Source organism: Chryseobacterium sp. FP211-J200 (assembly GCF_001643375.1).
GTDB lineage: Bacteria > Bacteroidota > Bacteroidia > Flavobacteriales > Weeksellaceae > Epilithonimonas > Epilithonimonas ginsengisoli.
In genome coordinates, this window is the sequence record NZ_LSHB01000014.1 from 57,672 (window position 1) to 102,746 (window position 45,075).

Genomic DNA, 45,075 nt, shown 5'->3' on the forward strand with positions numbered 1-45,075 from the left:
GATGTAGCTTTTCAGTGCTGCATTTTGTTTGCTATAATTGCTGATGAGAAACGATTTGTCTTCTTTCAGATTCTTGTTGTAGCCAACGATTTTCGGAATATTTTCCTGAACGCTCATTCTGATGACACGTAATTCTGCGTTGTTCGGATTACTTTTGATAAGGCTTTCCAAACTTGTTGCGCCGGATTTTACGAATGATTTTCGCTTGTTCTTTTCCGTCGTCACCTTTGCTTCCAGTACTTTTGCTGCGGCTTTGTATGCAGAGATCATTATATCCGACGAGTTTTTCTTTTCTGCTAATTCGATGAAGTTTTTAGCGTTCTCGTTTGATTGGTTTGCTTTGGAGTAGCTGTTTCTCAAAGATTCCAGATCGGATTGGAAGAATGAGAAGAATGTGAACATCAAAGTGAAAATCAATTTCATAACCTTAGATTTTGGTGTAATTAACTGATAGTTTCAATGCAATTGTTTCGCCAAAACTGGTCGTGTTCTTTACTTTTAGTTCACCATCTTTTTCGTTAATATCCAATTGCAAAACCAGATCAGGCGTCTCAAAAGGATTGATGATGGCCATAAACTTCACATTGGACGCGGATTTCAGAAACAATTTTGAAGCGGTAAAAATTTCAGTTAAATCCTTCACAATCTGCATCATACAAACGCCTGGTGTTACTGGATTTCCAGGAAAATGACCTTTGAAGATCTCGTGGTCGGGATTGAGTTTTATCTTCGCAACGAAACTTCCATTCTCTGATTTTTCGGATGATTCTAAGGTGTAAAAGTTGGTAAGAATGGTTTGCATATTTTATTCAGTTTCAGTGATTTGGAAAAGTTTGATGTTGATTTTAAAATCTTTGTGTTGAAGATCGATTGTCTCTGCAAAAGTATGTTTTTTTGCTTCAAAAGTAAAATCGATTTTCTCGCGGTTGTTTTTTGTGTAGATGATTTGGTTTAATAAGCCAGAATTCTTGTGGAAAAACAGATAGTATTGCTTCTTATCAATATTTGAAAGATAAATTTTTGAATCTTCATTTTCAAAACTTTCATTTACCGAAAATTTTCGTTTTATAAGTTCCTGAAAGTCGTTTTTCAGAAAATTGATAACCATTTTTTTATCTAAATCTGCCAGAACGTAATTAAGTTTGAAATCATTTTCAGAAATTTCAAAATCAATCATTTTGTTTCCAAAATCTGACGTCATCACAACTCTGTGGGTCGTTTCGGAAATCTTTTTAATAATTAAAATTCCACTGATGTCATTGCCATAAACTTCCATTTGGCATTTGTAAACATAATCTTCGTTCGAAGAAAAGTACAGATTTTCAACTTCTTTTTTGGAGCTTGAAACTGGTTTTACATCCTTTAGCTCGGATGTTTTACACGAAATAAAACTAAGAAAAATGAGACTATAAAGAAAACTCTGAAGCAGGAATCGGCGCATTGATTTTGATGTTTTTGAATACAATATTGGTTGTATCTCCCGAAGCTTCTGTCATATTAACTTGAGAAACTGCTGTTTGATTTTTAGGGAAATGCAGTTCAATTTGTTTAATGTATTTCAATAATTGAGCAGATTTCGGAGTGAATTTCGCAATATTCGACGTTGAATTTTTTAAATAGACCACAGAAAATTCTGGGTCGCTGAACATTTTTCCGTTTGAACTTCCAACAATCAGTTTATTGATTTTTTCGAAGGTTTTACTTTTTGCATCAACAGAAGATTTTTTCCCTTGGTCGTTGATGAAAATTTTATTTTCCTTAAAAATAATGCTGTATTGATAAGGTTTTGTATATTTCCAACTTAAAATATTAGGCGATTTTAAAGACATTCTGCCTTGTGTGACAATGTTTTTATCTAAAAAATCCATTTTTTTGGTTTGAACGAAGTCGCTTTGCAACGTTTTGATTTCTTTCGTTTCAGAAGAAATTTTTGATACAAATGCCTTAGATTCTACGCTTGTCATTGCAGAGTTTTGCGCAAAAACAAAACCTGATATTAATAGAAGTGCTGTGAAAGCTATATTTTTAAACATTATTTTTCTGATTTAATAATTGAATTAATCGTGAAAGTTGAATACTTTTCACGCTCCAAAAATAACAATAATTCGACCAAAACATTGTACGTTTTTTCCGAAGTATCGTGAAGCAGAATGACACTCCCTTTTTTTAGGCTTTTTGTTATTTTTTTCAATATTTTTTTCTCGTCAGAAATCACGGTGTCCAAAGAACGAACATTCCAGCCGATGCTTTTTTTCTGCGTTTTTTTAATTGCTTTTGCAATATTGGGATTGGTAACTCCAAAAGGGGGTCGATACAAATCAGTTTTAATATTTCCAATTTTCAACATCACTTCATCACATTTTTGAATTTCATCAATCATTTTTGAAGTTGATAAAAATCCGGTGTTGTTGGAATGTGAATAAGTGTGATTTCCAACCGAATGACCTTCCGCAATGATTCTTTGGAATGTTTCAGGATATTTTTCGATCTGTCTTCCTATGCAGAAAAAGGTGGCTTTGATGTTATTCTCTTTTAAAATATCTAAAAACTTCGGTGTAAATTCAGTCGGTCCGTCATCGAAAGTTAATGCGACCTCTTTAATTTTCGTTCGTCTTCGGGTAAAACTGTTGACAAAATATCCTAATTGAATATTAAAAGAACCCCAAACCACAACAGCAGAAAAAAGGATGAAACAGAAAATATAAACCCAAATTGTTCCTTGAAAAGCATAAATAAAGAGATTCAAGAAAAGATAAAAGATAATAAATGGATAATGTTCCATCTTTATTGTTTTTGGATTTTCATTTAAAATAATCAAGCTTTCTCCAACAAAACCAAGCTGTGGTCATTTCCTCCTAAGTGATTGTAAAGCAAGATGTTTTTAACAGTTTCCTTTTTCACATCATTAATCTTCATCACTTCCGGAATCTCTTGATTTTTCAAAATATGACAAGCCATAAATGTTGAGAAACCACTTGCTGTATTGAATTCTCCACTTAAATGTTTGTAATATAATAATGAAGAGTTTTGAAATGATTCTGAAGCATTTTTATAATAAACATCAGATTCCGAATCTCCGCTGAAACCTAAAATGAGAGCGTCAATATCCTGATTCGTTAAATTATTTTTAGCTAAAAAAGCTTCAATGAATTTTTGAGTTTCATTTAATTCTAATGTATTAATGATTTGAATATCTTTCAATTCAGCATAAGAACTTACCGTTTTGTCTTTTCCTAAAACAAAAGAGCTTGAACCTTCGCCCCAAATCACACCTTCAGTTTTCGAATTTAAATAATCAGCTGGTAGGTTTCCCTCTTTTTTAATAGAATTATTCAGTTTGTACAATTCCATTGTTCTGTCGGTTTGTTCGTCTGTTGAACCCACCAAAACATTATCAGCTTCGCCGTCCAAAATCTGAAGTTTTGCATCCAGCATTGAAAATTCCAGTGAAGATGAGCAGTTGACGTAAGTGAAATTATAGCCGTGACATTGCAATCCCAAAGCAATTTGTCCGGAAACGGTGTTGTGTGTCGATTGAATAAAAAAAGTTGGTGTTAAGAACTCTTCATTGTTTTCCAAAACATTTTTCAGAAATTTTTCAGAATCCTGAGAACAGCCCATTCCGGTTCCGACGATGATGGCATCAGGCTTTTCAATTCCAGCTTCCTGCAAAGCTTTTGTGGAAGCGACTGAGCTCATTTTTACTGTTTTAGACATTCTTCGGCTCATTGCTGGAGGAATGAATTCTTTATAATTCGGTTCAATAGCTTTTAAAATCTGAACTGAATTTTCAGGTTTTAAAGTGTCAAAGAAATTTTCGTTCAAAGTGTCCTGAACCGAGATGCAGGCGGCACTGTTGATGTAAACTGCACTCATTATTTAGAAAAAATTAAAGTTGAACAGTTTCCTCCAAATCCAAACGAATTGGAAAGTACGTGATTGATGTTTTTCTTTTTCAGTTCGGTAACCGGCGTCAAATCAAATTCTTCCATTTTTGTTTTGAAATTTAAATTTGGAAAAATCACATTGTTCTGCATCGCCAAAATGGAATAGACCGCTTCAATTCCTGCCGCCGCTGCCAAAGTATGACCTGTAAAAGCCTTTGTAGAACTGAATTCCGGAACCTGATTTTCACCAAAAATCCGAATCATTGCAACGCCTTCAGACAAATCATTATTCGGGGTCGCCGTGCCGTGAACGTTGATGTAGTCTATGTTTTCTTTATTTAAACCTGAAACTTTCAAAGCTTTTTCCATTGCTAAGTAAGCACCTTGTCCGTTTTCCGAAGATGCGGTCTGATGATGAGCATCGTTTGCATTTCCGTAACCGGAAAGATAAGCGAGGACTTTTTTGTTTTCTTTTTTCACCACTTCATCAGATTCCAAAACAAGGAAAGCGGCTGCTTCGCCCAGATTTAGGCCTTTTCTATCGTTGTCGAAAGGCGTGTTGTAAGAATCCGTCAAAATCATCAGCGTATTAAATCCATTCAAAGTAAACTTCGAAAGTGAATCTGTTCCGCCAACAATTACGCGGTCAAGAACGCCGTTTTTAATAAGTTTTGCGCCTATCATAATCGCGTTCGCCGCAGACGAACAGGCCGTGCTGATGGTAGAAACCATTCCTTTCAGACCCAACAATTCTGCAATCGCCAAAGATGAATTTCCGGCATCGTGAGCGTCGATGTATTTTTGCTTTTCAGGAAAATCTTCGTAAGTGTAGAAATATTTTTCGGTAATGTCCATTCCGCCCACGCTGGTGGATGAAATAAGTCCGGTTTTATATTCATTCATATCCGAAATTCCGGCACTTTCTACAGCTTCTTTTGCGGCCACCATTCCCAATAAAGCGGTTCTTGTAACGTTGTTGTCTTCATTAAGCTGAAGTTTCTGTACAAGCTCTTCATTAGACAATTTTATCTCGCCTGTTTTGATGCTTCCGGCGTGGCGTGTTTCAAACTGTTCGATGTCTGAAATTCCGTGTTTACCAGTCGTCAGCGAAATAAAATTTTCCTCGACATTGTTACCAATGGAGGAAATAATGCCCATCCCTGTAATGGCAATTTTTTGACTCATCTTTTAATAATGTACCAATGTATCAATTTAACAGTGTAACAATATTGGTACATTGCTAGATTGATACATTGTTAGATTGAATTATTTTGTTCTGTTTTCTTCGATGTATTTTGCCATCACTTCTATAGACTGGAAGATTTCTTTTCCTTTTTTCGGGTCAGATAATTTAATTCCGTAGTCTTTGTCGAGAAGTACGATTAATTCCAAAGCGTCGATAGAATCCAAACCAAGTCCGCCACCAAAAAGTGGGTCTGTGTCTTTGATTTCTTCTATTGCAACGTCCTCAAGATTAAGAACATCTATGATTTTGTTTTTTAATTCTAATTTTAAATCTTCCATAAAATAAATTTCATTTATAATGTAACAATGTATTAGTTTAGCAATGTACCAATGATGTTTGAGGTAATTAATTGTTGGTAAACTGTTACATTGTTAGATTGTTATATTACAAAGTCAGCAAATATACAAAAGCTTTATAACTTTCCTGATATAGTTCGACCCAGCCGCACAAGACTTTTTCAGCTTTCCCTGATTGCAGAATCTGTGCCGCGTATGAGTTTAAAAATTCTTCATCAAACTCATCCAAGACGAAAAATGCATTTTCAGTCTGCATTTTATGTTTAATACTGATTTCACCGACGCAAATATTCGGTAATGTGTAAACGAAAACAGCGGGGCTCGGGAAATAATTTTCCTGAGAATTGATGCTTTCCTGATATTTAAAATCGGTGTCGAGGCTCGAGGATTTGTTGGCGAAAACCAAAGCGGTTTTGCTGTGGTCATCATTTTTCAGAATCATTTCGGATGCGAGAAAAGCGAGTTTGCTGAGGTTATCCATTTTATGAAATTTTGGATAATTCAGTTCTAAAGTTTTATAAGCTTCTTTTGCAAAGTCTGAGAAATTTTCGGTCTTGGATTCAAAAATAATTTGTTGGTTGAGAATTATTTTTGAGTTTTCTATTGTGGAGATGTCTGTTTTCTTCATTGATTTTAAAAAGATTAAGGCTTTTTCGTAGGATTTTGACGTGTGTTGAAAACAGCAAAGACAAGAATTTCATTTTCCACAATTTCATAAATGATAACGAAAGGGAATTTTAGGATGTATGCTTCACGCAAATTTCCCTTCTTCAAAGGATAATGCAATGGGTTATTTTGAATTCGGGAGAGGTAAGCTTCAACCTTTTTTGTGAATTTTTCTCCCAGTCCAATTTGTCGGCTTTCGTACCATAGTGCTGATTCAAGCAAATCTAATTCAGCATTTGGAGATAATGAAAGATGATATTTCATAGTTTTTCCATCAATCTTGCTTTCACTTCTTCCCACGAAGAAGTCTTTAGCTCGCCTTTCAAATATTTTTTGCGCTCTTCTTCGATTCGCTCATAAACATAATCCGGAACTTGCGGATATTCGGACGCTTCCAATTCTTCATCTTCCTCTTCTGCATCAATTATTGCATTGAAAATGCGCAGGATACGTTCATCTGCATCATCTATATAATCGTGAATTCTTTGTCTGATTTCTAAAGTAGATTCCATTTTCTAAAACTTTACTTCTATCAAAAATACAAAATTATTTTATGCTTTTTCCAAAACTATCGCTGCATTACACCCACCAAAACCTGAAGCGGTTTTCAAAATATATTTAATTTCTGCAGGTTGATTTTCTTTAATAATATTCAAATCCTGCGAAACTCCCATTTCTTCGAAGTTTTTAGATGAAATTAAAGTATTGTTCAAAGCAGATTCCATAGAAATGATACTCTCCAAAAGTCCTGAAGCTCCAAGACAATGTCCGTAATAACCTTTCATACTGTTGAGTGGAACATTTTGCAAATCCATTCGGTTGAAGGCGATGGCTTCCATTTCATCATTGTAAAGGGTTGCTGTTCCGTGAGCGGAAATAAAATCGATTTGTTCTGATGAAACCTTCGCTTCTTTCATTGCATTTTGAACGCTGGCAAACAATCCGTCGCCGGTTCTTGACGGTCCGGAAATGTGATTGGCATCGTTAATTGCAGAATCGCCTAAAACTTTAAATTTAAATTTTTCGTTCGCTGATGGAGTAGAAGTTATGTACGCTGCTGCGGTCGCTTCGCCTAGATTAATTCCGTTGCGGTTTTTGTCATAAGGTTTGCAAGGTTCGCTTCCAATCGCCTGAAAAGAATTAAAACCTGAAATTACAAATTCAGAAATCTCATCTCCGGCAACTACAAAAGCGTCTTTATATTTTCCTGTCTGAATCATATTTTTTGCCACAGAAATAGCCATTACGCCGGAAACACACGCATTGGAAACGACAATCGGTTTAGTTTTAAATCCAAAAAAAACAGCCAGTTTTTGAGCTAGATTTGAAAGGTAAACGCCTTCCGGTAAAGTGCTTTCGTTCTTTAATAAACTGATATTTCCTTTTGTTGTGGAAAGAATAAACGCTGTGTCATCTGAAATCTGATGTCTCTCCACCAGAGGTTTCAGACTCAACAAAAACATTTTTTCAAGTCTTGTGAAATTCTGATTGTCACTCTGAGCGGAGTCGAAGAGTTTATTAAATTTCTCTTCCAGTTTTTCAGAATCAATTTTAGAGACAAAAAAAGATGCTTGACTATCAATAACTTTATGCAAAGCAACTCCGGATTTTCCTTCCAAAAGTGCTTTCCAGTTTGATTCCACATCAAAACCCAAAGGCGTGACGCAATTGTAATCTGTGATGTAAATTTCCTTCGTCATAATCCCATTTTATCTTTCCAGGCCTGAAAAAACTCGGGATTGTACAGGCATAAATTATTCTCAGAATCCAGAAAAACCTGAATGGTTTCGCCACTGCAAACCAATTGATTATTTTGGTTGAAAATCTCGTATTTATAAATCAATTTTGCTGAAACAGAATTCACGAAAGTCGTTACAATGTTGAACGTTTCGCCATATTTTAATGGAAGAAAATGTTCGCACGTACTTTTTACAATCGGCGTCACAAATCCTGCTTTCTGAATGTCGAGATAGGTCAAGCCGTGCTGTCTTCCGAAAGCTTCTCTTCCATCTTCAAAATAGACGATGTAATGGCCGTGCCACACGATTCCCAGCGGGTCTGTCTCGTTGAATCGGACGCGTACTTCTTCGGTACAAGTTAAATTTTTTGACTGCATTTTGTTTTGTTTTTAACCACAATGGGCACAAAGGTTTTCACAAGGGACACTATTTAAATTCAATTATTTTATTAAAATTATTCAATTGTTCCGTTGATTAATCTCTTAACGCCATTTTTAAATAAAACCGAGTTAAAATTAATAAGTAAACCTAATTTACAATTACTTAGTTTCAAATAGGTTAAAATTTGAGCAATATGAATATCATTTAATGATTCTACAGATTTTATTTCTACAACAACTTTTCTTTCAATTAAAAAATCGAGTCTGTAACCAATGTCAAGTTTTATATCTTCATAAATTAATGGCATTGGTTTCTGTTTTTCTATGAGTAATCCTGACTTCTTCAGTTCAAAGTGCAGACATTCTTCATAAGCACTTTCTAAAAGTCCTGCTCCCAGCTGACGATGGACTTTCAATCCTGCATCAAATACAATTTTTGAAATCTCATTTTCATTCATATTATTTGTGTTTTAATGATTGAAATTATTATGCTGCTTAATCTTTTTTACCACAAAGGCACAAAGGTTTTCACAAGGGAAACAAATTAAAACTGATTAATTCATCCTTGTGCTCTTCGTAAAAAATCTTAGTGCCCCTCGTGGTTAAACAAATCAAACACTATTCTGTTTCCTCTCATACATTAAAGAAATGGTAACCATTGCAACATAAAATAAAAATAAGAATATCAGTTCTTTAGCAATTTCGCCAATTTCGCTGTTTCTTAAAATAATATCGTAATACGCATTTAAGCCCCAGTTCATCGGGGAAAACTGTGCTATTTTCTGCATAAATTCGGGCATCAGGAAAACCGGAACCCAGATTCCGCCAATCGCAGCCAAAACAACTACGGAAGTCGCTCCAAACGGCGCCGACTGTTCCTGAGTATTGGACATTGTTCCGATTAAAACTCCAAATCCAATCGCTGCCAATCCTGCAAAAAGTGTGACAATCAAAAGGTGGAACATTTTTCCGGTAACATCAAACTGAGGTAAATCCATCAATGGGAAAAGCCAGATTCCTACGGCAATCATCAGCAAAAACTGGATGACGCAAATGATGAGATACGTGAATGTTTTTCCTAAAATGTGGATGTAATAAGGCGTCGGGCTCACGCGAACTCTCACGCTCGTTCCCTGACTTTTTTCTTTGACTAAATTAATAGATAATGGCACCACAATAAAGAAAATCGCAAACAGCGCCCACGCCGGAACGTTGTGCTGAACGGAATTCGGCATCAGTTCTTCTTTGCCTTTGTTCGGTGTAATTTCTTTGAAAGTAATCAGGCTTTTATTTTCGAGGTCTTCCGTCGTTCCGAGTTGGTCTTGGAAGGCATTGTAGATTTTTTTATTCTCGATTTCGAAAACCATTTTGTTGATGGCATTCATCACCGAATTTTTGAAACCTGCATTGGTTGCAGGGTCAAAATACAGATGAATGTCTTTCGCTTTTGAAGCCACAGCTTTTGTCGTCGTCGAATCTGTTTCCAAACCAAACGAGCTTACGACGGTCTGAACTTTGGAATCGATATTTGAATTTAAATCTTTCGTCAAATTTTCCGGAATTACGATAGCCATTTGATAATCTCCCGTAAAAACTGCTTTCTCAGCCGACTTCTCGTTGTAATCGGTTATAAGTTCAAATGTTTTGCTGGTTTCCAGTTCTTTTTTGATGACTTTGGAAACTTCAGATTTGTCGTTATCAATAAAAATAATCGGGATTTTTGAACCTTCCAGATTTTTGAATGTCGAATCCTGAATTAAAGTGATGGTAATAATCAGCAACAACGGCATCAGGAAAATAATGACAATTCCGCCTGAATCACGCTTCAATAGCTGAATTTCCTTGATAAAACTTCTCCACAATTTATACAACATCTCTCAATTCTTTTCCGGTTAGTGAAATAAAAACATCCTCCAAATTTTCCGCATTGGCAACTCTTTCCACCAATTCTTCCGGCGTTCCTGTTGCGTGGATTTTTCCGTGGTCGATGATGGCGATTTTTGTACAGAATTCTTCCGCCTCAGAAAGGTGATGCGACGTGTAAATAATGCACGTCCCTTTTTTATTTAAATCTAAAAGATAATCGATAATGGCTTTTTTTGATTGAACGTCAACTCCGACGGTTGGCTCGTCCAGAAACAGGACTTTCGGGTTGTGAAGTGTTCCGGCAATCAGATTGCAACGGCGTTTCATTCCGCCTGAAAATTGTTCGACTTTTTTATTGGCAAATTTCGTTAAGCCCATCAATTCTAAAGCTTCATCGATTGCTTTGTGAAGGTAATCGTTCTTCAAACCATACAGACTTCCGAAGAATAGGAGGTTTTCTTTTGCCGTCAGAGTCGGGTAGAGCGCATATTCCTGAGGAACAACGCCGATGATTTGTTTGATTTTTGAATTGTCTTTTTTCGGTGATAAACCGTTAATAGTAAAACTTCCAGAGGTTGGTTTAATCAAACCTGAAAGCATAGAAATCAAGGTTGTTTTTCCCGCTCCGTTGGGGCCGAGAATTCCGTAGATTTCGTTTTTATCGATGTTCAAAGAAATATCATTAACCGAAAAGTCTTCCGAGTTTTTGTATTTCTTGTAGAGATTTTTTATTTCGATGATATTCTCCAAACTATATCGCTTTTCTCAATTTCTTATAAAAAGCTTCCTCCAAATCTGCAATATGCAGCATCGATTTTGAAAGCTGATTGTAAATATCACTTTTCGAATTTCTGTTTTTGTAAACTCTTGCAATATCCACAGCAAAATCTCTCCAAAGGTCGCCGATGGCAGTTATTTCTTTAGATAATTCTTTCAACTCATCATTTTTAAGAATCACAGCGGCTTCCTGTAAAAAAGCACCATAAATAAATCTGAATCCGCCACCGCCGGTTCCAATTTCCTCCTGCATTCTGATGAGTTGTCCGAGATAATGATTGGTTACTTTTGTTCCTTTTTTCTCAGCCCATTTCGGGATGCTTTTCGCGACCCAACGCATTGCTTTTACGCCAATTAATGGAACTGGAGCCAGCATATTTTTGCACGTGTCTTTTATTCCTTTTGTGATGGCTTCTTCCAGATTTACGTTTTCCGGAATGTGTGTCGGGAAATACATATGACCTTTCGGAGCAAGTGCACCTTTAGCGTAACGAACTTTCTCAAGTTCTGCTTCGGTCAAGGTTGTTGCAAAATCCATCACAGGGTCGCTGACAAGGAATTTTCCGTCTTCTTTTCCGTAAACCACCAAGTTGTGTGCATTGAAATGGAATTTATATTCTTCAGGGAAATAGGTAAGGTTGAAAACCCCAACTTGTAAACCTGTCGGGATATTTTGTTCTAAATTTTTCTCTAATGCCTTTTGAGCTTCGTCTGGATTTGAGAATTTTTGTCTTTTGATTTTAATTCCCAATCGTTTTGCCGCTTTGGTAAAAATCGAACCTGGCATTGGACGATAACTAAAACCTGGTGCAAAATTCACTTTTAAGAAAGGCAAATACACAAAAAACAATCCGGAACCGATTCCGAAAATCATTGGTTCACTTAGTTTCAAACCTTTGTTGAGAAGTAAATTGGAAGCAACACCGTTTTCGCAATGCGCTGTCTGATGGTGTTCAAAATTTATTTTCATTCATTGTTTCTTTAAAACCACTTCAGGGTTCAAAACTCTCAAGGGGTTATTTATTTCATTATTTCCCGTCAAAATTTTTCAATTCATCTACCGAAATTCCGAATGCATCGGCGTATTTTTTCAGGGTAGAATTGCTTAGTTTTTTGAAAATATTCGGTTTTGTGTGTCGTTTCACCGTCCATTGCCATTTATCCACATAAGCTGCAAGAACCTGCAAATCCATTTTATTGAATTCCATAAAATAGATGATGGGACTTACAATATTGTTAGCAACGTTTTGCTTAGCTTCTTCAATTCTTTCATTGATGAGTTCCATCGATTCGTCAAGAGCCGCTTTTTTGGCTTCCCAGCCGATGCTTTGCGCGGTGGTGTAATTGTTATTTTCATCAGTCACGTACAACATTTCGGTCATATTTGCTGACTGCAAATTACTTTCGTCCTGTGGAATGTCTTGTTTTTTCATTGATTTTTAGTTTTTCAATTCCTGAATAAACAAATTGATTTCTGCTCTAATTAATAATTTATCATTAATGAAAGTCTCGCAGAAAATGTTGCAAATGTTCTCGTACTGAGAAATCAAAGAAGCTTTGGAAATAATCTGGTCACCAACTTTTGGCAATGCAAAAATTTCTATTTTTTTGATATTGGTAATGAAACCGATGACTTTGGTTTCCACATCCGGTCCCTTGTAAAAATTTTGCCCCAGTATTGACGAGCAGGTTTGCGCCGCATTTTCAATCAATCCAGCTTCGACAAACTCATTATTAAAAACAAAAATATTATCGGGTTTGATGTCGAAAGAAGTGATGACGGTTTCCGGTGTCAACTCCAAAATATAATCCGCCATCAGCATTGGTTTGCGATGGGGAAGAAAATTGTGGATGTTGATTAAGTTTTCGGCCTTCAGTTCCATATTTTATTTTAACCGCAAAAGTCACAAAAGCAGTTTTTGATTTTCCTTTTGTGACTTTCGAAGTTTATTTTTTTTATTATTTCACAACGGTTTTCATCTGCGATTTTGCAATTACCGTCTCATTGATTTTCGTAACGATTTCAACCAAAGTGACGCCCATCATTTCGTTCAGAATTGTCGCTTCGGAAATCAATTGGTCGCCTACTTTTGGTAAGTTTTCAACTTCAACAGATTTGATAGCGCCGATGTAACCAGTCGGAGATTCTTTACCTAAGAGAAAATATTTGTAGCCTGTGTGCAAAGCGACAGTCTGAGCCTGATGTTCTATCAATCCAGAAGCTTGGAAAATGCCTTCGCTCACAAAAATATTATCTTCCTTAATGGTAAATCCAGAAACCACGTGGTTCTCGGAATAGTCGGAAACTTCGTCAACCATTACGAAAGGAAACCTTTGTGGAATCAGACTTTCTACAAAATCTCTGTCGGAATTTGGTAAGTTGGTTTCCATTAGCAAACCGTCAATAAGGCACAAGAATAGGCGAATCTTCCACTTTCCGGAACGCAGAGAAGAATTTTTTCACCTTTCTTCAATTTTCCAGAATTCATCAATTGTTCAACAGCGATGAAGATAGAACCAGCGCCGATATTTCCGACTTCGGAAAGATTGTAGAACCATTTTTCCCAAGGAAAATCCAAACCGACATTGGCAAATTCTTCCTTCAATCCATCTTTGAAATAGCCGGAAGAGATGTGTGCCAAAACGTGGTCCACAGATTCTGGGTCCAACTGGTGTTTGTCAAAAGATGCTCTCAAACTTTCTGCACCTTTTACCAAAATATATTTGTCAAGGATTTTTGTGTCTTGCTTCAAAGCGAAAATTGATTGTTTCAACCATTCGTCAGATGGATAATCTGCCCAAGATTTAAGGCTTCCGTCTTCCTGCTTTTCGCAACCGGAGTACATACAAGCTTCGATTTGATGTGCGTAAGAATAGAAATCAATCCATTCGATTCTTAGAGAAGTTGCATTTTCTCTTGGTTTATTTTCCAATAAGAAAGCACCTGCGCCGTCGGATAACATCCATCTCAGGAATTCTCTTTTGAACGCAACGATTGGTCTTTCTTCCAAAAGTTTCAGGTTTTCTGCTTCGTGGTCAAATTTGTCCGCAGTCATCCAAGAAGAAAATCTTTCCGAACCTACACAAACTGCATTTTCCTTGACGCCAGCTTTTACAGAAAGAAAACCGTAATTCAAAGCATTCATTCCGGAGTTACAAAGTCCCATCGCGGTGTTGACCTCAACAGATTTATTGATGTTTAATTCGCCGTGAACCATTGATGCGTGCGAAGGCTGGATTTGGTCCGCAGAAGTGGTTCCGCAGGACAACAATTCCATATCTTCTTTTTTGAAATTCTCATCAAAAAGTCCGTTGATTGCCGCTGCTGTAATTTGCGCATTGGTGTGCGTAGGCTGTCCGTTTTTGTCTAAAGCGTAATATCTCGTTTTGATTTGATTGTTTCTCAAAATCAAAGCTCTTGCTTTGGAATGTGTGTTGTTGACCAATCCCAGGTGTGTTTCCATTTCGTCATTGGAAACTGGGTCGTTGGGTAAGTATGTGGATGATTTTGTGATGTATACGTTGCTCATCTTTTATTTTAAATTTATTCCTTGTAAATATTCTCTTTGTTTCTTTCTTTTGAACCACAAAATAGGCGTCAACAGCAAATGGAATACCAAAACTATTGGTGAGACTACCCAGATTGCTGTCATCAAATATACCTTAAAGAATTTTATCAGCAAAGGTCGTTTTTCTTTTTTATTGATAATCAATTTGCTCCAAATGGTGAAAATTTTGTTTCCCACTTTTTCCATTCGAACAAGAAAAGGACGGATTTCTACCGCACCATTTTTTACTAAATCGGGCTGCAGATTGGCAAAATCGCCTTTGTCCAAATAAGTTTTGATGATTTGGCCATATTTCCCTGCTCCATTGATTTCTTCGTCGGAAACGCCAGCTGCAGGCAACATTCCGGAAGCTTCTTTTTTTCCGGTTGTCAGCCATTTCAGAATGGTCAAAACACTGGTGTAATTGTCGTGCCTGTCTACCAATGCAATGTTTCCAACCAATTTGGCGTTCATTCTTTTCAGATAGACTTTTAGTTTTTCCTGAGAAAGCATCCACATATTTCGGGTTCCGGAGATGGTCACGATGGGCGTATCTTTCAAAATATTCTCAGCAAATCCACTTTTCAAAAATGAAATAACTGGAATTGATGGCGTAAGGTACCAAACCTGGTAGCCAAATAGAATCAAATCGAATTTGGTGTTCAAAACTTCATCGGAAGGTGGATAGATTTCGCTTGGGATTTGAAGGTAAGATTCGGGGAAAGTGTTGAAAAAAAAGTCGCTTGGCCAGGGAAAAGGGAAGTCTTTTTTCAGTTTGATATTGTAATAGGTGACTTTGTATTGTTCATTATTTTCAAACGGTTTGGCGACATTTTTTACAATATCTTCCAGTTGTCCCGTCTGCGAATAATAAATGACAAGTATGTTTTTCTGCATCAGAATTTAATATAAAAACAAAAATAAGATTTTCAAATTTATTATTTGCGTCTTAATACTTTAATTGATTCTGAATTGTGCTCTAAGTTAAAATTGAGATTGCCAGAAAGTTTGTTTTCTGTATTGAGGAAAATGATGGTTTCCGGTAAATCCGTGATTTCGGAAAGGTCAAAGTTCTGGTCAGAGATGAGGAGAACATCAATGGTTTTATAAATGTCAGAAAGGTTTTCGATGTAATTGAGTTTTCTTCTTTTGACTAAGTAATTTTGTTCCGCAACTTCCCGTTTCTCCTTATTTTTAATGAAACTAAATATCTTTCTACCAGCTTGCTGAATGGTCAGAAGGAAATCTTTCTGTCCATAATCATCAGCAATATGAAGAATGGTTGCATCTTTTGCGATGTATTTATTTAATTCAAAATAAACCGATTTGTTTTTATTGAAATCGTCTTTGACCGCTTTTACAACTTCGGTTTCTTTGTAGAGAAAGCTTAGGAATAGTTTCTTTTTGAAGTAATTCTCATCCTCGATTTCGTTTCTCAGTTTAGTAAATTCATTTCGGAAGTTTGAATTGATGTTTTTCGCGCGTTCTTTGTAAGTTGTTCCAAAACTCAAATCATCTTTGCTGATTCTGTCACCAACTTTCACCGTAATACTTCCATCATAAATAATGAAATCACCTTTCGGTAAAACTTCAGAATTCCCGTGAATGTAAAGTGGTAAAATGTCTAAACTAAATTCCTCAGCAAGATAAAAAGCACCTTTATGAAAACGCTTAACATCATTTGTGTATGACCTTTCAGCTTCTGGAAAAACGACAAGCGAATAACCTTGGTCAATTTTTTCTTTCAATTTTTCTTTTCCGTTTTCGATGCCTTGAGAAACCGGGAAAAAGCCCAACGCTTTCACGAGTTTTCCAAAAATAGGCGAATCATAGACCCAATCGTTCACAAGATAAACTATTTTGTGCGTCGTCATTCCAATCGCCAAAGTATCGAGGAACGACGTGTGATTTGCAATGATAATAGCTGGTTTGCTAAAATCTTCGTTCGGATTGGTAATGACCTTTTTCTTCACAAATGGATTTCCGTAAAGCACAGATTTCATAAACTTGGCCAAAATCAATTTGATAATATCCAAAGTTTTTCCTTTCGCGTTTTTTACGAAAACACTTCCAAGCGCAGAGAACATCAATCCGCCCAAACCATAATAAATAAACAGAATCACAGAATGTAAAAACAGTCTGAAGGTAATTGGCGAAAGTCCTTTTTTGGTTCGGTTAATTATTAAAAATCTAAACCAAAACGGATATAAAGTTGAGGTAATGATAATCACAGACAGCATTCCAATTAGTGCTACCAAAGCTAATGAATGCAACGCCGGGTGTTTTGCAAAAATCAAAGAACCGATGGACAGAATCGTCGTGAAAACTGCCAGAATAATTGAAATTCTGTACGTCGGAAGTTCATTTTTTCCTGTCGTATGTTCTTTCTGCATTGCCTTTGTGAGAAAAATACTGAAATCATCTCCAACGCCGAAAACCAATGTGCAAACAACGGTGCTGAAAATATTCAGTTCTAATCCTAAAAGAAATAAAATTCCCGCTGTCACAACGCCCGTGAGAACAATCGGAAACATGGTGAGAAGGGTCAATTCAAAATTTCTGAAGAAAACGATAATCGTTAAAACAATGGCCAAAAGCGAATAATTAATCAAGGTGTTGAAATCTCTTTTCAGCAATCCCAAAAAGTTCTCGTTCATTTGTTGGCGGTCGATGGCGATGGCGTCGTGTTTCTTTTCAACGTCTTTGATGAAAGCATCTCTTTTCTTTTCGTCCACTTTTACGACATTCGAAACGGTGTAAAAACCATTTTCCTGACTGAGAAATTCTGAGATTTGAAGGGCTTTTATTTTTTCGTAATCTTTTAAACTTAATGTAGAATAGTTTTTATTTAAATTTTCATTAAACTGATTGAATGCTGAAGAGTTAAAACCAAATTTATTTCCGTTGCTAACGAGTTCCGAAACAGTTTCATTTTTCTTGTTTTCGTTCCAGAATTTTTGCCAGATTTCTACTTTTTTCTGTTGATCCTTTTCAGAGAGAACAACGTTCCCAAGCGAATTGTAACTTAAGATTTTACCTTCTTTTTTTTCTGTCTCCAAAAACTTGCTCAAGTCTGAGTTTCTTGCCAAAGCTTCTTCCTCAGAATTTCCGTAAGAAATGGTGTAAATAGATTTTGAAGTGATGTCAGACAATTTTTCAAGTTTTGCCTCACTTATTTTTAAATCTTTCGGAATGTAATTCAGGTCGCCAATATCATCATTAAAACCAACGTGCCTGAAACCAAACAGACAGGCGATAATTACAAGCGAACAACCAATAATCAAAGGTTTGTTTTTCTCATAAGGATAATGCCCGATTTTATCGATGAAATTGGTATTCAGTTCACCTGATTTTTCTTTCGGATGATACAATTGCGGAACAATAATCAATGCCAAAACCGACGAAAACAGAACTGTAATCGAGGCAAAAAGTCCCAAATCTTTCAAAGCTTCCGAGCGTACAAAAACCAAACATAAAAATGAAACCGCCGTAGTTGCACTGCTCAGAATAATCGGCTGGGTAATTTCTTTGTAAAGTTCTTCAATATTGTTGTTGTGCTTATAATGCGTGAGAATGTGGAGTGCATAATCAATTGTAATTCCAATTAAAATGGCTCCGACGCTTAATGAAATGGCTGAAATTTTATCTTTAATAAAATACAAAACCATCAACGCGAGCAATACCGAAAATAAAGTCGGAAGAAAAATAACGATGGGTGTGAAAAAACTTCTAAAATAATAAATCAACAAAATCATTAGCACAGTCATCGAAATAATAACCGTATTCTGAATATCTTTCTTGATTTGTTGCGCATTCGCAACAGCAATTACCGGCGAACCAAAATAACTCAGCTCAGTTTTTCCGTTAAATTCTTTGTTGAGATTATCTTTAATTTCATTAAGTTGATTGACGAAAACCTCGTTATTTTTGGTGTCGTTGCTTTTGTTTTTCGGTTCGATGAAGAGCAGCAGGTTTTTTCCGTCTTTGGTTACGACGTAATTGTCTTCGAGCTTGAAATCTTTACTGATGTTTAATGCGTTCAGTTTTTTGATTCCAAGAAAAGTAATTCCCAGCGGATCTTTTTTTATGAATTCTTTCGTCACCAAACTCGTTGGGGAAACCAAAGAAACGTAATTGCTCTCAACCTGTTTGGCGATGCTGTCTTTGTTGAGCTTTCTTTCAATTTCCTGATAATCGTTGTCGTCTAAAAATAAAGGCAAATTCTGATTGACAAAATCAAACGTTTCTGAAATCTCGTTGTCATTCACTTTTCCCTGAATCGAGCCTATATATTTCTGTAAAGGTTTTGTTTTTTCTAAAAATTGGTCAGCTGTCTCTGATAGTTGGAAATTATCGTCCTTCGATTTCTTTTCGATAATGACAATGATTTTATCTGAAAAATTAAGTTGTTTCAGAACTTTCGCTGTTAAGTCAGACTTTTCGTTTTTCGGGATGATTTGATTGATGTCTTCTTCAAAGTTGATCTTCGAAGCCAAGAACAAACACAAAACAGCAATTCCCAAAGCCACAGCGACGGAAATAAATCGATTTTTGGAAATCAGATAATATAAATAGATGAAAAAACGATGCACTTTGAATTTGGTTCCGCTGTATTTCTACAGCTAAGAAATGGTTAGGGTTTTTGTGTTTTAGAACTTATTCATTTTCAAGGACTAAAATCGAAATTCTTATAAATTTGAGTCTGCGAATTTAATAAAAAAGTTAAGATTTTGAAAGTCAAAACTAGACTAATTTTTGTGGAAAATCAATAATATATATAAGGTATAGACAGGAGAAATAATTGTTAAAATGATTAATTACAAAAAAACGCCTACTTTTGCAAAAATTTTTCAGGATGCCAAAAAACTTAGTGATTGTCGAATCTCCGGCAAAAGCAAAAACAATTCAGAAATATTTAGGTTCAGATTTCGAGGTCAAATCCAGCTTCGGACACATCCGCGATCTGCCTAAAAAGGGAATGGGAATCGACTTGTCGAATTTCACGCCCGACTATGAAGTGTCTGCTGACAAGAAGAAGTTGGTGGCAGAATTGAAAGCCTCTGTGAAAAAAGCCGATATGGTTTGGCTGGCTTCCGATGAGGACCGCGAAGGAGAAGCGATTGCCTGGCATTTGGCGGACGAATTAAAATTAAAACCCGAAAATAGAAAAAGGATCGTTTTCCACGAGATCACCAAAAATGCGATCTTGAAAGCCATCGATAATCCAAGAGATATCGACCAGAATTTGGTTAACGCACAACAAGCAAGACGAGTTCTGGATAGGATCGTTGGTTTCGAAATGTCACCAGTTCTTTGGAAAAAAGTGAAAACTGGACTTTCTGCAGGACGTGTACAATCCGTTGCTGTAAGATTGGTGGTTGAAAGAGAAAAAGAGATCCGTGAGTTCACACCGAAACCGAGTTTCAAATTAGAAGGGATTTTCCTTAATAATGCGCAGCAGGAGATCTTGGCGAAATTGAAAAAAGATTTCGAGAAAGAATCTGATGCAGAGAACTTCCTGAACTTAGCCAAGACCACAGACTTCAAAGTTCTGAATGTAGAGACCAAACCAGGAACTAGAACAGCCTCTGCACCGTTCACGACTTCTACTTTGCAACAGGAAGCTTCTTCCAGACTTGGATACAATGTAACTTCCACGATGCGTTTGGCGCAGAGACTTTACGAAGAAGGATTTATCACTTATATGAGAACGGATTCCGTGAATCTTTCTCAGGAAGCCATCAATGGTGCAAAAGCACAGATCGTTTCTGAATACGGTGAGAATTATTCCAAGCCAAGAAATTACACGACAAAATCATCTTCTGCACAGGAAGCTCACGAGGCGATCCGCCCGACAGATTTCGCTTTGAAATCCATTGGTGACGCGCAGTTGAACAAATTATACCAATTAATCTACAGACGAACTTTGGCGTCTCAAATGGAGAATGCGAAGATCGAGAAAACTGTGATCGAAATTGGAAACGCCAAGTTGCCACAACACTTCGAAGCGCAAGGTGAAGTCATTATTTTCGATGGTTTCCTTAAGGCTTACGGCATTGTGAAAACGGAGGACGAAGATGACGAAAGCAACGAAAAATTGTTACCAAAAGTTTCCGTTGGCGAAGCTTTAGACTATAAAAAAATTACCGCGACAGAAAAATTCACGAGACCATCCGCAAGATTTACGGAAGCTGGTTTGGTGAAAAAACTGGAAGAGTTAGGCATCGGTCGTCCATCGACTTACGCACCAACCATTCAGACCATTCAGAATCGTGAGTATGTAGATAAGAGAGAACTTGAGCCACAAACGAGAGAGATCGTGAAAATGACATTGGGGAAATCTGGTGTCAAAAAAGAGGTGCTTCAGGAGAAATTCGGTGGTGATAAGAATAAATTTATCCCAACCGATATTGGTGAGGTTGTGAATGATTTCCTGACCAATAATTTTGCTGAGATCCTGGATTACGGTTTCACGGCGAAAGTTGAAGAAAGTTTTGACCACATTGCAAATGGCGACCAGAAGTGGAAGGAGATGATGACGGATTTCTATTCCAAATTCCATCCAAGGATTGAAGACGTTGAGGAAAATGCAGACCGTGCGAATGGTGAAAGGATCTTGGGTGTTGACCCGAAATCCGGTAAAAATGTTCACGCAAGAATTGGAAGATTCGGACCGATGATCCAGATCGGAGAACAGGATGACGAGGAGAAGCCAATCTTTGCCTCATTGATGGCGCATCAGAATATCGCAACCATCACTTTGGAAGACGCTTTGGAAGTGTTCAGACTGCCTTTCGATTTGAAAGAAGTTGACGGACAACCTGTTGCTGTTGGTGTTGGAAGATTCGGACCGTATGTGAAATGGGGCGAGACCTACATCAGCATTCCGAAAGGTGAAGACCCACTTTCCGTGGATCAAAACCGTGCAGAGGAAATCATCAACGAAAAGAAAGTGGCAGACGCGCCAATCGCAAGCTACAAAGGTGAACCAGTGACGAAAGGAACGGGAAGATTCGGACCTTTTATCAAATACCAAAGTATCTTCATCAACGTTCCGAAACGCTATAACTTCGATAATCTATCTCAAAGCGACATCAATGAACTCATCGATGCTAAATTGGAGAAAGAGGCCAACCGATACATCCAACATTGGGAAGCCGAAAAGATCTCCATCGAGAATGCGAGATGGGGACCGATCGTGAAACACGGCAAGAACATCCACAAGATCCCGAAAAAGAAAGACGACACCAAGTACGAAGCAGACGAACTAAAAGACGTTTCCCTGGGTGAGGTGAAAAAATGGATCACAGCGCAAGACCCAAAAGCCTTCGTTGAGAAAAAGAAACCTGCAGCGAAAAAGCCAGCGGCCAAAAAAGCAACCACTGCGAAGAAAGCACCGGCAAAGAAACCTGCTGCTAAGAAGTAATAGTTTTTAAACTTAAAATATAAAACCCCTTTTGATGATCTTCAAGAGGGGTTTTGTTTTATTATTAATTGGAGATACGAGTTAGGAAACTAGATATTATTTTTCAAACTTTCCATTTTCAGTGATTTTTGTTTCCCAGCCTTGTGTAATTGCTTGGCCTTGGTCTACGAAAACTTCCATGGATGAAACTTTGTGATTTGAAATCTTGCTTGAAAGATGATTCACATTGTCAATACGTTTGAAAACAAGCAATGAATCAATGATGTTGAAATATTGGTCGTAATTTATCAAGTACCAATCTACTTGATTTATTTTTTTCGAGGAGATAATAATTGACAAAAAATTTTTTGAAACATCAATTTTTCGGCAGAAGTAAAACCCTTTAGATCTTTCATCAAGAGAGTTCAGATGTAACAATTTGATGGCTTTATCATCTAGTTTAGTTCCTTTGTTTAAAATAGTATCAGTTTCACTAAGATTCTGAAAATCAATCTTTTTTAAATAAGTTTCAAAATCTATGTTGCCCTCTTTTAACGCTTTATTAATTGCTTGATCAGGACTTACATTCTTTTGTGAAAAGCAATTGACAAATACAAGTAATAACGACGATAAAAGGAAAATTCTGTGTATGTTTTTGGATTGATTCATTTTGCTGGGTATTAATAATAAGTCTATCTGAAAAAGTAGTGTTTGTTAGATAAGCAATGTTTTTTCCCAATGAAAAATCATAACAAGAGGATGATAAGACTCCGCTGCGCAAAGTCTCCCGACTTTGAGCACATCTCACTCATCATAACAATTATTAACTACTCAAATATACCCACAATTCCCAATCCACCCAAAAACACCCACAACACACCCTTTTGCACTTCAGACAATACCTTTATCCCAGCTAATGAAATGACAAGTACTCTTGGTTTATACCAATTGCATAACAGGGCCGCTTTGGAAAGATATAGCATTCACGAATTTACGCCTTGGTAAACTGATGGGTGTTTGACTGAAGGTTACGGTACTAAGCTTTTGTCAAAGTAGTGTTATAGGTTACCCGAGTATTATTATAGGGTAGTCGACTATTGTTACAGGTTACCCGAGTATTGTTACAGGTTGTCGGAGTATTATTACAGGTTGCCAGATTATTATTACAGGTTACCGGAGTATTGTTACAGGTTACCGGAGTATTATTATAGAGTACCGAAGTAGTATTATAGATAGTTTTTAAGACGGAAAGGTATTATAGCAAGCGCTATCAACACTCTGGGATGCTTCACAACTAGAGTGGGAAGGGATAACGGTTGTCTATTTTGCCAGTGCAGTGTGTTGTCAAGACCGGAAGTGATGTTTTTATTAGTGGTCAAACTTTGAATAGCAGATTGATTTCTGTGTAGTCTCTTACTTTCTGCACGGTGGCTACAGTCTTGTCTCCCATTTTGAAGATCGTTTCCTTTTCTTCCGAAGTCAATCCTTGCAGAAATGGCGCGAGTAGCGTTCTGCATTCTTGTAATTTTTCTGTCACTTCCGCAATCACGGTTTGAGTAATTTCAACGCTGATTTGATTTTTTGTACTCATCGTTTGTGTATTTAATTTGTTAAACAGTTTAAAATTAGCGAATTAAAACATATGATTGTTTTTCATGGGTTAATTTTTTATTGATTTAATGATTTTTGAGAATAAATATCTTAAAATCAAAAGATTAAATTTCTGCTTTTTAAAAAGCCAAGCCGAAACCGCAGGACACTCCCCGCAAGCATTTCCATTAATTTAGCTGAAAATCAAATCAATGAAGCCACCAAAACACATCACCCGCAAAGACTTTTTACAGACCTCCGCTTTAGGTGTTGCAGCCGTGGTTTTTGGGACATCATTCACCAAGGCATTTGATTTTTCTGAGAAGCCTTACTTCAAATTGAAACCAGTTGGGAGACGGTTTTCCCTCGATGGCTACTACAGCTGGTGCAGTTCCCCGATCTGGGGCGACGATGGCAAAGTCCACCTTTTCTATTCCCGATGGAAAAAGGAAAAAGGAATGGGCGGCTGGCTCAACGGCTCCGAGATCTGCCGGGCAGAAGCCGATTCGCCGTTCTCCGAATTCCAGCACAAGCAAGTCATTCTCACACCACGAGGTGGCGACTTTTGGGATGCAACGACTTGCCACAATCCATTGATCAAAAAAGTAGATGACCAATATTTACTCTTCTTTATGGGCAATTCCAATGGGAAAACCAACACCAAAAGAATCGGATTGGCGACATCCAAAACCCTCGACGGCGATTGGGCAAGACCAGACCAACCTCTATTGCTTCCCGGGAAGGACGGCGCGTGGGACGACCATTGTACTACCAATCCTGCTTTCGTAAAGGGCAACGACGGCCAATATTGGCTGTTCTACAAATCCTGGAACACCCACGAGTACGAAACCCAAAAAGGCCCCGTCCGAGGCAACCGGAAATACGGCTTGGCCAAATCAGATTCGCCACTGGGACCTTACACCAAAGTCTCCGAAAATCCCGTCATCGATTTCTCCAATCTGCCGAACAACGCCCAACTGGAGGACGCCTTCATCTGGAAACAGAATGGCCAATTCCATATGATAGCGCGCGACATGGGATTCTACAACCACGAGTACGGCCTGCATCTCACCACCAAAGATGGCATCCAATGGACAAAACCAAAGGTCGCCTACCTCGAGATGAAGCATTACATCCAGGAACCCGAGCCGCCAAAACACCTGAAACGATTCGGAAGGCTGGAGCGCCCAATGCTGCTGATGAGCAAAGACGGGAAAAAACCACAGGTTCTCTTCGGTACCACGCAGGGTGGCGCGTTCGAGACCTCTACCACGTTTGTCTTCGAGATCTTGTAAGAGTGGTTTAACCGCACAAGCGCTCCAACACTCAAACCCTCCAACTCAATCAGGAGCCGGGAACCTGCTTTCCGTTGCAATCTTTTTTGCATCACGTTGTCAGGCTGAGGTTCACGAAGCCCACGCAAAAAAGGATTTTCACTGCAATCAGGGCTATGGGTTTGGTCATAGATCAGTGATTGCCCATTGATTGAAAGTTTTTCTGTAGATCACGGCACTTCGACTCCGCTCAGTGTGACAACTTTAAACAATAAGCAATTGTCATGCACAGGCTCTCGAAGTATTTATGGATGTCAGGCTGAGCGGAGTCGAAGCCTTTTGATAAAAAGTGCGACAATCATAAAAAACTAAAGACTTTCTAAAGTTTTATTAATATTTTTGACCATTCTAAAAAACAAAACACATTCCTGAATGGGGGAAAAATTACAATGGGCCACACTGAAAAACTTTCCTTGGATCGTCTTTTTTGTGGCGGTCTTTATTTGGGTGGCGATTGCCGGTGCCAATTTCTATTACCAAAGTCAAGGTGGTTTTACGGGAACAGGTCCACTTTTCCCGATCTCGGTGATCTATCCCAACCAGTTTTTGTGGAGCGGTTTTGTGTTCGCCTTTCTGTTTTTGTTCGCCGGGATTTTCGCTTTCCAATACTCGAAAAAACTGAATGTCTATCTTCTCTTTTTGGTTGCCATCGCTCTTGTGGTTTTAGGCAATCTGAGTCAGGGCAACTTCGATATCGCTTTTCTGCAACCATTTTATTTGAAAGGAAGACAATATTATGCAGACGCAATTCATATTACAGATGGCGCAATTTGGCTTCGTGATTTTACAAAGAACCTGGAGCATTTTCAGCTCCATACCAGAACACATCCACCATTTGTGACACTCTTGCATTTTTGGATCCTGAATATTTCTAACATCGAAACCCTGGCGATCGTGTTCTTTGCCATCGGATGTTTGTCTTTCCCTCTATTTTATAAGATCCTGGATTATCTCGGCTTCGAGGAGTCTCGGAGAAAATGGCTGTTGCTTTTGTTTGCAGTGATCCCATCGGTCAATATTTATCTTTTGGTGTCCATCGATTCTTTGGTGCTGACTTCCACGATGATCTTTCTTTTAGGATTTGCGAGGATATTTCATCAAAATAAAATTGATGTCACCGCTTTTCTATTGGTCAGTTTAGGATTGATATCAACGAACCTGATCACGTTTTCTGGTTTGTTTCTATTTGCATTTCTGGGCTGTTTCAGTTTCTATTTTCTGTTGAAGGGAAAATGGAATTTCGTTTGGCTCAGCTTGATGGTAGCGGTAGTTTGTGCATTGGGTTTCCTTATCATTCATGCGACCACAGGCTATGGTCACCTTGACACATTCTTAGAAGCTTCACATTCCGAGAATCCGGATGGTTTCCGATTGCTGCACCAGCCGTTTGTTTATCTGATGACCAGGCTTGAGGATATTGGTGAGATCCTTCTTTTTCTCTCTTTCGGATTTGTAGCCGTGTTCTTTTCGAAGAAAGCCGTGACAGAGGTTTTTGGAGATCAAAAATTGAACATTCTGTTTTTCTCGGCTATTTCGGCTTTGTCAGCAATGCTTTTGACCGGCGCTTACGGAACTGGGGAAACGGCGAGAGCGTGCTTGTTCTTGGTTCCCTACTTTTTGATCTTGTTGAAGGACGTGGATTCTGATCAGTTCAAGATCCTATTTTATCTCTGTCTTTTTCAGACATTTGGGATGCAGATGATCGGGAATTTTTATTGGTAGCAAATAAGAACTATTTTTGAACAATAAAGAAGACGTTTTCAACTTGACCAAATGATTTTTTTACATCCAGCTTTTACGTTACTATTCGTTCTGCTAATTCTTTTTAGTTTTCAGGAGGTCTATCGCAATGAAGAGAAAAAGTCTGCCTTTGCCATTTGGTTCATCGCTATCTTTATGATCGTTCTCATAGGACTTCGCGGGAATGTGGGCGCCGATTATCCTATTTATAGGTCGTTCTATTCGTTGTATTTCCCAACTGTAGACTATTCACAGATCGTGGACCGAATGCTTTTCCGCCAATCTGCCATAGACATCGAGTGGATGTACGTTTTGCTGAACAAATGGGTCTTCGCTTTTGGCGGCCCCTTTCAAACCTTTACGCTTGTAAGCGCAATCATCACAATTGGCGTGAAACTGCATATCTATTACAAAAATTCACTTTATCCGATCTTTACGGTCCTGCTGTTCTTCATACCGGGTTTCTTCATTGCAGATAGTGGACATATGAGGCAGGCACTTGGTATGACGATGTGTCTGGTCTCCTACCAGTTTATAAAAAGCAGAAAATTTTGGTGGTTTTTGTTATGCCTTTACGTGGCCTATGGTTTTCATAAGTCTGCGATCATCTTTCTTCCAGCGTATTGGCTTGTGTTGGTGCCTATGAATTCCAATAGGATCTTCTATGCCATCATTACATGTGTGATCCTGTCGCCATTCCAGGTCTATAACTTATTTTCCGGCTTCTTGAGTGGGCTTAATCTTCAGGATGTTTCCAATGGTTACAATGGATATATTGGCTATGAGGACAAGGCTTCCAGCTTCATGGATGGCGTGATGGTGCTCAATTCCCTGCTTGTGATAGCCTATGACAAGGTCGCCAGTAAGAAGATCTGGTACTATGAATACATGAGGAATATTGTGGTCGTGGGGATATGTTTGTATTTTATCTTTAGGGATAATCCGGTGTTCTCTACAAGGCTGGTGGGGGTTTACATCAGTTTTACCTGTATCATCATACCGAATATCATTGCGTCGCTCAATTTGAATATGAAGCGGATGTGGCACCTGTTCTTTGTCGCGTTTATGATATTTTACTATTTTGTATTCGCTAGTTATCAAGGAAACGCAGGCCGATTCACGCCAGATAGGTATCAGAATTTCCTTTGGACCAATTAAATCAAATAATGAAAAAAACAACGATATTCTTTTTATCAATTTTGCTTTTAGCGCTGCTGGTCTTTTATAATCTTCAGGTTGTAATGGTGTTTGCCGGACGATTTATCTATCCATTGGACGATGCCTACATTCACTTGTCTATGGCGAAAAACTTTGCCGAATTCAGTGTCTGGGGAATTACACAATACGAATTTTCTTCCGCAACTTCTTCTCCGCTTTTCACATTTTTGCTAGCGATTCTGATCAAGGTTTTTGGTAATTGGGAATATATTCCGTTGGTCGCAAATTCAGTGGCTGGGTTGTTTTTGGTTTGGGTTTCCCACAATTATCTGAAGCAATTTTCGAAGTTGACTTATACCATTTTTCTCTTTTCAATAGTTTTATTAATGCCATTGCATCTGATGATCATGACAGGAATGGAGCATGTTTTCCACACTTTGACAATGATTTTGGTATTGCTCGCTTTCAAAAAATATTTGGAGCACCAGACGCCGAGAGGCTTTTCCAACCTGGCTTTGCTTGCAATTGTGGCAACAGGTTTCAGATACGAAAGTTTGTTCTTCATATTTTTCATGTGCGTTTATCTTTTCTTCATCAAGAAAGAATATTTTCAAAGCATTGCCCTAGGATTGTTTGCTATGACGCCAGTTTTGATCTACGGTTGGATCTCTTTAGATCACGGTTCGTTCTTTCTTCCAAATTCTCTGATCTTAAAAGGAAATACAAATCATGGATTCGTAGGATTTATTACCAGAATGGCAGGGAATGGTTTTCGGGGAATTTCCGTTTTGATATTGGTTCTGATTCTGATTGCCCAGATTTTCATTAAAGCGAAAAGTCAAAAATTATGGATGGATAAGATCTCCAAAAATGCAATTCCGTTGGTTGTCTTTTTCGGGTTTTCATTGCATCTTATGTTTGCCAATTTTGGTTGGCTCATTCGTTATGAGGCGTATTTGGTGGTTATAGTTTTATTTGCAATTGCGCCTTTTGCTGATAGCGTATTTCAGAAAAAAACAGGAAACATCATTCTCAAGACTGAGATCATCGTATTTCTTTTGGTCGTATTTTGTTTACGTTTCATTCCAATGGTGAAAAATCAAAACCTCGCTTCCAAGAATATCTTTGACCAACAGATCCAACTGGCAGATTTCCTTCACAAGTATTATAAGAATTCCAAGATCGTAGCCAATGATATTGGGGCAATTACTTACTATAATAATATCCATCTGCTGGACACTTATGGGCTTGGGAGTATCGAGGTTGCTAAACGTAGGAAAGATGAGCATGGTAAATTTACTGACAGTAAAAATCTTCAGGATTACATCTCCAACACCTCAAAATCTCAGGATTTTGATATCGCTTTGGTGTATGATAGTTGGGCGCATATGCCTGATTATTTTACCAAAGTTGGAACGCTTGCCATCCAGGATAATTATATTTGTGGGGGAAGTACGGTTACTTTCTACTCAGTGAAAAAGGAAAATGCAGAGAAACTTAGATCGCAGTTGGTGCAGTTTTCCAAAGAAGTACCAAAAGACGTTAGCATCAAAATTATAAATTAGAATATGAACTTCGAAGATTTTATCATTCCACCAAGGAAGATCAGAACAGAGAATTGGCAGATCGGGGAAAAGGTCATCAATGAGATCAAAGAGGACAGCATTGTTTTACTTTTCCTCTCAGATTATCGTGGTGCAAATGGGGATGCAGACAGCCAGGAGTTTACGCAGATCCGAAGAGAGTTTTACAAGCTTTCTCAGCTCGATTTCGATATTCCGATCGTGGACCTGGGCGACCTTGTTTCTGGGAAAACGCCTCAGGATTCGCATTACATTTTGCAGGAGGTTTTGTCGGCTTGCCATTACAAAAACGCCATTCCAATCATCATTGGTGGAAGCAATGATTTCGCTTTCTCGCTTTTTTCTGCACTTAGTTTTCATCAGACCGACATCAACTATACGCAGATCAGCAACGTTGTTTCTTTGAAGCATGATGAAGAAATTCACGAGTCAAATTTCCTCAGTAAGATTTTAGGCTCCAAAAATTTCTCGATCAAAAATTACCATCACCTTGGTTATCAGAAACATTTGAATGAGTCCGATTCTGTGAAGCTCATCAAAGAAGTTCAGTTTGATATTATCCGATTGGCAGAGATGATGAATTCTACCGAGAAGACCGAGCCTTACTTCCGAAAAGCAGACTTGGTGACGATCAATTGTGATGCGGTCGAAAGTTTCAATGAACCTTTTTCCATCAATCCGCAAGTGAACGGACTTAATAAAAGAGAAGTTTGTGCTTATATGAAGGAGATTGGACTTGGCGAAAAACTAAAATCGGTCGGGATCTTCAATTACAATATCTATTCGGATTCTCAGCTCAACCATCAGCTTCTGGCGCAGATGCTTTGGTATCTCATCGAGGGGATCAATATCCAGAGATCGCATCCGAAGGAGAAATCGTTTGAGACATTTTTTGTTTTGATCAATGATAATCAATACGCTTTCAAGAGAGATGTTTTCAGCAATCTTTGGTATTTTGGCGAGGACGAGGATATTGATAATTGCATTCCGTGCTCACGTTCAGATTTTGATGAGGCGAAGAGAGGTTTTCTAAGTTCTAGATTTACTAGAAATTAAAATAATGAGTCTGGATCTTCCCATAAAAGTTTCCATCATCGTTCCGGTTTATAATGTTGAATTATATCTGGAGAAATGCTTGTTGTCATTGGTCGATCAAACTTTGAAGGAGATTGAAATTTTGGTCATCAATGATGGAAGTAAGGATAATTCTCAACAGATTATTGACGATTTTCAGGAAAAATATCCAGGAAAAATATTTGGTTTTATCAAAGAAAATGGAGGTCTAAGTGATGCACGTAATTTCGGGATCGATAGAGCAAGAGGACAATATCTTGGTTTTGTAGACAGTGATGATTATGTCTCGGAAACGATGTTTGAGGAGTTGTACAGTCTTGCAGAAAAACATCAAGCGGAAATGGCGGTCTGCAATCTTCAAAAAGTGGATGAAGAAGGAAATGTCACTCAAAAACTCACACAATTACCCGGTTTTCCAGAGAAGATTGTTCTCGAAGATCATCTTTCAGTTTTTTCAGACATTTCATATTTTGCCTGCAACAAGCTTTTTAAAAAGGATTTGTTTAATGAGAAACGATTCAAAAAGGGAATTCATTTTGAGGATATCGAGCTCATTCCACAACTTTTGTTAGAGTGTCAAATTTTGGCTTTTACACCCAATTTTCATTATCAATATTTGGAGCGGGAAGATTCTATCAGCAAAAGTCATACGACGAAAGGTCTTGATATTTTGAAGGCGGTGGAAACTGTTGAGCAGTCGTTCAATAAAAGTAGATTTTCTGATCAAAAAGAGGCTTTGAAGAATTTTCAGATCTTGGAAGGTGTGTACACGTTTTTGGCCTATTTAGCTTTTGTGAAAAAAGATGAGGATTTTTACAAAATGTCGCATGTTTTGGATGATTTTATGACTTCTAAAGGCTTAAAAACTAAAGAAATATTGCAATTTAATCGGTTTGGTAAGAATTATCTGTTATCTTTGCCATTGAAAAAAAAAATATACTATCTCTTATATTTCTTCGGGTTTAAGGGACTTATCAGGAGATTAATGAGTAGAAATTGAAATCCAGAAACATTAGTCATCAATGAATAATTTCCAAGTTTTTCTAGAGAGTTACGGGATATCTTTTTTCTATTTCAAAATGTTTTTGGGATTTGCATTTTCTTTTCTGATCACTTATCTGGCAATCCCTACGATCATAAAAATATCGAGACGCAAAAATCTGATGGATGAGCCTGATGCCAGGAGTTCACATCTTAGGAAAATTCCCAACTTGGGTGGTATTGCTGTCTTTTTCTCCTTGGGCGTTTGCGCTCCCATCTTCGCATACGAATTGTTTGACCGCTACAAATTTCTGTTTGCATCGTTTATCATCTTGTTCTTCGTGGGCGTTATGGATGATATCATGGTCCTGAGAGCTTATAAGAAATTACTAGCACAGATCCTGGTCTCAGCATTGATGGTCATTGGGTCGGACGTCAGGATTAGAAGTCTTTTTGGGCTGTTCGGTGTTTATGAGATCAACTATTACATCAGTGTATTGTTCAGTATTCTAACATTCATCATTTTGATCAATGCATTCAATCTGATTGATGGCATTGATGGTCTGGCAGGAAGTTATACCGTGGTGACAAGTGCACTTTTCGGGATCAGTTTTTTCCGACTGGGAAATCACAATGATCCTTTGGTGATCCTTTGCGTGATCCTGATTGCAGCCTCTTTGGGTTTTCTGATCTATAATTTATCTAATAAAAGAAGCAGCAAGATCTTTATGGGTGATACGGGCTCAATGATATTGGGTTTTTTATTGTCGTTTACAGGAATCTCATTTATTGATATTTTCATCGCAAAGAAGGACGATGTGTTCTATCATTTGCAGGCAGCTCCTGTTATCGCAGTAGCAATCCTGATTTTACCGATAGTGGATACCATAACGGTGATCATCACAAGGATATATCACAAAAAGTCCATCATGTCTCCGGATAAGAACCATATTCACCACAAACTACTGAATCTTGGATTGAGTCATAAGCGGTCAACCGCGCTTATCATATCTTATTTTCTTTTGATCATTGCGGTGACATACTGCTTGAGACATTTGAACGTTAACCAGTTATTGATTATCATTATGATATTGGGTTTTATGGGGGCTTATTTGCCTATTTTTTTATTGAGATTCAAAAAAGATTAATTTGTTATATTTTTGCAAAAAAACATTGATGAAAAAACGTTATTCATTTAACATACTATTATTACTTATTTTACTTGGACTATCTTCTTGCATCTCGAGAAAAGATATCAGATATCTGCAGCCAAGTGAAAGCCTCACTATCAACGAGGAAGGACTGGTTCCTTACAATGTCCCGGAATATAGGGTGACCAAAGGAGATATATTGACGCTAAATGTGGTGACGACGCCAAAAGGTGATGCAGCTCAGTTTTATTCGTCACTCAATACATCCTCCTCAGGTACCGGAACTCAACAATCTGCTGGTGGTGCGGCTGGAGGACAATCTGGAGGTGCTGGCGGAAATGGTGGAAACGCAACATTTTATTTTAACGGATTGAAGGTAGACTCCAATGGGGAAGTCAACATTTTTGGAATTGGCTATGTGAAAGCAGAAGGTCGAACGGTTGAAGATATGACCAAGGAGATACAGACCAGAGTCAATGAGAATTTTTTACAAGGAAAATCAGAGGTTAGGCTCAATTTGGATGGGATCCGTTATTACATATTGGGCGATATAGAAACTACAGGTGTCACAGGTGAAAAAACAGCGTATGTCACTCAGCTCAACATTATGCAAGCCCTTGCGATGAATGGCGGTTTGAACAGGACCGTGGATAGAAAAAGTATTACCATTCACAGGAAATATCCGGAAGGCATAAAGACTGCAAAGCTGGACCTGACCCGAGAAGATGCAATGAACTCACCATATTATTGGTTGCAAAATGGCGATATCATCTATCTCAATACCAATGGAAAAAGCATCAATGGATTTGGAAAGGAACCACTACAGGTTTTGACAACTGGAGTCTCTTTGATCACAACAGTAATGTCTATTTATTTAATTCTTAAGACGTTATAGTATGATTCCTGATAAAAACGGTAGCAGCACACAAGACTCAGCTCAGAATGCTGAAAAAATGGGTTCATTCAGTTTGTTTGATCCAATTCACTTTGTGCAAAGGATTCTGCGTAATTGGTATTGGTTTGTGCTCTTAGGATTTTTAGGTTATTGTATTTCTTTTGTTTACAGCAAGTATTACGCGCAACGGGTTTTTTCAGCAAACTTATCATTAAGTATATCCAATAATACTTCCAGTTATTTTACGCCTAACCAGTCGATCAATTTTATCTGGGGACAAGGTGGAAACCAAGATGGTGTCTACTTGAAGAAGATATTACTATCCAGAAGTCATAACGAATACTTGGTCAAAAAACTGGACCTGAATACCAATTATACCACAAAAGGATTGATCAAGACCACTTATCTGGATCAGGAGGACAGTCCGGTTTTCCTTGAGATAGACAAAGAGCATCTGCAGCAGGTCAATTATACGATCACGATGATTCCGAAAGGAAAAGATAAATATGAGATCATTCTGCCAGAGGAAGGACAGTCCAATAATTTATATAATTTCATTACCGAAACTGCAGAAGTGGTTCCCGCTTATCCGAGACCACAGAACAAAATAGTAAGCGTGAATGAATGGTACGAAACGCCGAACCTGAGATTCAAATTGGTGTCAAACCCGACAGCTCCAAAAATTAATTTGGAGAATATCATGGTCACTTTGATCCCCGTCAATCAGGCGGTCAATAATATTATCAGCAGTATTGCAGTAGATTTTGATAAGGAACTGCCTTCCATCATGATCATTAGCAAATCTGGATATAATCTAAACAATATTGTAGGTTTTCTTAACAACTCCGTGAAGGAATTGATAAAAAAAAGATTGATGGATCAGAACACGGTGGATCAAAATACGGTCGAGTACCTTAATGAAAATCTTACCAAGATCAGAAAAAAACTGGATTCCAGCGGCGCCGTTCTTAATAATCTTAAGATCAATAACCGTTTGTTCGATATGGAAAACATCGATTCCAAAACGCTTGCTAAACTTACTGATCTAGAAACTCAAAAAGCAGATCTGGTTACGAAGATCAATTCACTCAATAACATCAAGGCTTCTGTCAATACAAACAGTATAGAGAAAATGATCAGTTTGAATCTTGCCGGGATCGAAGATGGAAACTTCAACGCGTCAGTTTCTGAGCTGAAAGCACTTTATGCGAAGAGAAGGGAGATGGCACAGATCTATACGCCGGATTCTGAACCAATGAGAGAGATCAACCGACTGATAAATGAGGCAAAATATACTTCTCAAGACGGACTGAAAAAATATTTTCAAGGCTACTACGATAAGCTGACAGACCTGAATGCAGAAATCGGAAAAATAGATCAGGACCTGGTCACATTACCTGAAAAACAACGTATTTTCCTGGATGCGAAGAGGGGTTACGATATTATAGAAAGTACATACAACACTTTGTTGACAGAGCAGGCAAAGTCTCAGATGAGAGTAGCTACAAACCAAAGCAATCTGAGTGTTATAGATTGGGCAAAAAATCTGGGACAAGGGCCAATTGCTCCAAATATCAACGCAACGAAAATGCAGATCATGGGTGGTCTATTGCTCATTCCTCTTATATTTTTGGTATTAGGTGAATTGCTTGACAAGAAGATCAGGAACATTAAAGAATTGTTATCTGCTACGAAGATCCCTTTGCTGGGTGTCATTGGACATAACAATTATGATAATAATCTTACGGTTATGGAGGAGCCAAAATCCTCAATATCAGAAGCATTTAGAGCGATCAGGGCAAACCTGAGATTCCTCTTCGATGAGGAGCAGAAAAGTAAGGTCATACTGGTAACGTCTTCCATCAGTGGTGAAGGTAAGACCTATGTTTCTATCAATATCGCATCGGTCTTGGGACTTAGCGGTAAAAAAGCTGTCCTGCTCGGGATGGACCTTAGAAAACCGAAGATCTTCGGGGATTTTAAGATCAATAACAAAAATGGGATTTCCAACTATCTTACAGGTCAGGTGGAACTGGAAGATATCATCAACCATACTAGTATTCCTGGACTAGACGTGATCACTTCTGGCCCGATTCCACCAAATCCATCGGAGCTTTTGATGGGTGACAACAATATGAAATTCATAGATAGGTTAAAGGATATCTACGAATATGTGATCATAGATTCGCCGCCGGTAGGATTGGTTGCAGATTCTTTTGAGTTGATAAAAAAAGCAGACACCACGATCTACGTTGTTCGCCATGAGTATACGGAAAAGCATATGCTGAGAATGATCAGTGAAAAGTACTTTAACAAAGAAGTTGCGAATCTTGGACTCGTCTATAATGACTTCAGCATCAAGCAAGGCTACGGTTATGGCTACGGCTATGGTTACGGCTATGGATACGGTTACGGCTATTTTGATGAGGATAAAAATTATAAAGAACCTACGGTCATCAAGATCCGAAACAAACTGAAGATGTTTTTTGGTAAAAAATAAAGAGCCTTTTTTAAGGCTTTTATTTTTTTTGAAGACTATTTTGAGGATATGTTCGTTTTTATAACAATAATTTATATTTTATCGCCCTTATTTAACTTAAATTTAAGAAGTTGCTTAAACTAAAAATGTTTTATATTTGCACCAAATTTTTGACTAATAGACGTTTCAGGATATTGAAAATGAAGAAAGAACTTACTTACACCTTTATCGCCTTGTTTTGTTTTCTCGGTTTTGCCAATGCGCAAAGACATGAGATAGGCGTGCAGCTGGGTATGAGTAATCTTGTTGGAGATATCGGAAGAACCAATTATATTTTGCAAAAACCACTTGGTAATGTGTCAGATAATGGTTTGCCATTCTACGGTGGACTGTTGTACAGAATGAATTTCAATCCGTATCAAACGATAAGGCTTAATCTGGGATTCAGTAATGTCCAATTCGATGACAGGTATGCTAAGGAAAACTACAGAAGGATGAGGCAGTTGAGAGGGACCAATTCGGTTTTCTCGGCAGATCTCCTTTTCGAGTATAACTTCTTGCCAGTTAATGATGAGCAGGTAAGCATGATCAGTCCTTACATTTTTGGAGGTCTGTCGGCTTTGTATATGAATGCTTCGAAACCTGAGCTTACGATCAATTCTGTGAATAATGTACTTGTCAATTACAAACAGGACAAAAGCTTCACAATGGGCTTGCCATTCGGGATCGGACTTAAGTATAAATTTAATTATAACTGGGCATTGTCTGGGGAATTCACTTTCAGACCTACTTTCTCCGACCAGGTGGACTACAGTTCATTGGAAGAAAAAGATGTGAAAGTTTTGAGAACGTCACTCGACGAAGATCAAACAGCTGCCATTGTCCAAGGTTTTATACAACAAAGAAATATAGGTAATCCAAATTCAAAAGATTGGGTCAATTCTGCAACACTTATTTTGTCTTATTCTTTTGGAAGACCACCTTGTTATTGTAAATAATGTTATGCAGGATTTAAAAACACTTATTAATAAAGACAATTTGCCTCAACATGTTGCTGTCATAATGGATGGTAACGGAAGATGGGCAAAATCCAGAGGTGAGGAAAGAACCTTTGGACACAAAAACGCCATCACGGCAGTTCGCAATGTGATCAATGCCTGTAATGAGGTGCATATCCCATATCTTACCCTTTACACCTTTTCCTCGGAAAACTGGAACAGACCAAAAGAAGAAGTAGATACGCTGATGAACCTTTTGTCAGAAACGCTGCTGCTTGAAGCTGAAGAGATCTTTTCAAAAGGATTGAGGATGCATGTCATTGGTGACATCAATTCATTGCCGGAACTTGTAAGAGACCAGTTGATGAATGTTATAGAGCTTACAAAAGATAATAAAGGTGGGAATCTGATTCTTGCATTAAGTTACGGTTCCCAAAAAGAAATTTTGAAGGCTGTAAAAGAGATCAGCCAGGAAGTGAAAGAAGGAAAGATAGAACTGGAGGACATCGATGAGAAATGTTTTGAAGATCATCTTTACACAAAAGATTTTCCTCAGGTAGACCTTATGATCAGAACCAGTGGGGAAGTGCGTATCAGTAATTTTCTGCTTTGGCAGATCGCTTACGCAGAATTGCAATTCTTGGATGTACTTTGGCCAGATTTTACAAAAGATACATTTTTCCAATGCATCTTAGATTATCAGAATAAAGAGAGAAGATACGGAAAGACAAGCGATCAGCTTACTTCATAAATATATATTTAGAAAAGAGAACAACTTCAATAAGAATGAGATTAAGAATTATACCCATTATTTTGTTAGCAGCTTCAGCGTTTGCACACGCACAAGTTGTTCCACAGGGTAACAATGCAGAAAACACGGAACTTGCAGCAGACCAAAATCAAGAATATGTTCTGAAAGATATCGTTGTAGACGGTGTCAAAAGATATACACCAGCTCAGATTTTGCGTTTTACAGGTCTAGTGAAAGGAGAGAAGTTAGAAATTCCGGGGCAGAGAGTTAGCAACGCTATCAAGAAGCTTTGGGAAACGCAATCTTTTTCTAAGGTTGAGGTTTATATTCAGGATGTTGAAGGGCAAAATGTTGTCCTGCAATTTTCTTTGCAAGACCTTAAAGAACTTGGAGAAGTGAAATTTACAGGTAAAGGAATGGGGAAATCCAAAAATGAGAAACTCATCAAGGAGAACAACCTGAAACCTGGTACAAAGATCAATAACAATCTGATCTCCAATTTGCAGAACAAGATCCCGCAAGAATATATTGCGAAGGGATTTGCTGATGCAAAGATCAATATCCAGGAGAAAGCCAATGGCGGAGATGCCAATTTGGTAGACTGGACCATCGAGGTTTCAAAAGGAAAGAAAGTCAAGATCGATAAGATCGATTTTGAAGGAAATACAAATGTTTCTGATAGAAAACTTAGAAAAAGTGGTTTCAAGGATACGAAGCAGAAGAGATTCCTTATCGGAATTTTGAAGCCATCCAAATTTGTACAGGACAAATATGATGAGGACAAGAAAAACCTGATCAGTTATTATAATTCATTAGGTTTCCGTGATGCAACCATCGTTTCTGACTCTGTTACTAGAAACGATAAGGGGTATAACATCAATGTAAAACTTAATGAAGGAAAGAAATATTACATCGGAGATATCAACTTCATTGGTAATACGACTTTTACAACAGAGTTTTTACAAAGGATCTTAGGGTATAAAACAGGAGATATCTATGATGCAGTAGGTTTCAACAAAAAAGTTGGAGACGATGGCGGTAAAGAAGATGACTCTGATATCAAATCCATCTACATGAACAATGGATTCCTTTTCTCTAATGTTACACCGATAGAAAAATCTGTAAAAGGAGATTCGATCAACTTGGAGATCAGAATCAGTGAAGGTGAAAAAGCAACTTGGAACCGTGTAACCTGGTCTGGTAATACAACCACGCATGACCACGTGATCCTAAGAGCACTTCGAACAAAACCTGGAGCTTTGTTTGCGAAAACAGATATCAAGAGAACATATTTCGAATTGGCTGGGATGCAATTCTTTGACCCACAGCAGATTGGAACAGATGTGAAACCTAATCCTCAAGATAATACAGTGAACATGCACTGGACATTGGTTGAGAAAGGTTCTTCTCAGGTACAGTTGCAAGCCGGTTACGGTGGTGGATCTTTCATAGGTACGCTTGGTTTGACCTTTAATAACTTCTCGCTGAAGAACTTCCTTAAATTCAAAGATTTCAAACCGGTTCCTCAGGGTGACGGGCAAACTTTATCATTACAAGCACAAGCAGGACAATATTTTAGAAACTATAGTATATCTTTCACAGAGCCTTGGGTTTTTGGAACTAGACCAACTGCTTTAAGTGTTGGCTTGAACTACTCAAACGTGAACTATTCACTATCAACAGGAGATCAGAAAATGAATATCTTCTCTGCAAGTGTAGGATTGACGAGATTACTAAAATGGCCTGATGATTATTTCTCTCTTTACACAGGGATCCAGTATCAAAGTTATGATTTCAGCAATTATCCATTCTACTTTGGAGAAGCTTTGGAATATAATGGTAGTACAAAATCATTCAGTTTCAATATTGGTTTGAGCAGAAGTTCTGCCGGATTGGATCCAGTATTTCCGACTTATGGTTCTAATATAGAGGCAACCCTGAAGTTCACACCGCCATACTCATGGTTCAGCGACAAAGATTACTCTTCAATGAGTACTTTGGACAAGTACAAATGGATGGAGTTCTACAAAGTGAAGTTGAAAGCTGATTTCTATAACGAGGTGATCGGGAAATTGGTTCTTAGAACAACTGGTGAAATGGGATTCCTGAATGGTTATAGCAAAGAATTAGGACCGCCACCATTCGAAAGATACTACGTTGGAGGTGTAGGTTTGTTCAATGGTAGATACGATGGTAGAGAATTGGTACCTTTGAGAGGATATGAAAATGCTTCTTCTACAGGTTTCAGCTCATCTTCCACTTATGACATTACGCCTTATGGAGGTGCCACGATCTACAACAGATTTGCAGCAGAACTTAGATATCCAATTTCGATGAACCAAACAGCGAAAATTTTCGTTCTTACTTTTGTAGAAGCCGGAAATGCTTGGAACAGTTATGGAACTTACAATCCATTCAAATTGAAAAGATCGGCGGGTCTTGGTATCAGAGTATCGATGTCAGCATTTGGATTGATCGGATTTGACTTCGCTTACGGATTTGATAAAACCTTGGGTAACACAGATCCTTCAGGATGGCAACAGCATTTCTTGATGAATCAACCATTATAAAATAATTTTTTATTTTTACACGATGAAGAAAATAGCTTTAATTGTAACAATACTTTTTACCGCAGTTCAGACCTATGCACAAAAAATCGGCGTTGTAGATACCAATTATGTCTTGAGCAAGCTGCCTCAGTACAAAGAAGCTGAAGCCAGACTCAATACACAGGTTACGCAATGGCAGTCGGATCTACAAAGGTTGCAGGCAGAATATGAAAGAAAAAGGGAAGCTTTTGAAAACGAAAAGGTCCTTCTTCTGGGTGATCAGCTCAAACTAAGAGAGAAAGAAGTGCTTGATCTGGAAACCAATATCCGAAACACGATTGGTGGAAGGTTTGGGTCGAACGGAGAAATCAATCAATTGAGGTCTAATCTGACAAAACCTTATCAGGATCAGATCTGGAATGCCATCAAAACGGTCTCTACGAAGAATAATCTGGGCATAGTTCTTGATAAAAGCAACAACATCAGTGTCATCTTCTTAGATAAAAAATATGACTATACAGAGGCTGTCCTCAATCTTTTAGGAAAAACGCTTCCTAAAGCTGAGGAAATTAAAACGAATACCAGACCTGGTGTAAACAACACTAAAGGACAATCTGGAAAGTCAGGCTTGAAGTCGAAAAATGCAGTAATGCAACAAAGAAAGGCAACTGCAACAGAATCTGCTGATCAGAAATAATCAAAATTAATATAAATTATAAACATAACTTTTTAAAATGAACAAATTAAATGTATTATTAGTAGCCGTTGTAATGGTTTTTGCAACTGGATTTGCACAAGCTCAAAAAATAGCTTCTGTTGATATCAATTCGATCTTTACATCTATGCCGGAAATGAAGGCTCTTGATGCTCAATTACAAACTTTGCAGACTTCAAAACAAGGTGAGTTGGAGAAACAAGGTAAATCTCTTCAAGACTTGATGAAAAAATACCAGGACGAAGCGCCTAAACAAACTCAAGCTATCAACGAGACAAGAAGCCAGGAAGTTCAAAAACTTCAGGACAACCTTCAGCAACTTTATGCTGCTGCTCAAAAAGATATCGCTGAGAAAAGAGATGCAGGCCTAGCTCCAATCGAGAAAAAGATCAACGATGCTATCGCTAAAGTTTCAAAAGCTGCTTCTTATGAATTCGTGTTTGATGCTTCTAGCCCAGCTTTAGTTTACAAAGCAGGTACAGATGCAACAGCTGCAGTTAAAAAAGAATTAGGTCTTTAATTTTAAGACAAGAAAATAATCGAAACCGCTCTTTTTACGGAGCGGTTTTTTTATTTTTGCACTATGGAAAAAGAATTTTCATCAACTGTAAAAATCCGATTTGCAGACTGTGACCCGATCGGTCATCTCAATAATGTCAAATATCTTGAGTATATGCTCAATGCAAGAGAAGACCACGTAGAGCAAAACTACGGCTTCACTTATGAGCAATATACAAGGGAAACAGGCTGTACTTGGGTCACGATCCAAAATGAGATCGCCTATTTGAAAGAAGTAAGGTACAACTCAACCGTTGACATCACCAGCAAGACTGTTTTTGTAGATGATCTGACTGCGGTTGTAGAATTGCTGATGAAAGATGAAAACGGAAAAGTAAATGCCGTCTTTTGGCTGACGGTGATCTACTTCAATATGAAAACCAGAAGAGCAGAGAAAATGCCGGATTCTACCTTAGAAAAGTTTGCTCATTTTTTAGTAGATATAGACCATAAAACATTCAAAGAAAGAGTTGTTTTCTTCAGGAATCAAAATAGAACAAAATAAGTATGAAAAGAATATTAGTTGTTGGCGGAAACGGTCAGCTTGGACATTGCCTTCAAAAATTAGCACCAAAATACCACGATATTTTCGATTTCAATTTTACAGGTTCGGATGCACTTAATATCACAGATAAAGTGCAGATTGAAAAAGAGTTTGAAGAGTATCAACCCGATTTTGTCATCAATGCTTCAGCTTACACGGCTGTAGATCTGGCAGAGAAAGAAGAAGAAAAAGCTTTCGCTGTCAACGCCATTGGTGTTGGTAATTTGGCTGAAGTTTCCAAAGAACACAACGTTGTTTTGATTCACATTTCTACAGATTACGTTTTTGATGGTGAGACCAATTTGAGTTATTCTGAAGATGATTTTACAGGCCCGATCGGTGTTTATGGCACTTCAAAACGAAAAGGCGAAGAATTGGCTTTAGAAAATAATCCTGAAACGGTGATCCTAAGAACTTCTTGGTTGTATTCAGAGTTCAATAAGAATTTTGTGAAGACGATGTTGCATTTGTTCAATATCAAAGACGAAATGGGAATCGTAGGTGACCAACACGGACAACCGACCAACGCCAATGACCTTGCAGAAGCGATTATGGATATCATCGAAACTGAAAATAAAAAGTTCGGAATCTACCATTTCTCCAATTATCCGGAAACCACCTGGTTTGATTTTGCCAATAAAATAAAAGAATTTTCAGGTTCCAACGTTATACTAAAGTCAATCACAACCGAGGAATTCCCAACGCCGGCAAAACGCCCAAAAAGAAGCACAATGTCTTTGGACAAAATCGAGAAAGATTATAAAATCGAACCGAAACATTGGGAAAACAGCCTTCAGGATTGTGTAGAAATCCTAAAAATAACGAATGCGTAAACTCCTATTTTTAATCAGTGTTTTTTGTTTTCAGTTCTTTTATCTTCAGATAGTTACTCTGAATAAGGTCGAGAAAACGAATGACAACAAAGACAAGTTTTTTTATAAGATCAATGAGCCTTCGAAATCTGAATTCTTGGGCGAGATTCTTGTGAACTCCTATTCAGATAAAGATGTGGAAATTTTCGGTGATATTTATAAAAAAGCAAAACAAATTGGTGCGAATTCATTCAGTTTGCAACCAATTGAAAATATCGACGGAACGATTCAAAAATTCAATTCGTCTTATTATATTCTGAATTTGTATTACACAAAAATCGATGATATTCCGGCAGAAGAGAACGTGGCCTATTTGGTTTCATCTTCAGAAAAGAAGCAGAAAATCAATATTAATAATAAAACTACAGAGTTAGCGCCAAGAAGTTTCATTAGACTGGATTTGAACGGGAGTGAAGTTATGTCAGTCTCCACCAGAAAATTACTGGGTTCAACGGTAAAATTGTCAGCAAAATCCGGACAGCCGTCTTTGTACCTTTCTTTGACCAATTTCAAGATTCGTAGTAATGACAGCCTCTACGGCGGTGTCAATCTCAAATCGGGCGATATTACCGGATTAGAAAAGTCGTTTGGTATGTTTTTGACTACAATCTACACAGAACAGAAAAAGGATTAATGTTAATAAGTTGTCAGAGTTACATAGCTTATTTTCAGAATAAAATTGAGTAACTTTATTAAATGAAGATTTTAGACCGGGCAATTGTAATTGATTTACAAATCTCACATCGGATAAAACCAATCTGAGCGGAGCTGAATCTCGAATCTAAATCAAATATATTGGAAGAATTTTTTGAAAACGAACTTGCTAAAAAGTTCGAAGAAATGATAGAGAACAATGATGAATTCTACTTCGATACCGAAGAGTATATAGAAATAATCATCTATTATCTGGAGCTGGGAGATTATAGCTATGCAGAAATGGCCGTAAACCACGCTCTGAAAATACATCCGAATTCCCTGGAAATCAAAACCAAGCAATTGGAAGTTTTCCTGGAACTGGAACGTTATACGAAAGCTAAAGAACTGATTGACGAATTGCATCAGTCATCTTTGGAAGACACAGACTTTTTGGTTTGTTGCGCAAAATATTACTCAAATCTCGGAAACCCGAAAAAATCAATCGAATATTGCCAGAAAGCTTTGGAATTGGAAGAGGAAGAAAATTTCCTTCACAACTTCATTGCGGATGAGTATGTCAATCTGGACGACCCTTTCAATGCACTGAAACATTACACTTCAGCTTTGGAGCACGACCCTTATGACGATTATTCTTTGGAAAATGTGATGGTTTGTTACAGCAAACTGAACCGTTCACAAGAAGCTTTGGATTTCCTGAATCAATACCTTGACAAGTTTTCTTTTTCGGAAACCGCTTGGTACGAGTATGGACAGTTCCATTTCAACAAAAAGAATTACGAAGAAGCCATCAACGGTTTCGATTATCTATTAGCGATCAACTCGCAGGCTGTCGGTGTTTACGCCAACAAAGCGGCTTGCTATGAAGCGATGGGAGAGTGGGACAAGGCGATTGCCGTTTACGAGGAAATGCTCGATTTGGAATACACCAAAGCATTCACTTTCTACAAGATTGGATTGTGCCACAAAGAAGCCAAGAAATTGGTTCCTGCATTGACATCTTTCCAAAAATCTTTGAGAGAAGACCCGCAGTTTTATTTGGCGATGATGGAGCAATCCTTTATCTACGAAGAGTTGGGGAACATAAAAGAATCACTGTATTTTGCTCAGGAAGCAGCCAATCTTAGCGAAGGAAATGTCGAGTACCAAAAGCGTTTGGCATTTCTTTACATTACTAGTGGCGATTACGAAGAAAGCTTAATTTGCCTTAAAAAGCTGATAGAATCCGAACCAACCAGATTTTACAATTGGTACGCGTACTCAGAAGTTCTGATGCTGATTGGCGAATATGAAGAAGCAATCACTATTCTGGAAAAAGCACTGAAAGCCCATCCACGCGCCGAATTGTATTATCAGCTCAGCAATTGCTACTTGCATTTGAAAAGCGAATCCGAAGGAATTGCAATGCTTGAAAAAGCACTTGAACTCGATTCCACGCTCAGCAAAGATATGCAGCAGAAATATCCGTTCATCAAAGAACAGGTCAAAAAGATAAAGGCCAAAAAGAAATAAACCAAAAGCTCAGATTCGTCTGGGCTTTTTCGTTTTTAGGAGCCGGGAACCTGCTTTCCACTATATCTTTTGCTCTTCGTTCCTCATCCCAAAAGGATGCCGTTTCAAGGATCAAGATCAAAACCTG

Annotated in this window: 44 protein-coding genes (1 of these 44 cut by a window edge); 19 read left to right on the top strand and 25 right to left on the bottom strand. The window is 37.9% G+C overall.

Going from position 1 to position 45,075, the window contains the following annotated elements; all coding sequences use genetic code 11:
* From AXA65_RS05970 to AXA65_RS06080, 23 genes are all read right to left on the bottom strand, one after another.
* On the bottom strand, positions 1-423 hold the 5' portion of the coding sequence (locus AXA65_RS05970; protein ID WP_063969214.1) for a hypothetical protein. The gene continues 60 nt to the left of window position 1, outside the view; the window shows 423 of its 483 coding nt (coding positions 1-423); its start codon is at positions 421-423; its stop codon lies beyond the left edge, outside the window.
* A 4-nt stretch (positions 424-427) separates the two neighbouring features.
* Positions 428-802: a 3-hydroxyacyl-ACP dehydratase gene (locus AXA65_RS05975; RefSeq protein ID WP_185114312.1), complete on the bottom strand. Its 375-nt coding sequence runs from the start codon at positions 800-802 to the stop codon at positions 428-430.
* A 3-nt stretch (positions 803-805) separates the two neighbouring features.
* Entirely contained in the window at positions 806-1,441 is a 636-nt protein-coding gene (locus AXA65_RS05980; protein WP_063969215.1) for a hypothetical protein, read from the bottom strand.
* Entirely contained in the window at positions 1,407-2,033 is a 627-nt protein-coding gene (locus tag AXA65_RS05985; protein WP_063969216.1) for a LolA family protein, read from the bottom strand. Before AXA65_RS05985 ends, AXA65_RS05980 begins: the two co-directional genes overlap by 35 nt.
* On the bottom strand, positions 2,033-2,782 hold the full coding sequence (locus AXA65_RS05990; protein WP_063969256.1) for a polysaccharide deacetylase family protein: 750 nt from the start codon (positions 2,780-2,782) through the stop codon (positions 2,033-2,035). The genes AXA65_RS05985 and AXA65_RS05990 overlap by 1 nt, the downstream gene beginning before the upstream one ends.
* 32 nt (positions 2,783-2,814) lie before the next feature.
* Positions 2,815-3,876: a beta-ketoacyl synthase N-terminal-like domain-containing protein gene (locus AXA65_RS05995; protein WP_063969217.1), complete on the bottom strand. Its 1,062-nt coding sequence runs from the start codon at positions 3,874-3,876 to the stop codon at positions 2,815-2,817.
* Positions 3,876-5,072 carry a beta-ketoacyl-[acyl-carrier-protein] synthase family protein gene (locus AXA65_RS06000; protein ID WP_063969218.1) on the bottom strand — a complete coding sequence of 399 codons (1,197 nt, stop codon included), beginning with the start codon at positions 5,070-5,072 and terminating at the stop codon, positions 3,876-3,878. The genes AXA65_RS05995 and AXA65_RS06000 overlap by 1 nt, the downstream gene beginning before the upstream one ends.
* A gap of 81 nt (positions 5,073-5,153) precedes the next feature.
* Complete coding sequence (locus AXA65_RS06005; protein WP_063969219.1) at positions 5,154-5,411, bottom strand: phosphopantetheine-binding protein; 258 nt, start codon at positions 5,409-5,411, stop codon at positions 5,154-5,156.
* 106 nt (positions 5,412-5,517) lie between these two features.
* Positions 5,518-6,057 (bottom strand): hypothetical protein, encoded by a 540-nt coding sequence (locus AXA65_RS06010; RefSeq protein WP_063969220.1) that lies wholly within the window; start codon positions 6,055-6,057, stop codon positions 5,518-5,520.
* Positions 6,058-6,071: 14 nt separating this feature from the next.
* Complete coding sequence (locus AXA65_RS06015) at positions 6,072-6,359, bottom strand: type II toxin-antitoxin system RelE/ParE family toxin (protein ID WP_063969221.1); 288 nt, start codon at positions 6,357-6,359, stop codon at positions 6,072-6,074.
* Entirely contained in the window at positions 6,356-6,607 is a 252-nt protein-coding gene (locus AXA65_RS06020; RefSeq protein WP_063969222.1) for a hypothetical protein, read from the bottom strand. The genes AXA65_RS06015 and AXA65_RS06020 overlap by 4 nt, the downstream gene beginning before the upstream one ends.
* A 39-nt stretch (positions 6,608-6,646) precedes the next feature.
* Positions 6,647-7,795: a beta-ketoacyl synthase N-terminal-like domain-containing protein gene (locus AXA65_RS06025; protein ID WP_063969223.1), complete on the bottom strand. Its 1,149-nt coding sequence runs from the start codon at positions 7,793-7,795 to the stop codon at positions 6,647-6,649.
* Positions 7,792-8,211 (bottom strand): acyl-CoA thioesterase, encoded by a 420-nt coding sequence (locus tag AXA65_RS06030; protein WP_063969224.1) that lies wholly within the window; start codon positions 8,209-8,211, stop codon positions 7,792-7,794. Before AXA65_RS06030 ends, AXA65_RS06025 begins: the two co-directional genes overlap by 4 nt.
* Before the next feature lie 77 nt (positions 8,212-8,288).
* Complete coding sequence (locus AXA65_RS06035; protein WP_063969225.1) at positions 8,289-8,672, bottom strand: GxxExxY protein; 384 nt, start codon at positions 8,670-8,672, stop codon at positions 8,289-8,291.
* Positions 8,673-8,825: 153 nt separating this feature from the next.
* Positions 8,826-10,088 (bottom strand): ABC transporter permease, encoded by a 1,263-nt coding sequence (locus AXA65_RS06040; RefSeq protein WP_063969226.1) that lies wholly within the window; start codon positions 10,086-10,088, stop codon positions 8,826-8,828.
* Positions 10,078-10,830 (bottom strand): ABC transporter ATP-binding protein, encoded by a 753-nt coding sequence (locus AXA65_RS06045; RefSeq protein WP_063969227.1) that lies wholly within the window; start codon positions 10,828-10,830, stop codon positions 10,078-10,080. Before AXA65_RS06045 ends, AXA65_RS06040 begins: the two co-directional genes overlap by 11 nt.
* A 1-nt stretch (position 10,831) precedes the next feature.
* Positions 10,832-11,827, bottom strand: a complete 996-nt coding sequence (locus AXA65_RS06050) for a BtrH N-terminal domain-containing protein (RefSeq protein ID WP_063969228.1) — start codon at positions 11,825-11,827, stop codon at positions 10,832-10,834.
* Between the two features lie 58 nt (positions 11,828-11,885).
* On the bottom strand, positions 11,886-12,290 hold the full coding sequence (locus tag AXA65_RS06055; protein ID WP_063969229.1) for a hypothetical protein: 405 nt from the start codon (positions 12,288-12,290) through the stop codon (positions 11,886-11,888).
* A 6-nt stretch (positions 12,291-12,296) separates the two neighbouring features.
* Positions 12,297-12,740 (bottom strand): hypothetical protein, encoded by a 444-nt coding sequence (locus AXA65_RS06060; protein WP_063969230.1) that lies wholly within the window; start codon positions 12,738-12,740, stop codon positions 12,297-12,299.
* Between the two features lie 76 nt (positions 12,741-12,816).
* The gene (locus AXA65_RS06065) at positions 12,817-13,248 is read right to left on the bottom strand and encodes a hypothetical protein (protein ID WP_063969231.1); all 432 of its coding nucleotides are present in this window, start codon (positions 13,246-13,248) and stop codon (positions 12,817-12,819) included.
* Complete coding sequence (locus AXA65_RS06070; RefSeq protein WP_063969232.1) at positions 13,248-14,387, bottom strand: beta-ketoacyl-ACP synthase III; 1,140 nt, start codon at positions 14,385-14,387, stop codon at positions 13,248-13,250. The genes AXA65_RS06065 and AXA65_RS06070 overlap by 1 nt, the downstream gene beginning before the upstream one ends.
* A 3-nt stretch (positions 14,388-14,390) precedes the next feature.
* Complete coding sequence (locus AXA65_RS06075; protein WP_063969233.1) at positions 14,391-15,302, bottom strand: hypothetical protein; 912 nt, start codon at positions 15,300-15,302, stop codon at positions 14,391-14,393.
* Positions 15,303-15,343: 41 nt separating this feature from the next.
* Positions 15,344-18,997 carry an MMPL family transporter gene (locus AXA65_RS06080; RefSeq protein ID WP_063969234.1) on the bottom strand — a complete coding sequence of 1,218 codons (3,654 nt, stop codon included), beginning with the start codon at positions 18,995-18,997 and terminating at the stop codon, positions 15,344-15,346.
* 263 nt (positions 18,998-19,260) lie between these two features.
* On the opposite strand from AXA65_RS06080, the gene topA reads away from it, so the two are divergent.
* Positions 19,261-21,831, top strand: coding sequence for a type I DNA topoisomerase (topA, locus tag AXA65_RS06085; RefSeq protein ID WP_063969235.1), 2,571 nt, complete (start codon positions 19,261-19,263; stop codon positions 21,829-21,831).
* Between the two features lie 96 nt (positions 21,832-21,927).
* Here topA and AXA65_RS06090 read toward each other — a convergent pair whose 3' ends face one another.
* Both AXA65_RS06090 and AXA65_RS06095 read right to left on the bottom strand, forming a co-directional pair.
* Entirely contained in the window at positions 21,928-22,479 is a 552-nt protein-coding gene (locus AXA65_RS06090) for a hypothetical protein (protein WP_063969236.1), read from the bottom strand.
* A 706-nt stretch (positions 22,480-23,185) separates the two neighbouring features.
* Complete coding sequence (locus tag AXA65_RS06095) at positions 23,186-23,401, bottom strand: hypothetical protein (protein WP_063969237.1); 216 nt, start codon at positions 23,399-23,401, stop codon at positions 23,186-23,188.
* Positions 23,402-23,612: 211 nt separating this feature from the next.
* Between AXA65_RS06095 and AXA65_RS06100 the strand changes: the two genes are divergently transcribed.
* From AXA65_RS06100 to AXA65_RS06185, 18 genes are all read left to right on the top strand, one after another.
* Positions 23,613-24,695, top strand: a complete 1,083-nt coding sequence (locus AXA65_RS06100) for a glycoside hydrolase family protein (protein ID WP_063969238.1) — start codon at positions 23,613-23,615, stop codon at positions 24,693-24,695.
* 411 nt (positions 24,696-25,106) lie between these two features.
* Positions 25,107-26,456 (top strand): hypothetical protein, encoded by a 1,350-nt coding sequence (locus AXA65_RS06105; protein WP_086048090.1) that lies wholly within the window; start codon positions 25,107-25,109, stop codon positions 26,454-26,456.
* A 51-nt stretch (positions 26,457-26,507) separates the two neighbouring features.
* Complete coding sequence (locus AXA65_RS06110) at positions 26,508-27,632, top strand: EpsG family protein (RefSeq protein ID WP_063969239.1); 1,125 nt, start codon at positions 26,508-26,510, stop codon at positions 27,630-27,632.
* A gap of 8 nt (positions 27,633-27,640) precedes the next feature.
* A complete protein-coding gene (locus AXA65_RS06115; protein ID WP_063969240.1) occupies positions 27,641-29,197 on the top strand; it encodes a hypothetical protein in 1,557 nt (518 codons plus the stop codon).
* Between the two features lie 3 nt (positions 29,198-29,200).
* Entirely contained in the window at positions 29,201-30,271 is a 1,071-nt protein-coding gene (locus AXA65_RS06120; RefSeq protein ID WP_063969241.1) for a formimidoylglutamase, read from the top strand.
* A 4-nt stretch (positions 30,272-30,275) separates the two neighbouring features.
* Positions 30,276-31,289 (top strand): glycosyltransferase family 2 protein, encoded by a 1,014-nt coding sequence (locus AXA65_RS06125; protein WP_063969242.1) that lies wholly within the window; start codon positions 30,276-30,278, stop codon positions 31,287-31,289.
* 79 nt (positions 31,290-31,368) lie between these two features.
* The gene (locus tag AXA65_RS06130; RefSeq protein WP_228391632.1) at positions 31,369-32,418 is read left to right on the top strand and encodes a glycosyltransferase family 4 protein; all 1,050 of its coding nucleotides are present in this window, start codon (positions 31,369-31,371) and stop codon (positions 32,416-32,418) included.
* A gap of 28 nt (positions 32,419-32,446) precedes the next feature.
* Positions 32,447-33,316, top strand: coding sequence for a polysaccharide biosynthesis/export family protein (locus AXA65_RS06135; RefSeq protein WP_063969244.1), 870 nt, complete (start codon positions 32,447-32,449; stop codon positions 33,314-33,316).
* A 1-nt stretch (position 33,317) separates the two neighbouring features.
* Positions 33,318-35,816 (top strand): exopolysaccharide transport family protein, encoded by a 2,499-nt coding sequence (locus AXA65_RS06140; RefSeq protein WP_063969245.1) that lies wholly within the window; start codon positions 33,318-33,320, stop codon positions 35,814-35,816.
* A gap of 179 nt (positions 35,817-35,995) precedes the next feature.
* Positions 35,996-36,793 carry a DUF6089 family protein gene (locus AXA65_RS06145; RefSeq protein ID WP_063969246.1) on the top strand — a complete coding sequence of 266 codons (798 nt, stop codon included), beginning with the start codon at positions 35,996-35,998 and terminating at the stop codon, positions 36,791-36,793.
* A 4-nt stretch (positions 36,794-36,797) separates the two neighbouring features.
* A complete protein-coding gene (locus tag AXA65_RS06150; protein ID WP_063969258.1) occupies positions 36,798-37,544 on the top strand; it encodes an isoprenyl transferase in 747 nt (248 codons plus the stop codon).
* Positions 37,545-37,579: 35 nt separating this feature from the next.
* Positions 37,580-40,114 carry an outer membrane protein assembly factor BamA gene (gene bamA, locus AXA65_RS06155; protein ID WP_063969247.1) on the top strand — a complete coding sequence of 845 codons (2,535 nt, stop codon included), beginning with the start codon at positions 37,580-37,582 and terminating at the stop codon, positions 40,112-40,114.
* A 22-nt stretch (positions 40,115-40,136) separates the two neighbouring features.
* Positions 40,137-40,790, top strand: coding sequence for an OmpH family outer membrane protein (locus tag AXA65_RS06160; RefSeq protein ID WP_063969248.1), 654 nt, complete (start codon positions 40,137-40,139; stop codon positions 40,788-40,790).
* 37 nt (positions 40,791-40,827) lie between these two features.
* Positions 40,828-41,328, top strand: coding sequence for an OmpH family outer membrane protein (locus tag AXA65_RS06165; protein ID WP_063969249.1), 501 nt, complete (start codon positions 40,828-40,830; stop codon positions 41,326-41,328).
* A gap of 63 nt (positions 41,329-41,391) precedes the next feature.
* Positions 41,392-41,871 carry an acyl-CoA thioesterase gene (locus AXA65_RS06170; protein WP_063969250.1) on the top strand — a complete coding sequence of 160 codons (480 nt, stop codon included), beginning with the start codon at positions 41,392-41,394 and terminating at the stop codon, positions 41,869-41,871.
* Positions 41,872-41,873: 2 nt separating this feature from the next.
* Complete coding sequence (rfbD, locus tag AXA65_RS06175; RefSeq protein WP_063969251.1) at positions 41,874-42,743, top strand: dTDP-4-dehydrorhamnose reductase; 870 nt, start codon at positions 41,874-41,876, stop codon at positions 42,741-42,743.
* A complete protein-coding gene (locus AXA65_RS06180) occupies positions 42,736-43,416 on the top strand; it encodes a hypothetical protein (RefSeq protein ID WP_063969252.1) in 681 nt (226 codons plus the stop codon). The genes rfbD and AXA65_RS06180 overlap by 8 nt, the downstream gene beginning before the upstream one ends.
* Before the next feature lie 161 nt (positions 43,417-43,577).
* A complete protein-coding gene (locus AXA65_RS06185) occupies positions 43,578-44,948 on the top strand; it encodes a tetratricopeptide repeat protein (protein WP_063969253.1) in 1,371 nt (456 codons plus the stop codon).
* The last annotated feature ends 127 nt before the right edge of the window (positions 44,949-45,075 follow it).

What these genes read in the sequence shown, in the direction of transcription:
- AXA65_RS05975 (WP_185114312.1), bottom strand. Translation starts at nt 802, where the DNA reads ATGCAAACCATTCTTACCAACTTTTACACCTTAGAATCATCCGAAAAA.
- AXA65_RS05980 (WP_063969215.1), bottom strand. Translation starts at nt 1,441, where the DNA reads ATGCGCCGATTCCTGCTTCAGAGTTTTCTTTATAGTCTCATTTTTCTT.
- AXA65_RS05985 (WP_063969216.1), bottom strand. Translation starts at nt 2,033, where the DNA reads ATGTTTAAAAATATAGCTTTCACAGCACTTCTATTAATATCAGGTTTT.
- AXA65_RS05990 (WP_063969256.1), bottom strand. Translation starts at nt 2,782, where the DNA reads ATGGAACATTATCCATTTATTATCTTTTATCTTTTCTTGAATCTCTTT.
- AXA65_RS05995 (WP_063969217.1), bottom strand. Translation starts at nt 3,876, where the DNA reads ATGAGTGCAGTTTACATCAACAGTGCCGCCTGCATCTCGGTTCAGGAC.
- AXA65_RS06000 (WP_063969218.1), bottom strand. Translation starts at nt 5,072, where the DNA reads ATGAGTCAAAAAATTGCCATTACAGGGATGGGCATTATTTCCTCCATT.
- AXA65_RS06005 (WP_063969219.1), bottom strand. Translation starts at nt 5,411, where the DNA reads ATGGAAGATTTAAAATTAGAATTAAAAAACAAAATCATAGATGTTCTT.
- AXA65_RS06010 (WP_063969220.1), bottom strand. Translation starts at nt 6,057, where the DNA reads ATGAAGAAAACAGACATCTCCACAATAGAAAACTCAAAAATAATTCTC.
- AXA65_RS06015 (WP_063969221.1), bottom strand. Translation starts at nt 6,359, where the DNA reads ATGAAATATCATCTTTCATTATCTCCAAATGCTGAATTAGATTTGCTT.
- AXA65_RS06020 (WP_063969222.1), bottom strand. Translation starts at nt 6,607, where the DNA reads ATGGAATCTACTTTAGAAATCAGACAAAGAATTCACGATTATATAGAT.
- AXA65_RS06025 (WP_063969223.1), bottom strand. Translation starts at nt 7,795, where the DNA reads ATGACGAAGGAAATTTACATCACAGATTACAATTGCGTCACGCCTTTG.
- AXA65_RS06030 (WP_063969224.1), bottom strand. Translation starts at nt 8,211, where the DNA reads ATGCAGTCAAAAAATTTAACTTGTACCGAAGAAGTACGCGTCCGATTC.
- AXA65_RS06035 (WP_063969225.1), bottom strand. Translation starts at nt 8,672, where the DNA reads ATGAATGAAAATGAGATTTCAAAAATTGTATTTGATGCAGGATTGAAA.
- AXA65_RS06040 (WP_063969226.1), bottom strand. Translation starts at nt 10,088, where the DNA reads ATGTTGTATAAATTGTGGAGAAGTTTTATCAAGGAAATTCAGCTATTG.
- AXA65_RS06050 (WP_063969228.1), bottom strand. Translation starts at nt 11,827, where the DNA reads ATGAAAATAAATTTTGAACACCATCAGACAGCGCATTGCGAAAACGGT.
- AXA65_RS06055 (WP_063969229.1), bottom strand. Translation starts at nt 12,290, where the DNA reads ATGAAAAAACAAGACATTCCACAGGACGAAAGTAATTTGCAGTCAGCA.
- AXA65_RS06060 (WP_063969230.1), bottom strand. Translation starts at nt 12,740, where the DNA reads ATGGAACTGAAGGCCGAAAACTTAATCAACATCCACAATTTTCTTCCC.
- AXA65_RS06065 (WP_063969231.1), bottom strand. Translation starts at nt 13,248, where the DNA reads ATGGAAACCAACTTACCAAATTCCGACAGAGATTTTGTAGAAAGTCTG.
- AXA65_RS06070 (WP_063969232.1), bottom strand. Translation starts at nt 14,387, where the DNA reads ATGAGCAACGTATACATCACAAAATCATCCACATACTTACCCAACGAC.
- AXA65_RS06075 (WP_063969233.1), bottom strand. Translation starts at nt 15,302, where the DNA reads ATGCAGAAAAACATACTTGTCATTTATTATTCGCAGACGGGACAACTG.
- topA (WP_063969235.1), top strand. Translation starts at nt 19,261, where the DNA reads ATGCCAAAAAACTTAGTGATTGTCGAATCTCCGGCAAAAGCAAAAACA.
- AXA65_RS06090 (WP_063969236.1), bottom strand. Translation starts at nt 22,479, where the DNA reads ATGAATCAATCCAAAAACATACACAGAATTTTCCTTTTATCGTCGTTA.
- AXA65_RS06095 (WP_063969237.1), bottom strand. Translation starts at nt 23,401, where the DNA reads ATGAGTACAAAAAATCAAATCAGCGTTGAAATTACTCAAACCGTGATT.
- AXA65_RS06100 (WP_063969238.1), top strand. Translation starts at nt 23,613, where the DNA reads ATGAAGCCACCAAAACACATCACCCGCAAAGACTTTTTACAGACCTCC.
- AXA65_RS06105 (WP_086048090.1), top strand. Translation starts at nt 25,107, where the DNA reads ATGGGGGAAAAATTACAATGGGCCACACTGAAAAACTTTCCTTGGATC.
- AXA65_RS06110 (WP_063969239.1), top strand. Translation starts at nt 26,508, where the DNA reads ATGATTTTTTTACATCCAGCTTTTACGTTACTATTCGTTCTGCTAATT.
- AXA65_RS06115 (WP_063969240.1), top strand. Translation starts at nt 27,641, where the DNA reads ATGAAAAAAACAACGATATTCTTTTTATCAATTTTGCTTTTAGCGCTG.
- AXA65_RS06120 (WP_063969241.1), top strand. Translation starts at nt 29,201, where the DNA reads ATGAACTTCGAAGATTTTATCATTCCACCAAGGAAGATCAGAACAGAG.
- AXA65_RS06125 (WP_063969242.1), top strand. Translation starts at nt 30,276, where the DNA reads ATGAGTCTGGATCTTCCCATAAAAGTTTCCATCATCGTTCCGGTTTAT.
- AXA65_RS06130 (WP_228391632.1), top strand. Translation starts at nt 31,369, where the DNA reads ATGTTTTTGGGATTTGCATTTTCTTTTCTGATCACTTATCTGGCAATC.
- AXA65_RS06135 (WP_063969244.1), top strand. Translation starts at nt 32,447, where the DNA reads ATGAAAAAACGTTATTCATTTAACATACTATTATTACTTATTTTACTT.
- AXA65_RS06140 (WP_063969245.1), top strand. Translation starts at nt 33,318, where the DNA reads ATGATTCCTGATAAAAACGGTAGCAGCACACAAGACTCAGCTCAGAAT.
- AXA65_RS06145 (WP_063969246.1), top strand. Translation starts at nt 35,996, where the DNA reads ATGAAGAAAGAACTTACTTACACCTTTATCGCCTTGTTTTGTTTTCTC.
- AXA65_RS06150 (WP_063969258.1), top strand. Translation starts at nt 36,798, where the DNA reads ATGCAGGATTTAAAAACACTTATTAATAAAGACAATTTGCCTCAACAT.
- bamA (WP_063969247.1), top strand. Translation starts at nt 37,580, where the DNA reads ATGAGATTAAGAATTATACCCATTATTTTGTTAGCAGCTTCAGCGTTT.
- AXA65_RS06160 (WP_063969248.1), top strand. Translation starts at nt 40,137, where the DNA reads ATGAAGAAAATAGCTTTAATTGTAACAATACTTTTTACCGCAGTTCAG.
- AXA65_RS06165 (WP_063969249.1), top strand. Translation starts at nt 40,828, where the DNA reads ATGAACAAATTAAATGTATTATTAGTAGCCGTTGTAATGGTTTTTGCA.
- AXA65_RS06170 (WP_063969250.1), top strand. Translation starts at nt 41,392, where the DNA reads ATGGAAAAAGAATTTTCATCAACTGTAAAAATCCGATTTGCAGACTGT.
- rfbD (WP_063969251.1), top strand. Translation starts at nt 41,874, where the DNA reads ATGAAAAGAATATTAGTTGTTGGCGGAAACGGTCAGCTTGGACATTGC.
- AXA65_RS06180 (WP_063969252.1), top strand. Translation starts at nt 42,736, where the DNA reads ATGCGTAAACTCCTATTTTTAATCAGTGTTTTTTGTTTTCAGTTCTTT.